Annotated in this window: 69 protein-coding genes and 3 pseudogenes (2 of these 72 only partly in view); 11 read left to right on the top strand and 61 right to left on the bottom strand. The window is 42.9% G+C overall.

Annotated features, from left to right (window positions below; genetic code table 11):
* From QP775_RS15020 to QP775_RS14940, 17 genes are all read right to left on the bottom strand, one after another.
* A protein-coding gene (locus QP775_RS15020; RefSeq protein WP_239329980.1) for a response regulator transcription factor crosses the window boundary here: on the bottom strand, positions 1–123 show its 5' end (the start). 456 nt of this gene lie to the left of the window's left edge; the window shows 123 of its 579 coding nt (coding positions 1–123); the start codon lies at positions 121–123; the stop codon falls past the left edge of the window.
* A gap of 267 nt (positions 124–390) precedes the next feature.
* A complete protein-coding gene (locus QP775_RS15015) occupies positions 391–1,677 on the bottom strand; it encodes a DegT/DnrJ/EryC1/StrS family aminotransferase (RefSeq protein WP_285107180.1) in 1,287 nt (428 codons plus the stop codon).
* A 1-nt stretch (position 1,678) separates the two neighbouring features.
* The gene (locus tag QP775_RS15010) at positions 1,679–2,818 is read right to left on the bottom strand and encodes a 2-deoxy-scyllo-inosose synthase (RefSeq protein WP_285107178.1); all 1,140 of its coding nucleotides are present in this window, start codon (positions 2,816–2,818) and stop codon (positions 1,679–1,681) included.
* Positions 2,819–2,823: 5 nt separating this feature from the next.
* Positions 2,824–3,621 (bottom strand): ABC transporter permease, encoded by a 798-nt coding sequence (locus QP775_RS15005; protein ID WP_239329986.1) that lies wholly within the window; start codon positions 3,619–3,621, stop codon positions 2,824–2,826.
* The gene (locus tag QP775_RS15000; RefSeq protein ID WP_285107176.1) at positions 3,614–4,588 is read right to left on the bottom strand and encodes an ABC transporter ATP-binding protein; all 975 of its coding nucleotides are present in this window, start codon (positions 4,586–4,588) and stop codon (positions 3,614–3,616) included. The genes QP775_RS15005 and QP775_RS15000 overlap by 8 nt, the downstream gene beginning before the upstream one ends.
* A 28-nt stretch (positions 4,589–4,616) precedes the next feature.
* Positions 4,617–5,570, bottom strand: coding sequence for a hypothetical protein (locus tag QP775_RS14995; protein WP_239329990.1), 954 nt, complete (start codon positions 5,568–5,570; stop codon positions 4,617–4,619).
* Positions 5,571–6,533, bottom strand: coding sequence for a hypothetical protein (locus tag QP775_RS14990; RefSeq protein ID WP_239329993.1), 963 nt, complete (start codon positions 6,531–6,533; stop codon positions 5,571–5,573). It abuts the gene before it with no gap.
* A complete protein-coding gene (locus QP775_RS14985; RefSeq protein ID WP_239329995.1) occupies positions 6,511–7,461 on the bottom strand; it encodes a hypothetical protein in 951 nt (316 codons plus the stop codon). Before QP775_RS14985 ends, QP775_RS14990 begins: the two co-directional genes overlap by 23 nt.
* A gap of 14 nt (positions 7,462–7,475) precedes the next feature.
* A complete protein-coding gene (locus QP775_RS14980; protein ID WP_285107173.1) occupies positions 7,476–8,717 on the bottom strand; it encodes a glycosyltransferase in 1,242 nt (413 codons plus the stop codon).
* The gene (gene fabZ / locus QP775_RS14975) at positions 8,714–9,142 is read right to left on the bottom strand and encodes a 3-hydroxyacyl-ACP dehydratase FabZ (RefSeq protein ID WP_239329999.1); all 429 of its coding nucleotides are present in this window, start codon (positions 9,140–9,142) and stop codon (positions 8,714–8,716) included. Before fabZ ends, QP775_RS14980 begins: the two co-directional genes overlap by 4 nt.
* A complete protein-coding gene (locus QP775_RS14970; RefSeq protein ID WP_285107169.1) occupies positions 9,139–9,987 on the bottom strand; it encodes a sugar phosphate isomerase/epimerase family protein in 849 nt (282 codons plus the stop codon). The genes fabZ and QP775_RS14970 overlap by 4 nt, the downstream gene beginning before the upstream one ends.
* Positions 9,984–10,229: a hypothetical protein gene (locus QP775_RS14965; protein WP_239330003.1), complete on the bottom strand. Its 246-nt coding sequence runs from the start codon at positions 10,227–10,229 to the stop codon at positions 9,984–9,986. Before QP775_RS14965 ends, QP775_RS14970 begins: the two co-directional genes overlap by 4 nt.
* A complete protein-coding gene (locus tag QP775_RS14960; RefSeq protein WP_285107167.1) occupies positions 10,213–11,661 on the bottom strand; it encodes a class I adenylate-forming enzyme family protein in 1,449 nt (482 codons plus the stop codon). Before QP775_RS14960 ends, QP775_RS14965 begins: the two co-directional genes overlap by 17 nt.
* 16 nt (positions 11,662–11,677) lie before the next feature.
* Positions 11,678–12,385: a beta-ketoacyl-[acyl-carrier-protein] synthase family protein gene (locus QP775_RS14955; RefSeq protein WP_285107165.1), complete on the bottom strand. Its 708-nt coding sequence runs from the start codon at positions 12,383–12,385 to the stop codon at positions 11,678–11,680.
* Complete coding sequence (locus QP775_RS14950) at positions 12,382–13,590, bottom strand: beta-ketoacyl-[acyl-carrier-protein] synthase family protein (protein ID WP_285107163.1); 1,209 nt, start codon at positions 13,588–13,590, stop codon at positions 12,382–12,384. Before QP775_RS14950 ends, QP775_RS14955 begins: the two co-directional genes overlap by 4 nt.
* Entirely contained in the window at positions 13,583–13,849 is a 267-nt protein-coding gene (locus QP775_RS14945) for an acyl carrier protein (RefSeq protein WP_285107162.1), read from the bottom strand. Before QP775_RS14945 ends, QP775_RS14950 begins: the two co-directional genes overlap by 8 nt.
* A gap of 102 nt (positions 13,850–13,951) precedes the next feature.
* The gene (locus QP775_RS14940; protein ID WP_285107160.1) at positions 13,952–15,448 is read right to left on the bottom strand and encodes a glycosyltransferase; all 1,497 of its coding nucleotides are present in this window, start codon (positions 15,446–15,448) and stop codon (positions 13,952–13,954) included.
* Positions 15,449–15,870: 422 nt separating this feature from the next.
* Between QP775_RS14940 and QP775_RS14935 the strand changes: the two genes are divergently transcribed.
* Together QP775_RS14935 and QP775_RS14930 are read left to right on the top strand one after the other, a co-directional pair.
* Complete coding sequence (locus QP775_RS14935; protein WP_285107158.1) at positions 15,871–16,896, top strand: alpha/beta hydrolase; 1,026 nt, start codon at positions 15,871–15,873, stop codon at positions 16,894–16,896.
* 420 nt (positions 16,897–17,316) lie between these two features.
* Positions 17,317–18,150, top strand: coding sequence for a peptidoglycan-binding domain-containing protein (locus QP775_RS14930; protein WP_239330017.1), 834 nt, complete (start codon positions 17,317–17,319; stop codon positions 18,148–18,150).
* Positions 18,151–18,591: 441 nt separating this feature from the next.
* Here the strand turns inward: QP775_RS14930 and QP775_RS14925 are convergent, their stop codons facing one another.
* A complete protein-coding gene (locus QP775_RS14925; protein WP_239330019.1) occupies positions 18,592–19,329 on the bottom strand; it encodes a restriction endonuclease in 738 nt (245 codons plus the stop codon).
* Between the two features lie 342 nt (positions 19,330–19,671).
* On the opposite strand from QP775_RS14925, the gene QP775_RS14920 reads away from it, so the two are divergent.
* A complete protein-coding gene (locus QP775_RS14920; RefSeq protein ID WP_239330021.1) occupies positions 19,672–20,418 on the top strand; it encodes a hypothetical protein in 747 nt (248 codons plus the stop codon).
* A gap of 212 nt (positions 20,419–20,630) precedes the next feature.
* On the opposite strand, the gene QP775_RS14915 is transcribed toward QP775_RS14920, so the two are convergent.
* The 6 genes and pseudogenes from QP775_RS14915 to QP775_RS14890 all read right to left on the bottom strand — a co-directional run bounded on the left by QP775_RS14915 (position 20,631) and on the right by QP775_RS14890 (position 24,130).
* Positions 20,631–21,194, bottom strand: a complete 564-nt coding sequence (locus QP775_RS14915) for a hypothetical protein (protein WP_285107154.1) — start codon at positions 21,192–21,194, stop codon at positions 20,631–20,633.
* 307 nt (positions 21,195–21,501) lie between these two features.
* Positions 21,502–21,741 (bottom strand): hypothetical protein, encoded by a 240-nt coding sequence (locus tag QP775_RS14910; RefSeq protein WP_285107152.1) that lies wholly within the window; start codon positions 21,739–21,741, stop codon positions 21,502–21,504.
* 114 nt (positions 21,742–21,855) lie between these two features.
* Positions 21,856–22,005 (bottom strand): annotated as a pseudogene (locus tag QP775_RS14905) (TCP-1/cpn60 chaperonin family protein); the annotation flags it as partial.
* Between the two features lie 218 nt (positions 22,006–22,223).
* Positions 22,224–22,404 (bottom strand): annotated as a pseudogene (locus QP775_RS14900) (GMP synthase (glutamine-hydrolyzing)); the annotation flags it as partial.
* 206 nt (positions 22,405–22,610) lie between these two features.
* Positions 22,611–23,486: a hypothetical protein gene (locus tag QP775_RS14895; protein WP_285107150.1), complete on the bottom strand. Its 876-nt coding sequence runs from the start codon at positions 23,484–23,486 to the stop codon at positions 22,611–22,613.
* A gap of 299 nt (positions 23,487–23,785) precedes the next feature.
* The gene (locus QP775_RS14890; protein ID WP_285107148.1) at positions 23,786–24,130 is read right to left on the bottom strand and encodes a site-specific integrase; all 345 of its coding nucleotides are present in this window, start codon (positions 24,128–24,130) and stop codon (positions 23,786–23,788) included.
* Between the two features lie 665 nt (positions 24,131–24,795).
* On the opposite strand from QP775_RS14890, the gene QP775_RS14885 reads away from it, so the two are divergent.
* Positions 24,796–25,020 carry a helix-turn-helix domain-containing protein gene (locus tag QP775_RS14885; protein ID WP_285107146.1) on the top strand — a complete coding sequence of 75 codons (225 nt, stop codon included), beginning with the start codon at positions 24,796–24,798 and terminating at the stop codon, positions 25,018–25,020.
* A 405-nt stretch (positions 25,021–25,425) separates the two neighbouring features.
* Here QP775_RS14885 and QP775_RS14880 read toward each other — a convergent pair whose 3' ends face one another.
* The 7 genes from QP775_RS14880 to QP775_RS14850 all read right to left on the bottom strand — a co-directional run bounded on the left by QP775_RS14880 (position 25,426) and on the right by QP775_RS14850 (position 28,464).
* Positions 25,426–25,803 (bottom strand): LytTR family DNA-binding domain-containing protein, encoded by a 378-nt coding sequence (locus QP775_RS14880; RefSeq protein WP_285107144.1) that lies wholly within the window; start codon positions 25,801–25,803, stop codon positions 25,426–25,428.
* An 11-nt stretch (positions 25,804–25,814) separates the two neighbouring features.
* Complete coding sequence (locus tag QP775_RS14875) at positions 25,815–25,922, bottom strand: AgrD family cyclic lactone autoinducer peptide (RefSeq protein WP_285107142.1); 108 nt, start codon at positions 25,920–25,922, stop codon at positions 25,815–25,817.
* A gap of 51 nt (positions 25,923–25,973) precedes the next feature.
* On the bottom strand, positions 25,974–26,492 hold the full coding sequence (locus tag QP775_RS14870; protein WP_285107140.1) for an accessory gene regulator B family protein: 519 nt from the start codon (positions 26,490–26,492) through the stop codon (positions 25,974–25,976).
* Positions 26,493–27,210: 718 nt separating this feature from the next.
* Positions 27,211–27,540: a YolD-like family protein gene (locus QP775_RS14865; RefSeq protein ID WP_285107138.1), complete on the bottom strand. Its 330-nt coding sequence runs from the start codon at positions 27,538–27,540 to the stop codon at positions 27,211–27,213.
* Positions 27,541–27,552: 12 nt separating this feature from the next.
* Entirely contained in the window at positions 27,553–27,717 is a 165-nt protein-coding gene (locus QP775_RS14860; RefSeq protein ID WP_285107136.1) for a hypothetical protein, read from the bottom strand.
* 97 nt (positions 27,718–27,814) lie between these two features.
* Positions 27,815–28,261: a hypothetical protein gene (locus QP775_RS14855; protein ID WP_285107134.1), complete on the bottom strand. Its 447-nt coding sequence runs from the start codon at positions 28,259–28,261 to the stop codon at positions 27,815–27,817.
* Positions 28,262–28,263: 2 nt separating this feature from the next.
* Positions 28,264–28,464, bottom strand: coding sequence for a ribbon-helix-helix domain-containing protein (locus tag QP775_RS14850; protein ID WP_285107132.1), 201 nt, complete (start codon positions 28,462–28,464; stop codon positions 28,264–28,266).
* Positions 28,465–28,595: 131 nt separating this feature from the next.
* On the opposite strand from QP775_RS14850, the gene QP775_RS14845 reads away from it, so the two are divergent.
* The 5 genes from QP775_RS14845 (at position 28,596) to QP775_RS25770 (ending at position 32,037) form a co-directional block, all read left to right on the top strand.
* Positions 28,596–29,168: a hypothetical protein gene (locus tag QP775_RS14845; protein ID WP_285107130.1), complete on the top strand. Its 573-nt coding sequence runs from the start codon at positions 28,596–28,598 to the stop codon at positions 29,166–29,168.
* A 390-nt stretch (positions 29,169–29,558) separates the two neighbouring features.
* Positions 29,559–29,747 (top strand): hypothetical protein, encoded by a 189-nt coding sequence (locus tag QP775_RS14840; RefSeq protein WP_285107128.1) that lies wholly within the window; start codon positions 29,559–29,561, stop codon positions 29,745–29,747.
* A gap of 225 nt (positions 29,748–29,972) precedes the next feature.
* The gene (locus QP775_RS14835) at positions 29,973–30,647 is read left to right on the top strand and encodes a hypothetical protein (RefSeq protein ID WP_285107126.1); all 675 of its coding nucleotides are present in this window, start codon (positions 29,973–29,975) and stop codon (positions 30,645–30,647) included.
* Positions 30,628–31,776 (top strand): XRE family transcriptional regulator, encoded by a 1,149-nt coding sequence (locus QP775_RS14830; RefSeq protein WP_285107124.1) that lies wholly within the window; start codon positions 30,628–30,630, stop codon positions 31,774–31,776. Before QP775_RS14835 ends, QP775_RS14830 begins: the two co-directional genes overlap by 20 nt.
* A 177-nt stretch (positions 31,777–31,953) precedes the next feature.
* A complete protein-coding gene (locus tag QP775_RS25770; protein WP_350338976.1) occupies positions 31,954–32,037 on the top strand; it encodes a putative holin-like toxin in 84 nt (27 codons plus the stop codon).
* Between the two features lie 205 nt (positions 32,038–32,242).
* Here the strand turns inward: QP775_RS25770 and QP775_RS14825 are convergent, their stop codons facing one another.
* Complete coding sequence (locus QP775_RS14825; RefSeq protein ID WP_285107122.1) at positions 32,243–33,082, bottom strand: hypothetical protein; 840 nt, start codon at positions 33,080–33,082, stop codon at positions 32,243–32,245.
* 171 nt (positions 33,083–33,253) lie between these two features.
* A pseudogene (locus QP775_RS14820) lies at positions 33,254–33,370 on the bottom strand (IS3 family transposase); the annotation flags it as partial.
* Between the two features lie 302 nt (positions 33,371–33,672).
* Here QP775_RS14820 and QP775_RS14815 point away from each other — a divergent pair.
* On the top strand, positions 33,673–33,900 hold the full coding sequence (locus QP775_RS14815) for a hypothetical protein (RefSeq protein ID WP_285107120.1): 228 nt from the start codon (positions 33,673–33,675) through the stop codon (positions 33,898–33,900).
* A gap of 76 nt (positions 33,901–33,976) precedes the next feature.
* Entirely contained in the window at positions 33,977–34,654 is a 678-nt protein-coding gene (locus tag QP775_RS14810) for a hypothetical protein (protein ID WP_285107118.1), read from the top strand.
* 142 nt (positions 34,655–34,796) lie between these two features.
* Here the strand turns inward: QP775_RS14810 and QP775_RS14805 are convergent, their stop codons facing one another.
* From QP775_RS14805 to terS, 28 genes are all read right to left on the bottom strand, one after another.
* Positions 34,797–35,870, bottom strand: a complete 1,074-nt coding sequence (locus QP775_RS14805; protein WP_285107116.1) for a GDSL-type esterase/lipase family protein — start codon at positions 35,868–35,870, stop codon at positions 34,797–34,799.
* A 255-nt stretch (positions 35,871–36,125) separates the two neighbouring features.
* Positions 36,126–36,854, bottom strand: coding sequence for a peptidoglycan DD-metalloendopeptidase family protein (locus QP775_RS14800; RefSeq protein ID WP_285107114.1), 729 nt, complete (start codon positions 36,852–36,854; stop codon positions 36,126–36,128).
* Positions 36,847–37,119 (bottom strand): phage holin family protein, encoded by a 273-nt coding sequence (locus tag QP775_RS14795; RefSeq protein ID WP_285107112.1) that lies wholly within the window; start codon positions 37,117–37,119, stop codon positions 36,847–36,849. Before QP775_RS14795 ends, QP775_RS14800 begins: the two co-directional genes overlap by 8 nt.
* A 12-nt stretch (positions 37,120–37,131) precedes the next feature.
* Positions 37,132–37,392 (bottom strand): hemolysin XhlA family protein, encoded by a 261-nt coding sequence (locus QP775_RS14790; protein WP_350338973.1) that lies wholly within the window; start codon positions 37,390–37,392, stop codon positions 37,132–37,134.
* 56 nt (positions 37,393–37,448) lie between these two features.
* Positions 37,449–37,646, bottom strand: a complete 198-nt coding sequence (locus QP775_RS14785; RefSeq protein WP_285107108.1) for a hypothetical protein — start codon at positions 37,644–37,646, stop codon at positions 37,449–37,451.
* A 61-nt stretch (positions 37,647–37,707) separates the two neighbouring features.
* Entirely contained in the window at positions 37,708–38,253 is a 546-nt protein-coding gene (locus QP775_RS14780) for a stalk domain-containing protein (protein ID WP_285107106.1), read from the bottom strand.
* Between the two features lie 70 nt (positions 38,254–38,323).
* Complete coding sequence (locus tag QP775_RS14775; RefSeq protein ID WP_285107104.1) at positions 38,324–40,354, bottom strand: phage tail protein; 2,031 nt, start codon at positions 40,352–40,354, stop codon at positions 38,324–38,326.
* 10 nt (positions 40,355–40,364) lie between these two features.
* Positions 40,365–40,889, bottom strand: a complete 525-nt coding sequence (locus QP775_RS14770; protein ID WP_285107102.1) for a phage distal tail protein — start codon at positions 40,887–40,889, stop codon at positions 40,365–40,367.
* 48 nt (positions 40,890–40,937) lie between these two features.
* Positions 40,938–41,078 (bottom strand): hypothetical protein, encoded by a 141-nt coding sequence (locus QP775_RS14765; RefSeq protein WP_285107100.1) that lies wholly within the window; start codon positions 41,076–41,078, stop codon positions 40,938–40,940.
* 13 nt (positions 41,079–41,091) lie between these two features.
* Complete coding sequence (locus tag QP775_RS14760; RefSeq protein WP_285107098.1) at positions 41,092–41,343, bottom strand: hypothetical protein; 252 nt, start codon at positions 41,341–41,343, stop codon at positions 41,092–41,094.
* A gap of 18 nt (positions 41,344–41,361) precedes the next feature.
* The gene (locus tag QP775_RS14755; RefSeq protein WP_285107096.1) at positions 41,362–42,366 is read right to left on the bottom strand and encodes a tail fiber protein; all 1,005 of its coding nucleotides are present in this window, start codon (positions 42,364–42,366) and stop codon (positions 41,362–41,364) included.
* Positions 42,367–42,378: 12 nt separating this feature from the next.
* A complete protein-coding gene (locus tag QP775_RS14750; RefSeq protein ID WP_285107094.1) occupies positions 42,379–42,777 on the bottom strand; it encodes a phage tail fiber protein in 399 nt (132 codons plus the stop codon).
* 17 nt (positions 42,778–42,794) lie between these two features.
* Positions 42,795–43,343 (bottom strand): phage tail domain-containing protein, encoded by a 549-nt coding sequence (locus tag QP775_RS14745; protein ID WP_285107092.1) that lies wholly within the window; start codon positions 43,341–43,343, stop codon positions 42,795–42,797.
* A complete protein-coding gene (locus QP775_RS14740; protein WP_285107090.1) occupies positions 43,340–47,746 on the bottom strand; it encodes a phage tail tape measure protein in 4,407 nt (1,468 codons plus the stop codon). Before QP775_RS14740 ends, QP775_RS14745 begins: the two co-directional genes overlap by 4 nt.
* A gap of 288 nt (positions 47,747–48,034) precedes the next feature.
* On the bottom strand, positions 48,035–48,364 hold the full coding sequence (locus tag QP775_RS14735; RefSeq protein ID WP_285107088.1) for a hypothetical protein: 330 nt from the start codon (positions 48,362–48,364) through the stop codon (positions 48,035–48,037).
* A 53-nt stretch (positions 48,365–48,417) separates the two neighbouring features.
* Positions 48,418–49,206 carry a hypothetical protein gene (locus QP775_RS14730; protein WP_285107086.1) on the bottom strand — a complete coding sequence of 263 codons (789 nt, stop codon included), beginning with the start codon at positions 49,204–49,206 and terminating at the stop codon, positions 48,418–48,420.
* A gap of 34 nt (positions 49,207–49,240) precedes the next feature.
* A complete protein-coding gene (locus QP775_RS14725) occupies positions 49,241–49,408 on the bottom strand; it encodes a hypothetical protein (RefSeq protein WP_285107084.1) in 168 nt (55 codons plus the stop codon).
* 11 nt (positions 49,409–49,419) lie between these two features.
* Positions 49,420–49,848: a hypothetical protein gene (locus tag QP775_RS14720; RefSeq protein WP_285107083.1), complete on the bottom strand. Its 429-nt coding sequence runs from the start codon at positions 49,846–49,848 to the stop codon at positions 49,420–49,422.
* A gap of 3 nt (positions 49,849–49,851) precedes the next feature.
* The gene (locus QP775_RS14715; RefSeq protein ID WP_285107081.1) at positions 49,852–50,433 is read right to left on the bottom strand and encodes a hypothetical protein; all 582 of its coding nucleotides are present in this window, start codon (positions 50,431–50,433) and stop codon (positions 49,852–49,854) included.
* Positions 50,430–50,738, bottom strand: coding sequence for a hypothetical protein (locus QP775_RS14710; protein ID WP_285107079.1), 309 nt, complete (start codon positions 50,736–50,738; stop codon positions 50,430–50,432). The genes QP775_RS14715 and QP775_RS14710 overlap by 4 nt, the downstream gene beginning before the upstream one ends.
* A 261-nt stretch (positions 50,739–50,999) precedes the next feature.
* Positions 51,000–51,434 carry a hypothetical protein gene (locus QP775_RS14705; RefSeq protein WP_285107077.1) on the bottom strand — a complete coding sequence of 145 codons (435 nt, stop codon included), beginning with the start codon at positions 51,432–51,434 and terminating at the stop codon, positions 51,000–51,002.
* Positions 51,424–51,711 (bottom strand): Rho termination factor N-terminal domain-containing protein, encoded by a 288-nt coding sequence (locus tag QP775_RS14700; RefSeq protein WP_285107075.1) that lies wholly within the window; start codon positions 51,709–51,711, stop codon positions 51,424–51,426. Before QP775_RS14700 ends, QP775_RS14705 begins: the two co-directional genes overlap by 11 nt.
* Before the next feature lie 16 nt (positions 51,712–51,727).
* Positions 51,728–52,738, bottom strand: coding sequence for a major capsid protein (locus QP775_RS14695; RefSeq protein WP_285107073.1), 1,011 nt, complete (start codon positions 52,736–52,738; stop codon positions 51,728–51,730).
* 13 nt (positions 52,739–52,751) lie between these two features.
* Positions 52,752–53,132, bottom strand: a complete 381-nt coding sequence (locus QP775_RS14690; RefSeq protein WP_285107071.1) for a head decoration protein — start codon at positions 53,130–53,132, stop codon at positions 52,752–52,754.
* A 2-nt stretch (positions 53,133–53,134) separates the two neighbouring features.
* Positions 53,135–54,394 (bottom strand): hypothetical protein, encoded by a 1,260-nt coding sequence (locus tag QP775_RS14685; RefSeq protein ID WP_285107069.1) that lies wholly within the window; start codon positions 54,392–54,394, stop codon positions 53,135–53,137.
* The gene (locus QP775_RS14680) at positions 54,357–55,838 is read right to left on the bottom strand and encodes a hypothetical protein (protein WP_285107067.1); all 1,482 of its coding nucleotides are present in this window, start codon (positions 55,836–55,838) and stop codon (positions 54,357–54,359) included. The genes QP775_RS14685 and QP775_RS14680 overlap by 38 nt, the downstream gene beginning before the upstream one ends.
* Before the next feature lie 11 nt (positions 55,839–55,849).
* Entirely contained in the window at positions 55,850–57,283 is a 1,434-nt protein-coding gene (locus QP775_RS14675) for a phage terminase large subunit (RefSeq protein ID WP_285107065.1), read from the bottom strand.
* On the bottom strand, positions 57,276–57,671 hold the 3' portion of the coding sequence (gene terS, locus QP775_RS14670; protein ID WP_285107063.1) for a phage terminase small subunit. It continues 333 nt past the right edge of the window; the window shows 396 of its 729 coding nt (coding positions 334–729); its start codon lies off the right edge, out of view; it ends in the stop codon at positions 57,276–57,278. Before terS ends, QP775_RS14675 begins: the two co-directional genes overlap by 8 nt.

The raw sequence follows: 57,671 nt of genomic DNA, 5'->3' as shown, positions 1-57,671 counted from the left end.
TGCTTGTTCCTTCGTATCTGCTGTATAGGCAACCACGATGTCCGCTTCCTGATTCAGATCATGAACGATATGCTTTATCCAGAACGGATCGTCTTCTACCAACAACACTTTAATTTTATTCATAGAAAAACGACCTCCTTATGATAAGAAAATTGCTTTTCTCACTACCTTTTCCACTTATTCGTTATGTCACAACGCATCGGATAACCGATTATACTTCACATCCTTTCGAGAGTGTATTTCACTGCGTGTCAGTTCCTTACGCTTCATGTTCATATGAAGGGATGGACTGGCCGTACACAATAAGCAAATACAAAGCTGATCCTGTCCATGCCATACCATCCCCTCCTGCTGCAATTATGTAATATTACAGCTTATGTTCATATGAATCTATTGTAAACTATGAATACGCTTGTCGGTTAGTAGGCCTTCATTCCCATATCGGCACAGCATACGGAATGCCGCTACAATGTGCTGCATGTCCTCTAAATCTCCAAGCAGCACGGAATGATGAAATACAATGCCGCAATCGTAAGCAGCATCACATTGCGGAAGCGTAAACCGCTCTGTGCGCAGTGCCTGCGTATAAGACTCCTCCAGCTTGTGACGCCTGGAGTGCGGCGTATACAGCGGATTACGATGCAGCGGAATATAAGGCTCATGCAAATAGTAAGCGCCTAAGCCAAGCATTTGCTGCAAGCTGAGAATCGTCTGGCTGGCCGTGCTGCCGAATACGTCTGGCTGGATTCTTACAACAAATCCATAATAGGATTGTCGATCGACTTGTGGCTGTGTGCGCATCGTGAGCACACCTGGAATCTCACGCAAATGTTCATTGAGATAACGCACATTGCTTGCACGAACATCATGGTGGTCATCCAGCTTACGAAGCTGAGCCAGCAGAATCGCTGCTTGAAACTCCGACAAGCAGCGATTTGTGCCAAAGCGACCGCCAGTCTCACTTAACTGCATTGCCCCCAGCCTCAGCTCCGCATCTGGCAATTTGGTCCGTGCGTTCCAGGCGGACGCCTCCATCTTGGCTAACAGCCTCTCGTCCTTCGTAATAGCCGCGCCGCCTTCGCCGCAGGTAAGCACCTTTCCCTGCTGCATCGAGAAGGCGCCGATATGGCCAATCGTGCCTGCCCGTTGGCCGCGCCAGACGGACCCATGACTGTGGGCGCAGTCTTCAATTACATATAGATTGTATTCTGCGGCAATCTGCATAATTGCGTCCATGTCTACCATGCTGCCATACATATGGATGGGGAGAATGGCTTTTGTGCGCGGCGTAATGGCTAGACGCACACCTTCAGGGCTCATACAGAATGTGTCTGCTTCAATGTCTACCATAATCGGAATTGCATTCACCGATAAGACGGCAACGGCTGGCGCAATCCAAGTCAATCCGGGTACGATCACTTCATCCCCATAACCAATCTCCAATGCCTCCAAGGCAGCAATTAGAGCAGAAGTACCGTGATCCAGCGTCAAACAGTGCTCAATACGATTATATTGCGCAAAGGCAGCGGCAAACTGCTGCTCCTTGGTCTCCCTGCCCATATAGGCGCCGCTGATCGCCCATCTGCCGCTGTCAAGCACATCTAGCAGCTCCTGACGAGTATCTTCATCTGCCATTGGCCAACCAGGCCAGCTTTTGGTTCGAATAGGTGCTGCCATGTCAGCTCACCACACTTTGCTTTAATTGAATTTGTTCCTGCATGACCTCATGAATGAGATCGTTGGGTACTAAGGTAATGTAGGAATCATGCTGCATTGCTGGCTCACCTAATCCTTGCAACAGCACCATACCTGTATGGCCTGGCCGACTCTGACGGTATCCCCGCTTGTTGTCAGAATGCAAGATGTGCTCAACAGCAGGAAGCAGTTCCTGACGGGGCTGAATCCATGCGCCGATCTGATTCAGCAGCTCGTGATGCAGATTAACCGCTTCTCGGCTTAGAAGTCCGAGCTTCTCCGCAATTCGCGCTGCGCACAGCATACCAAAGGCGACACTTTCGCCATGGTTGTATTGCCCCTTCGAAGCCAGTTCCAGCGCGTGCCCGATCGTATGGCCATACTCCAGAATAAGGCCGGTTTTCTTCTCGAAGGGATCTTCGCGCATCACGGTACTTTTGGCCCGAATACAAAAGTCGATAATGTCCCCCAGCTCACCCGAATGATATTGATGATCTGGCCGAAAGATCTCCTTAAACCGGTCGATCTCCTCTGGCGCAATCGTCAATAAATTTTTGACGGCTTCGCACAGACCCGCTCGTATTTCCCGAACAGGCAAGTTTGAGATATAGCTGAGTTCTGCACATACGATACGAGGAGCGTAGTAAAAACCGACTAAATTTTTGCCGCTGGACAAATTTACGGCCTGTTTTAATGACAACACCGAATCAGATGCGGCCATTAACGTTGTTGGCACATGTATCAGCGGCAAGCCGCGAAATAACATCCCCGCCACCATGCCGGCGATATTCCCGGTTACACCACCGCCCACCGCCACAATAACTGCGCGCCGATCTGCACCAAGGCCAATGACTTGCTCGCACAACTGTGCGACGGTCGCCAAGTTCTTATGCTCCTCGCCAGGCTGGAATCGCAGCACATGAACTATTCCAGCTCGCTCCAGTTCGGCGCTGGTTTCTTCCAATATACGCGGCGGAATGCCTGTATCCGCAATAAGAATAAAGCAGCCTGGAATCGATTCTTGGTTCGTAAACCATGAAGACAACTGCGAGATCACATGCTTCCCATACCAAAAGTCATATTTATACGAACCAAACTGGATCGTTCTAACTTTATGTGTCATGCCAACTACCTCCAGTCTCCGCTTAGTGCCCGGTTAAAGACGTACGAGCAGAAGATCATACCTGCAATCGACAAGCCGAAGATACATAAGCCTGGTCGGAGCAAAATGTCCCATTCCCATCCTTTCAACCATAACGTACGTACAACAACGACATACCAGTCGACCGGATTAAAATAAGAGACCACTTGAATCCATTTCGGCAGCGAACTCATCGGCATCATCGTACTGGATAAAAATTGCATCGGCATCAGCGATAAATTAACGATGACCATCATACTGTCCGTATGGCGAACTAGCAGTGCAACACCATATGATATAGCCGCAATGCCAATCGACATTAAATAGCCGAATCCCGCAATACCCAGCGCTGTACCAATATTTAAGCTTCCTTGCGCCCCCATCAGAATCGCAATCACCATGACAATAACGGCTTGCATAATGATTACCATGGCTTGATGTGACAGCTTGCCCAGAATAACGGCAGAACGGTTAGACGGTGTAGAAATAATTTTCTCGATGACGCCTGTCGAGATATCGGCCAGCACTCCCATGCCTGACCATCCCGCGCCAAACAAAGTCGTCATAACGACAACGCCTGGTGCAAAGAACAGCAGATAATTGTCCCCAAATTCACTAAACTGCCCAGTATGAATGACAGGTTGAAAAATTTGACTAAACAGCAGCAGCCAGATTAAGGGGGTTGCGATACTTGTCAGCAGGTAGATCGGCAGCTTGACCAATTGAGCATGGCTCCGCCAAAAGATGCCGCTAAAATCAAACCACAGCCATTTCCAATTAAGCATATTGAATACTCCTTTGTGTATATTGCATCATAACGTCATCCAGCGTTGGTTGCGTGACACGTACCGACGTGATCTGTACGTCATAGTGGCTTAACAAATCAAGAATCGGGGTAACCTGACGATGGCCCTGATCAACCCAGAAACGCAGCTCCGTACAGGCCTCATTTATCTGGATTCGCTTTACGACCAACTGCTTATGCTCCTCTAGCAACTGACTGCGCAGTTGTTCTTCTGTAATATCAGACGAGTGTTCCGCCACTGTAATATAGACCTGATCGCCGCCTACCTCTTGCTTGAGCTGTTCAGGTTCACCAAGACATACACATTGGCCTTCCTGAATAATCATGACACGGTCGCAGAGCCGATCGGCTTCCTCCAGGTAATGCGTGGTTAGAAATACTGTCATGTTCTGCTCCCTTTTGAGCCGCTCCAGTACATGCCATAATTGATAACGATGCTCTACGTCCAATCCTGCAGAAGGCTCATCCAGGAACAATATTTTCGGATGATGCAGCAAGGCTGTCGCTATTTCGAATCTACGCCTCATCCCTCCCGAGAAGGTCATAAGCAAGTTGTCTTTTACTTCCAAAAGGTGTACATAGTCCAGTACTTCCATAATTCTGTCGTTCATCTGTTTACGTGGGATGTGATACAGCTTGCTGATCCAGCGCAAATTCTCGTAAGCCGTCAATTGATGATCGTGTCCACCAATCTGAGAAACATAACCGATATGTTCTCGAATCGCCTTCTGGGATGTCATCGTATCCCGATTTAAAATAAATATGGAACCTTCTGTCGGTTCGAGCAGCGTGGTCAACATCTTAAAGGTTGTGCTTTTTCCTGCGCCGTTTGGGCCGAGCAGACCGAATATTTCCCCTTGCTCCACCTGAAAAGACAGACTGCGAACCGCCGGAAACGGTGCTTTGTCGTATTTTTTAAACAAGTTGTCCACTTGAATGACTGGCAATAGAAGCGCTCCCTTCGTGTATAAATGCTTATCTCATTTTTGCAGCCTCAACTAGGGTAATGACACGGCTTAACGTGTTGTATTCCAAATGAATCAAATGTTCGTAGTGCCCCTGCAATGCCGCCATATCCGCACTGCTTCTCCGCATTAAAGCCATTGCCAATTTATTGCGGAAGGCATCCCATCCCTGCACAACAGCCTGAAATGCAGTATTACCTGCCTCCCCATCATGGCAGGAGCGAAGATAATTCCGCACCAGTTCTCTGCTGCGTGTCACGATGCGCTGATAATCCAGCACTTGATGCTCATAATGGAGATGACGTTCACCAGAACGGATATACGCAGACAACGCTTGTAAATAATCACTGCCCTCATCCAGATTCGATTCAAGCGGATAATGCTTCAGCACGTGCCGGAGCATGTCAACTCTGTCATTGTCACGCCCAAGAACGGCCTGTGCCTGCTCATAGTTTTCCAGTTCCAACTGCATAAATGGCGTAAATTGCTGCGCATATCGGTAATTAAATGACGTATCAATCAACTTGGCCAAGTGCGCTGAACAGACTTCATAATAATCGCCGTTAAATAAATTAAAGATGATAAATTTATCTTGTTCCGTCTTACGCACTAATAGATGAAAATGCCAGTGATCATCATCAAACGTCTTGGGTGATGCCGCATCATATTTCAAATTAATAGATAGCGGCAGGACGCCCCGTCGGTCTAAATAGTGCTGCGCGTAGGCAATTGCTCCGTTCACGTCCAACATATCCGGGTAATATATGCGTGTGCCAAATTGCACCAGAAAATCGTTAGCACGATGAATGGGAGAACCGCAGCTTAACCTTCCCTTATCGACAAACAACTCAAAAAAGGAGGACGACATACTCATCAATTCGAAAGGAAACCGAAAGTTATAGTTAACGACTAGCATGTTATACACGGCTGCGGACACACAATTATAAGCATGTGTGAATGTCATTCACTGTGCAGCCCCCTTTGCTTGCATAAGCAGAACCTGCTGCTCCAATCGCTTCACAACAAGCGTCTCATGACGATTCAGATCCCGATACATCCATAGCAGATGCTCGTATCCTTCTGCCTCGCGCCTGTTGATAGTCATTGCAAGCTGGAGCCTGAATGTCTCCCACCATTTCACCAGTTCACGATCTTCCTTTGTGATTGGAATTCCGATAGCTGCTGCGCTGTTCAGCAGTTGCTCTCTGCTCTTGGAAATAATGATTTGGAACCCCATGATTCGATACACCTCATCATGAAGATCTGTTACTTCCTCCTTCAAAAAAGCGTTACGAATATATTCGATAAAGGCGCAGCCCTCATCCAGATTGTGCTTGGGTGAGTAAGCCTGCAAAGCACCCAGCAGGCGGTCTGTTATGTTCGCTTGCTGGAGCAAGTGCCGAGTATGCTCAACGTTAGGAATGTGAATGACCATAAAGGGCGTGAATTCCCCTTCATTGCGATAGTTAAATGGCGTATCGATCATATTGGAAAAATGATGCATATTTACGGTGTATTTTGTCCCATGGAACATATCAAACATTACAAAATGCTGTTCGTCGATCCGTTCCACTACCATTTGAAAATTCCAGAAATCATTATCAAATGGGGCTGGATCGAGCACAGAATACTTCAAGTTAATCGCAATCGGCAGCACCCCTGTATGCTGTAAATGCTCATCAGCATACGCTACTGCACCTTCTAGATCACGTACATCTGGAAATTCAATCGTCCCCCCTATCTCCATCACGAATTGTTTGGACACATCATAGGGATGAGACAGCAGCAGCTTCGTATACAAATGCTGAAGCTTTAGGAATTCGGGATTAAACAGCAGCGTCTCCAGTTGAAACGTTAGCGGATACGCTTGGGTGATGTAGTTATACACGCTTGCGAGTATGCAATTATACGTCGATACCAGCTTCATATTGGCTCATAACCTCCTGCAGACAATGTAGTTCGAGGTATATTAATTGCTCGTATTCTTGTGCTAAGCGAATGAATGCCTCACGTTCCTGCCGATGTAAGGCCATGCCGAGCAGCCTGCGAAACCTTTCCCAGCCGCTCTGCAGCTGTTCCAGCCCAGTCAGCTTGACACCACCCATACAGCGCTTCATATACTCGGCAACAAAATGACGGCTTTTACAAATAATGTGCGGATAATTCATCAGCTTATAGATGTCGGAATCCTTTGGTCTCTCCACCGCATATCGGGAGATACCGTCGAGAAACACGCTTCCCATATGCAAATTGATGTGCAGCGGATAATGTTCGACAGCGTGCCGCAAACTGGATAATCCAGTACCGCTGGCCGAGAGCTTACGCTGTGTGGCTTCCCTGTCGGTCACATCCATCTGCATAAATGGAGTAAATTGGCCTGTATTCCTGTAGTTAAATGGCGTATCAATAGCTTTCATCAGGTGCTGTTCGTCCACTACATAATATTTGTCCTCGAACTGGTCGTACATCTTAAACCTATCTGTTCCTTCTCGACCAACTATGATATGAATGTGCCACGCATCATTGTCGAATGGCAGCGGTTCGAGCACATCGTAGCGCAGATTAATAGCTACCGGCATAATGCCCTTTGTGCGTAGGTGTTCGTGTGCATACATCATAGCTGCCTGCGGGCTGCTTACATTTGGAAACACCATATGGCAATCCGCCTGCTGCAAAAAAGGAGTTACGACTTCCTCAAATGGCGCTGATGTCAAAAAGCCGTCATAGGAATTAACCAGTTTAAAAAAAGGAGGGCTAAAAATAAGGGCTTCCAGTTCAAATTCAAGTTTCTGTACGTGTGATAAGTAATTGTAAATCGTAGCAATGACACAGTTATAGGTCGTAACCAGTTTCATGTCTTGCGCTCCTTTTATCCGAAATGGCTGCTCACTTGCTGTTCCTGAAGAAACGTATCCATATGTGCGACAGCCTTGCTTGCACCCCCGAGCGCTTTTAATTCCACTTGCACTTGCAGTGCAAGCGTATGCTCATCACGGCAGGATATTAGCTGCTGCGAAAGGTCACGGATCTGTTCACTCGTGAAGCCATCCGCTTCACAGATGAAGCCAAGGCCCACTCGTTCCAGACAACTGGCGTTATAAGCTCTTTCAAAGAAGTCAGGAAACAATAGACAAGGCACCCCATGCTTCGCTGCCGAAACCATCATACTGTGTGTGCCCGGAAATATCGCCAGCTGGGATCTTCCCATCATGGCTTCACCTGGCACAAATCGCTCAAAGCGTATATTAGGTCCTTCCAATCGTCGCAGCTGCTGTTCTGCAGCATCATTAAACTTGCCGATGCCAAAAACAGCTTGCATGTCGGTCCCCCGATAGCTGTCGGCTAACAGCTCAAAGCTGTCAATCGTATTCATGCCAAACGGAAGGGAGGACAAGTAAATAAATACAGTTGCTTGTTCAGGCTCGGGATGATCCAGTGCGTTCATCCAAGAGGGAACCTCGGCAAATTTGCCTTGAGGGGCTAGATGCCCAACATAATGTACGTGTGGGTCCTGATAGGCAAGCTCTGGTTCCAGAGTCGGACTTGTTGGTGCCATGAGCAGTGAGCTTCGATTAAATAACAGCTCGCTCAAATGCAGAACTGGCTGCAAGTCGTACTTGTCCAGCACTTGATTCCAACTGCCGCGCAGACGACGCAGCATCATGGCCCGAAGCGGGATGTCAGGCTCCTGCGGTGATCGAAAGTTGGGATGCAGCGGCCAGGTCACAATTGAAGCGACAGGTACATGTTCCAGACTAGCCGATATTCCAATGGTGAACTGCTCGTCGTTAAGGATAATATCCGGTACATATTCCTGTATCACTTCACGTTCTCGTTCAACGGTACAGATAATCTGCTGCGGTTCTGTGTGGCCTGAGGCGAATAAAATATCTTCGTACGTATGCAGGCCAAAATAAATTTTGTTGGTGAAGCTCGGCTTAGGTGCCGACTCATACCATTCCGCTTGCTGCGGAAGCAGATCCCGATAAGACTTCGGGCATAGAAAGGCAGCCTGATGGCCTTGTTTAGTGAGTTGTTCGGCGATAGCAATACCACGCACCACGTGCCCCAACGTCTCCGTCCAGTTGCTGGTCACGAGCAGCACTTTCATGGACTCTCCCCCTTCTCGGTGTAGATGATCAGGTCCTCTACCGAAACCATAACCTTCCCCTCGACAGAAGCTGTACCTTTTCCTTTCGTAAATGCGCCTTTCTGTGTCACAATCTCGAAGTAGAGATCCAAGCGGTCTCCTGGCCTCACTATGCCTGCATATTTGGTATAGCCGACAGACGCAATCATACCGCGTCGCGGTCCCCCCTCATACGGTGAAGCAGCAAAGGCTGATAGTTGTGCAATCGCCTCCGTCATAAGAACTCCCGGCATAATCGGTTCCTCGGGAAAGTGTCCTGCGAAGAACCATTCATTTCTGGTGATCTGTTTATAGCCTCTGGCCATAACCCCCGGAACACATTCTACGACCCGATCAACGAACAGGAAAGGGCTGCGATGAGGAAGAACAGATATCACATCCGTCATAAGAGCACCTGTTTGGCGGGTACTTGAACTTGTTCTAGATAAGCCAGTTCACGCTGATATTGCTCACGGGAAGGCAGGCCAAACCACTCTAACGTAACTGCCCCGTTATATCCGCTGTCGGAGGCGTACTGCATGATTGGCAGTATGTCAATTTGGCCTTGATGGAGCTCGGTCAGGTCCGAATAGTCACCCGCTGGATGATACACGTTGGCAAATACGAACTGTGATGTCCGCTTGCTCGCATTTTTTAGATGAATATGCTTAATGACAGGGAACCAACGCTGGATATAGTCGAGCGGATCAACTCCGAACTCCCAGACATGGTATACATCAAAGTTAAGGCCGATCTGCTTCCAGCTTCTCGTTGTGATCGCCTTAACGAAGCGGTCTACGGCATCCGGCTGATCCAGCAGCGTACCGGGATGCGTTTCAAACACGACCTGTACTTTCCTCTCGGCAGCCATATGCTCAAGCGTATCCAAGCGATCGAGCCACGCTTGCCAGACGCTATCGTTTGCCTCCGCACTTGACATTTGACCTGTAAACAGCCGAAGCACTGGAATATTTAATTGCTGGCATACCTCTAATTTATGTCTGAGCTGCTGCTGCCATTGATGCGTAGGCTGTGCCAGATCGGTCAAGTCCTGATATCCGCTTAATACACGTATAGGAAGCGCATCCTGTTGGTTGGATTGAAGATAGTCGAGGATGGCGTCAGCGTGCCGGGTCCAATGAGGCTCCCACAGCTCTATCCCTTGAAAGCCGGCATCTGCACCAAACTTCATCAGCTCGGCAAACGAGTGCAAATGGTAACGAAAAGAAACGGTTGTCATCGTCCACTTCATGTCTCAACACCTCTTAGTCTAAGATCGATATAGGTGGAAATCGAATGCATGCTTTCAAAATTAGTTAGGTCCTCTGTGCGGTAATCTATCTGAATCGCATAACGTTCTTCTAACTTCGTGATCAGCCAAATTAAGGACATCGAATCAAAATGAAGCGGATCATGCGCTCCTATTTCCTGATCCAGACTTGAAAACAAATCGGACTCCGTTACCATCTGCCTGATCTCATCCAGAACGTTCATAAGCTATCTCCTTCATCAATTGTCCTTTTAAAATTTTGCCTGCCGCCGAGGTAGGAATATGTTCAACAACCCGGAATTTACGTGGGATTTTGTAATCCGCCAAGTGCTGCTTTAACCAATGCGTAAGCTGTTCGAAAGACTGCCATTGTTCAGGTCCCCATACGATAAAGGCTTCCAGTATATGTCCATAAATCGGATGAGGAAGGGCTACTACGCAGCAATCGTGGATATCCGGATGACCCCGCAGCGTATGCTCCACTTCCGTTATTTTTACTTTTAAACCGCCGATGCTAACAAGATCATTGGCACGTCCCGTAATGGTAAGCCAACATGAATCATTCATTTCCACCACATCCTGCGTAAGCAAGATCCCTTCGGCAGGTTGAGCGGCGCTAGACGATGCTTTATCATGGGGTATCCAATTCTCCTGCTGTGTTACATAAGGCGAACAAGGCAGTTGAATGCCTAATTGCTGCTCCTCATCAATCATCCATGACAGATGTGAGGCAATGCTGCCAACAGAGCCTGGCTGTAAGGCGCGAAAATCCACTGCAATGTAGCCGACTTCGCTCATGCCGTACTGCTGTCCGATGCCAACGTGCAGCTTGTCCTGATATTGCTGCAGCAGTTGTGCGGGAAGAGGCCCGCCTGAGCACAACATAAGCGGGAGCTTGCAAGGCAGCGCATGCCGTCGCTGCTCCAATTCGGTCAAGAGCAGCTGATAATGGAAGGCTACGCCGTACATATGCGTAATAGATTGCTCCGCTATGATATCTACGATAGCTCGCGGCTTGATCATTTCCGGGAATACGATCGTTCCGCCGCGTCTTAACGTATGGACGACTGCGGACACCAGTCCAAACGTATGGCTGACAGGAACGAGGCAAAGTACACGTGCATGTTCATCCGGTGATCCATCTTCCTCGCTGTAGCTTGACCACTCTGCCAGCAAAGCAGCACTGTCTCGTTTGATCAGTTTTGGAATCCCTGTTGATCCCGAAGAAAAAAGGACAAGCGCAGCGTGATTATGCTCTACTTCCTGTGCCGTGTTGCTGATAGGTGCTTCTTCCTCGTAGGAACAAGGGCGTACTTGGAAAGGCACATCCACTTGAAATGCAGGTGCTATACCCGCTCCTGCATCCGAACAAATGATAATATCCGGCCGATACTGCAGCAGACGCGCCTGCTTCTCTGCTTCTGTTAGTCGCTGATCCAGAATCATGATACACAGCTCACTGCCCCATGCAGCCAATGCCCATTCTAGGAACGTACCTGAATCTGGGAGGTCAAGAGCTACTTTCCCAGTCTTGGTGTCTAATGATTGCAGCAGCTCCATTTTATCGTTTACTGCGCTTTGCAATTCCGCATAACTTTGTGTCCAGCTTCCAATCTGAACTGCCGAATGATCATCATGCCGCGTCATGAGCTTCATTACGTTACACTCCCCTTTATGTCCAGAACTGTCGGGCCATTCCAACCCCGCTCTCAGGCTGAAGCTGATCGTACAACTCCTGCACCGTGCATACGTTCGCTGCTCCCCGACCAGCAGCGTGCTCCTCAGATTCCATCACCCAGCTGACGATGCCCCCTGCCAACTCTCGAGTAGGATTATCAGGGTGTGCTGCTTCGCGAGCCCACTGTTTCGCTCGCAGTGAAGGTACATCGCATAACAGGATAAGCACAATATCCGCAAGGCCATCCTCCAGCCAGTCCGCAGCCTGCCGCAGTATAATCCCTGCTCCATCTGCCTGCGGGCTGGGACTTATGCAGGTCATGGGACCATATACGGACAATTCTTTATTAACAAAACCAAGAATCGAGCTAGGAACGATCTGCGGAAACATGATGGGGCTGACCTTTTTGCCTGCCAGCAAATCCTGCCATTGCTCTTCCTCTGTCATCGCATCGATAAACATACTGCCTAGAATGATCCCTTTACGAGTGCCTGAGATCTCTGGTCCGGCAAAGCCAGATTGGGTTGAGACTTGTGTTGCACTTGTATAAATAAGCGGGCTGAACGGTGAACGAATAAATCCTCTTAATGCGCCTGTATCCAGCACCCCCGTCTGTTGATGCAGGCCTGTAATACAATAGCGAGCATTGAACTCTTTTAGCTGTTCGTCGTTCAAAAATGAGGTTCGTTTTGCCTTAGTCATTCATCCTTCCCCTTCCCCAAAATCAAGGAGCAGTTGTTCCCGCCAAATGCACTAGAATTGGACATCACAATTTGAAGCGGCGCTGCTCTGACACCCTCTGTCACGTAGTCCAGATCTAGCGTGGGGTCTGGCGTGCCATAGTTGGCTGTCGGCGGAATCCGCTGATCCATAAGCGCCAATATGCCGATGACAGCTTCTACAGCTCCTGTTGCCTCCAGCATGTGTCCTGTCGTTGATTTGGTGGAACTAACAGGAATCTGATAGGCTTCCTTGCCAAACACCTGCTTCACGGCTTTTGTCTCGCTGCGGTCGTTCAGCGGCGTACCTGTCCCATGTGCATTGATATAATCGATGTCCGCAGGGGATAAATTGGCGCTGCGCAGAGCAGCCTGCATCGCTCTGGCCAGACCGTTTCCTTCTGGGTGCGGCTGAGTTACGTGGAATCCATCCGCGCTTATACCCCAGCCTAATAGTTCAGCAAGTGGCTTGGCCTGCCTTTGCCGTGCGTGTTCGCGTGATTCCAGCAGGAGCATAGCTGCCCCGTCGCTAATTAATAAGCCATCGCGCTCAAGCGAGAAAGGACGCACGACTCCACTCGCCATCGCACGATTGGAATCAAAGTTGTTAAACACAAACGGATTCAAAATATGAATCCCGCCAACCAAGGCACACGATGCTCTGCCTTTGCGGATCTGATCATAACCGTAGCCAATCGCATTTGCCGATGCTACGCAGGCATTGGAAAATGCGATGTGGACATTCGTGGAACCAATGTACGCTGCCGCCTCTTCTGCAGCGCGGAAAGGATCACGTTGACGAATGAGCGAATCATCTACGGCAGCTTGCAGTCCCGAATCGTCGCCCGTCTTTCTGCCATATTGAGCGCTATAATAAGACTCTAGACTGACGCCTTCCCCCACATTGCCGATCGCCACCACGGCGTCTTTCAGCAGCTCTCGATCCTTCATCCGATCCAGCCCTGCCATTGCCAATGCTTCGTCAATGCAATACCTGCTGAAGGCACGGAAGGTACGATCCTTATCTTTTAATTCGCCGCCTCTCTTTGCATGATTCAATGCAGTTGAGAAGCTTTCGATGTCAGTGAAGCCGTGCCGTCCTGCAAACGTGTGACTGCGTATCACATCTATCCCTTTGCCAAACGGTGTAATAACACCTAAGCCCGTAATGACTACGGATTTATCCATGAGCTACTGTCCGTTCTTCAAAATAAGCACACAACTCATGCAAGTTCATTCGGCCGATCCGCTCGATATCATCGTCAGGCACTTTTGTATCGTATTTATCCTCCAGATTGACGATTAACTCAAACATCGAGATCGAATCCAATTGAAATACCGTCTCCACAGCACCCTCTGTATCAATCACTTCCGGAATGGCGATATTCATTTTCTCTTGGCAAATTCCCGCAATAAAGTTCTTTAATCCATCCACCTTTGCTAGCATCCACATATCCCCCTAATATAAGATTGCTGACATTCCACACTCGATTGTCGCCATGTCAATCCACTTCAATTCATTACCGTGACCCTCGTTATCCGTTCACTTTCAATGAACCTCTATCGATTCCCCAACAACCTTCTTCTCAGACCTAATGTCTACCAAATGAATAGGAATGTTCAATTCACTGCATAACTGCGTAATGTCCTGAACTGATGACCAATAATTGCGCTCTTTCAAATGCCCTTTTCTCAAACCGGAAGAGACGATGTAAATATCTGGCTGAAAACGTGCTAGCACAGATGGAACGTCAATCCTATTTTGCTCCGCCAACGTCTCGCTCGCCCATGCTGGTATTTGATCATCCCCATGAACCCATACCAACTGCCGGGTAATGCGATGTAATTCCTGCAGCAACATACGCTGTATATAAGGGTGAAACACGCGAATGTAATCCGACATAATAACAACATCAAAATATTGATCCGTAAAGGGCGTATCACATCCAATCAAATTGAATGTTTCTCGATCGCCCAACTCCTTAATGAACTGCTCATACCCCTTCTTGCGATGGGTAAATACATGAGTCGTATTAAGCTCCTTCGCGATGGCTGGCAGCTCAATACCAAGCAATAAGGACTTGCTTGTACCACTTACATGGTTGTCTCTAATCTCTTTGAGGGTTAGTGGTGAAACTTTATTGGCAGGCCATATGTGTGTGAGGTCTAGCTGATGCATCTTTTCGAGTACAGGCCCAATAAGCAGTCCCTGATAATAGACAAACAGCTCTGTTTCCATGCAGTAGTGCTTGCGGTGCATCCGAATGCGGTTATTTCGATCGGACAACATTTTTTGTTCGGTTAGCGAAGTCGGATGAGGCAGATGAAGCGCATAAGCTTGTCTCTCACCACGGAACGATGCGCCGGCAAGATACAGCCGATACGCAAATTCGATATCCTCTGTTCCCCAGCCCATAAACGTGTCGTCAAATCCATTTACTTGTCTCGCTAACGATGCAGGTACAGTGATTGCCCCTGCTAGCCCGAACTCCCACGGGGCTGGCAAGCCATCAAGCCGATCCCGCAGCATATTAAACGTAGGCTCCCGAAAATCTTGCCAGATGGAGGCGTCTTTATTGTGTTCCACCCATTGCTGAAAGTTATAGGGATTTAAATTTTCAATCGCGCTTAAACCATTGCGATCTGTATCCAAAGGAACACCATAGATCACGTGCAGCAGAACCACACGGGAAACAGCAGGTGTCTGGGTAGCGTACCGAGCAGCAATCCCTTTTGCAAAAGTAGACGGCACAACAATACCCGCATCTAAAAAGCAAATGAGATCTCCACTAGCTTGTTCAAGTCCTTTATTTCTTGCTCTGGCGCGATTCGACAGTTCATCCCTTGGACGGAACACATAAAGAAGAGTCTGAAACTGATCACGAAACGATTCCACCGCTTCCTTTGTTCCATCCGATGAGCCGTCATCCACGACGATTACTTCCATTTCAAGCTCTTGATCAAGCTGCTGTGAAGCTAAAAAGGTCAAGCCTTGAACCAAGTGAGGAGCCGAGTTATACGAAGGAATAACAAAAGATATTTTCACAAAATCCCCCCTACCCCGAATAAATGGCAGGAAACGAGCCTGGAAGAATGTCCGGGCGTGTATCATATTGTAAGATCATGACATTTCATTTCCTAAAATCAGGATAACACTGCTCCATTCATCTCGGGAGGGTGAAAAAATTTAACCCTTGCTCTTTTTGATGATACTGGTTATGTAGGAGCAGCAGTTTTGAACCTCGGTCAATAGAGCGGTGCTTGGAATGGAGATGTTGATCCTGAGTGAAGAGCGATTTGGGTCTGCGCAGTTTAAAGCGCTGTTTAAGGATACAAAATATATGAGTAATAGTTATCGTTGACATAACTAAATATAGCCGTCTCAATGGCATTCGGCTCCAGTCGAAAACGGCCATAAAATATGTTTTACTATACATATACATTCACTAGACTAAGGAGAAACCCATCATGATTAGCAAAAAGTCAAAAAGGTTTATCATGGGCTCAGTAGTATTCCTTATCGTACTGCTGCTGCTTCCCGTTATCGTCGTTAATGTGACACCTTCATTGACAGCTCTGTATGTCAGGCATTTATTTAAGGAACCGATCGCTACGACGCCCCCAGGCTATGACCAATACAGTAGTAAAGTGGCCGTTCATAAGGACCTAACCTATCCTTCGCAGTATAAAAACAATACGTTCAATATTTATATGCCTAAAGCTGCGGAATCGAATCCGAAACCACTCCCTACTATTATTTGGGTACATGGTGGAGCCTTTGTCGGTGGAGACAAAGATCAGATTGAAATTTACTCCACTGTGTTAGCCAGCCAGGGCTACATCGTGCTGAATATGAATTATGAGCTTGCTCCTGAGGCGACCTATCCAGCACCAGTCGTGCAGCTGGATGAATTTTATCGGCACATAGAGGCTATTCACACAAAGTATCCAATCGATGTGCATCAGTTGTTTTTTGCTGGTGATTCAGCTGGGGCCCAAATTGTAAGCAGCTACGTTACCATCCAAACGAATTCCGAATTGGCAAACAAGATGGGATTGGAACAGGTTGTTCCCAAAAACTCGCTCAAAGGGGTGTTATTGTATTGCGGACCTTACAATATTGAGAAGTTTAACAAGCCTAACCAATCAGCAGTGATCCAATTTGCACTTAACCAGATTGCATGGAGTTATTTAGGAACTAAAAATTGGCAGGACACAGAAGAAGCCAACTTGGTTTCGGTTGTTCATCATGTGAATGAGCAGTTTCCACCAGCGTTTATTACCGATGGAAATAAAGGCTCATTTGAGGACCAAGGCAAAGAGCTTGCTGCCAAATTGATAGCGCAGCAAGTAGAGGTTGACACCCTTTTCTTCGCAAAGGATGTGTATGAGACAGGGCACGAATTCCAATTTAAGCTGGATACGCCACCCGGGCAGCAAGCGCTGGAAGCAACATTAGCTTTCTTGCAAAAGCACGTGGCACAAGCAAAATGAATGGATTAGAACGAAGTGTCGATGTTTAATTTATTCATAGTTATGCCATATCCACATTCATGAAATCAAAACGAAACCCCATCTTCGTGTATATTACGAGGTGGGGTTTATTTCTGCTGGAACCGTATGCTTAAATCCTCCGCTACACCTTTTACCGTCATCATCCAGCACCACCTTACATCTCTAATCATCTAAACATCCTACCATACTTCCTAGCTCTCTCGCTGGCGTCAGTCTAGTAGTTATCTCTCACTTGACATGTTATCGATAGATATAGCTACTATACGATTTCTTTAACAACTTCGACAGTATCTGTCATTCTATCCTATGTGTATGCGATTTGATTTATGATACCATTCGAGGTGAATCTACTATATGCATAGTATGATTACATTTCTATACCATTGGAGGGAATAATCGTTGAACAAGAAATCTCGTCTGTCTGTAGCATTGGCCGTCTCAAGTGTCCTCATGTTATCCGTCGTTTCAAGTGCTTTTGCAGCTGCTGGTCATAACAATGTCGCTGCTGTTGGCACTGCTGCATCTAATACGAAGTACGGTACAAGCTTCCAAAGCACATATGCGCTAGGACAAACGCATGCTCAGGTCGCTGTACTCAAACAGAATCTAAAAGACTGGAGAGCATATGGCAGCAACGAAAGTTACTTCGCAGGAGTTGCCAAAATTACCAGTACAAATGGAAATTTTGACCAAGCAACCAAAGATAATCTCAAAGTTTTTCAGACGGTCAAAGGCCTGACTTCGGATGGTATTTATGGGGCTGGAAGCCGCAACGCGCTGCATGCTGCCATCGGTTCTTCACCTGTTGGGTATGTCCGCCTCAAAGATACATCCCACTATATTAATTACAATGATACAACGGCTGGGATTGCTGCTGATGCGAGCTACAAGCTCGATCATAGCTGGGTAACACCTGCAACAAAGACCGCATTGGATCAAGTCGCCTCCAGCTTTTACTCCACTTACAGCAAAAAGCTCGAAATTAATGATGGCAGCCTCATCGATGGCGACGATACTCCAGAGCATGCGGGCCACAGAAACGGCAAAAATCTCGACATTCGCAACAAGTTCGGAACTACTGCCATGACGCCAGCGCAAGAAAAGAAATTTTTAGAAATTGCGATTGCAAACTCAAGCGTAACCAAGATCCGCTTTAGTAATACCTATGGTTTAACAAGCTCAAAACTCATCCAAGACTCCACCCATGCTGATCACTTCCATCTCGACTTCTAATCTTCCCCAATGAAAGACGCCTACTATCAATGAGATTTCTACATGAAAGATTGACAATTAACCAGATCGCAGCAGTTGTTAATTTAACCTAAGAGACTTCCTACTTATCATTAAAGCTGGATTGGTACGCATCTTTATACCTCACTTAGGTCCAGTCACACATAATCATATACACGTCGCGACCCAGCCTCGGGCAGCTCTTATCCTAGGCTGGGTCATTTATTGTTTCCGTGGTATTATACTCCAAGAACAGAAGAACTACTGGCGATAATACGAAGTTAGACGATGTTCTTGCCCTCTTCTAATTACTCATTATAACTATACTTAGCTAGCAATTTTCCCCCAGGATCTATTCCTGTTCTTCAAATCCATATCAAACACAGCGATTCTAAATTTTTCAGGGAATACATATGTCATCAAACGCACTCTATGAATATCTCACTAAGTTGAACTTGGATCGACGTGTTGCGTATAGCGACATTTTGGATAATTACTGCAGCCATAAAATCGTCCCTTCGAACCCTTACGAAGCACCAAATTAGCGTTACATTTTGGACAAACAATCTCTTTTGTTGGATTGCTTGCAATCACAGCCTTCGCGGTCGTAGCTGCTGTTGTATTAACTGCTAAGATCATTTCAATTAATTCTGCACGATTTATTAAACGAACATGGTTTGATTTAGCTAAATCATAGGCTGCTACTGTGTAGTCACTATTCGTTATGACCCAAGCTTCATTTGCTGAATAATACGCGATTGATGCTTTGGCTTCTTGAACAGCTTTTAACCCAACATTCTTGCTATATCTTTTTGCCTGTACGACAATCTTTTTATTACCCTTTGTAATGATCAGATCGGCACCATAATCACCTGATGCATTTGTAACTTGGGTTTTGTAGCCATGTGCAGTAAACAGATGCCCGAGGTACTTTTCAAATTGAACACCGTCCATTTTATCGATCTCTGCTATACCAGACCTCTTTAAGCGTTCGGATTTCTTCGTTTGAATTAGAACGGTCACCGTCACGAACACAGCAAGTACAACTCCACATGCAATGATTGCTGCTGTCCAGGAATGAGTAGCATTAAAGGTTCCAAAAAGTGCAGTAAGTATTGCGAGTCCTAATATCCCATGAATCAATTCCTCTTGTTGTTTAGCTTTACTCTTTTTTCTTGCCAATACAATAACCTCCCATGATGACTATCTTATAGCAATTTCGACATAAGGAGGGTTTTTCCTGTAAATGGGCATGTAAAAAGGCGATGAAAAACGCCGCAGTTAATGCACTGTGTTTAGTAACCTTGTGTCGGTTCTCCCCTAATTCGAAATTTCCACTAAGGAGATTTTTGTCATGTGCTCGTCAAGTCTCACCTAATTTTTTATCAGCTTTTCGACATAGTTTCTTCAGTAATACAATCATAAAGTTCCCCCTAAATTTTACACATCACAAAAGGGGTTCGGTATACCGTGTCAAATACATATACATGTAACATATTATGTAATTATAGGAGGATTGAAAAATTGAAGAAGATCGCAGTATTGTTGTTGTGTGCATGTATGCTCGGTTCGTTAGCAACAGGAGCCGCAGCCCAGACCAATGTTGTTGAGACAACCCCGGACTACGTAGTATCACTTGATTCCCAAACGATACCACATGATGCACTTGCTTCAGGAGGCCATGCATCTGCAATAACTCGGTACGAATTACCAATTGATATGAGTGCGCGAGTAGAGTTTGTAGACCCTCTGCTGCAGCAATCAAATAGTGAGTTCTCGACTCTCGGCGGTGATCGAAGAGTATACGTAGGATCATCGTATGTTATGGGAAGAGCACAAATAGTCGGATATTCAGTAGGACCTATCCATAATCAAAAACTGCTCGCAAGCGTCGCAAAAGGCAAAACATATCAAAGATCAGATACGTTAGAAGTGAGTGGCACTATATCCATAAGTGGGACGTACAATGTAAATGTTTTGAACCTCGTGAAGTCAAGCTTGACCGGTTCGGTATCAGGTACAGTGAAAAAAACCTATGGAACAACAGAAACCTATTCAGGACCTCCAGAAAGCTCCCCTTACACAACGCGTAACTATTATGGCGCTATCAACTACGACAGATACGATACTACAGTTGTCCAATATGATGCATACGACGAATACATTGGTAATGTATATCAGGGCCGAGTTACGGAGATCAAGTACATTCCAGTAGATAGTGTGTTGAGACCAATAAACATTGAATACCACATCGATCAAAATTATTCATAAATCTCGGTCGAACATAATAGAGGCCGAGCAGATGTAGCTCGGCCTCTATTATTAAAAAACACCAACCTTAAATCGAATAATCCATACAGCTTCAACGAATTAGAAACAGATGCGACGCCAGCATCAAACCGATGATCCAACGTCCTACCGCACACGCCTTCAACCCCGTCGATGGACTCATCTCACATATGCCCCTCGATGATGCTTTGTTTCTAGTCAATCAGTGTAATTTTCCAAACGCCATCTTTGTCTCTAATAAACGTGGTGGTGTGTCCTTTTACTTCATCCACTTGTTCACCTGTTCTGTAATTGAAAACAATATTAATTCTGCCGTTCTCAGATGATTGATCGATGATATAGGGTGTGCCCACAAACTCATATTGTGCCGAATCTTCAAGCAGAAACATATGATTATCAGCCCAATCTTTTGAAACAAAGCATTCGCGGAATGCCTTTTCATCTTTAGCAGCCCACGCCGCCAGATTTTTTATAAATAAAGTAACAATATTCTGGTATTTCTCATCATATTTCATTTCATCTAAGGATAAACCTGTTTGAAATGGCCCCAGCTCATCACCATTCACTCCTTTGAGTACCTGTTCATTTTCCCCTATTTGTTCACTTGCATGCTCTCTCCTATCCGATGTTTTTACATGATTACCATCCTCGTCCATAATCGAACCTTTTTCAATTGCGACTTGACCCTCTTCTTTCTTATCAACACAGCCAGTTAAAATAAGACATAAACAGAAAATGGCGACTATAAGAACACGCAAAGTTTTATCCTCCTTAGCATATTAGTAAACTATATAAATTACGTAATTATACATAGTGCATTATCACTTGATTATCTTTTACATTAAATTAATGATGCGTGGTACATCTTTTAATTTAATCCCTTTTACATAGCACCATAATTTTTGGAATTGTTTCTAATATTAGAAACAAGCGGACCAGACCATTGTTACACATGAGGGTAGCCGGAACCTTTATAGAATCATTACAGTAAACGTAATCTGTGTTAATCCCACTATCTCCTTTATAATTGCTAATTGTAAAACGAAAAGGTCACCTAGAATGTTGCTAGTTAAATAATAAAATTCCTGTAACAGGAGGCTTTTTTATTTGCATTGAAAGCTCAATGTTTTGCTCGATGCTATTCAGTCGATCCACTAGGTTGACTTCCTCCAGTAATTGGTTAGTACGAGTCGAGGCATTTTGTTTAATTGCAGCAGATATAACACCTCTATTTCTGATCTTCTCTTTAATTGCTTTCTCTTGAATCGTATCTATTAAATAAGACAAACCAGCAGGAGGTATCAACCAACAAAAAAAGGCTTCTCATTCGTTCTTGGAACGAATGAGAAGCCTTTTAAGTTATTGCAAGACGGACAGGATTATACAATCCTTGATGTATTCAGGACGCTGAAGTCCCTATTACATCATACCGCCCATGTCAGGCATAGCTGGTGCATTCTTTTCTGGTTTATCAGCGATAACCGCTTCAGTTGTCAAGAACATAGCTGCTACGGAAGCTGCATTTTGCAATGCGGAACGAGTAACTTTAGCAGGGTCAACGATACCAGACAAAGACTTATGGGTATATTCATCACTGTTATTAATAACAAATTTAGAGCAATGACCACTTCTTGCAGTCATGCTTACAATTACATTGTAAAGTCGTGGTTGCTTTACGTAAACAGTCTCTTCAAACCTTACCTTAACTCACTAATTCAAATCAAAAAACTCTCTATCATAGACTAATAAATGCGACTGAAAGAGAGTTTATTATTGATCGTTTAATTCTATTCCCATTCAATCGTTGCTGGTGGCTTAGAAGTTACATCGTAAACGATACGTACAGAGATTTTTCTAGAACGCCCAAGGGATATGTTCCCAATCTGCTGTCATACCTTCAATAGATGTTACCGCACAGATACCTACAGTGTAAGAATACGTACAAGCATCACCCATTACACCTACAGATTCTGCGTCAATTATTGTGCTATTTCATGTATCAATTGTAAAGAAAATGTGCAAAAAACAGGCTTGTACATACAAGGTTTTTCCTTAATATACTTGCGTTTACTCACAATTATTAGCAACTATTGCCTTCCAATAACTTTTATAAGTTTAAGTATAAACGTAGTAATCAATTGTGAAACAGTATTCTATAACAATGATACAGTATCCTATTCGTTAAATTGATGTATGAAGATTATCACAGGAACTCTATTTATTCTTAAATCCTTTTCTCTGAGTAATAACATTCCTAATTTATCATCCCTATATACTACTTCTCCAACACAACTAACGTATATCTTCTTCCCTTTGTTAACTATTTCACTTAAAACCTTTAAGGATGTATCGATATTAACTGGTGAATTATCAAAGAATACCTCTTCCAAGTATACATAAAGAGTAATCTTATTTAGTCTGTCAGTTAGTTCGAGAATTGTCCGCTTTTCATTATTCACTATACTAACAAGTTCTCCTATAATACCTTCTGTTTGTCCAATATCTATATCAGACAAATCTAATAAAGAGTATCTTCTGCGAACTGGAGGATTTCTTTCTCCTTCCACTAAGGATTCTCCCTCACTAGAAGTAGTAGCCTTATTTACATAAACTTCTTCAACATCTTTTTCACTCTTACTTTTATCAATTTTATTGTTTCTACGAACTCTTGCATTTTCTCTCCCACGTTTCAATCTTACTTCACGTTCATCAGTAGTTTCAGTATATACATCATATAGTCCACGAAGTATGCTAGCAACATGGTCATCTCTTAAAATGGAACTACTTGTCCCCACAATTCTTCTTGAATGTCCAGTTAAATTTGGAAGAGTAAAGTAAGTACAACTCTCATTATGAAGTTCGCCAATTCTCCTTTTTAAGTATTCGCTAATTGCTCCTTTAGCAATATATTGCAGTGGACAGTAGCAACCTTCAAAACTACAAAATAAATTCTCTTTAACTAATTCATAATCTTCTCTTTTGGAAATATCCTCTAAATTAATCAATTCTTCCTTTCCCTCATACCTGAATATAGCATTTAATATAGACATCAATATTCCCCCTTAACTAAATAGTTAAACTATAATCTCGGGTTAACTACTAACTCTAAAATACTCAATCTTTTTTCATAACTATCCTTTTATTAATACATAGTTTTAACTTACGACTATATATTTAGTAATTCACCTATCATACAAATTACTCCTTCTAAACTCACAAAAAAACACTGTATTCCAAACAATCTTTATTTTCGACCTGATTTTTAGACACTATGTTACAAACATCTACAATTCAAGTATATACTTAATCTGCAAATACTTAATAGAATGAATTATGTAATCATTCAATACTATAGGTCTAACATCTTCACTTCTATCTTTACATCTGTCTTTTGGAATTTTACTTTGTGGGCTGGATTATTATTAATGACTTCACATTCTACCATGTATTTGAGAAATGCTCTTATTCTCAACAGCTTAGTATTAATTGTTCCAGCTTGGTTGCCTTTATCTTGACAAAGCATCAAATAATCTCTCACATGACTTTGTGCGATGTCCTCAACATTTACTACTTCATTATCTGTGCAATAGTTAACAAACTCACCTAGTAAAGTAAGATAATTCCTAATATTTTTCTCTGTAGTATTCTTAAACCTACGGTCATCTAGAAAATCCTTAAATGCAAACTTTAACAACAAAAAAACCACTCCTTAATAAACTTATTAAGAAGTGGTCTTTGCTTTATTTATTATTTATAACTGTGACTGCTTCTTAAATCAAGGTCAAAATAACCTCAATTAAAGGAGCAATTTGGTCTGACGTTTTAGAACAGAAAGGCTTAAAAGCCTTGTAAGTCCCTATTACATCATGCCGCCCATTCTGTTTTTAACTGTAACATCAATGCATATAGCGTATTTTATGGGGATTCATCTGTAATATCTATACCTTTAATGTACTTCTTATCTTTATAGTGCGTTAACTTCTGGTTAACACGTTAACAAGTCTTATAGGATTGTTATTTAGCATGAGTGAGTCCTTGTTTAAAAGATATGTAACAATACAAGTATCCTTTGTTTATGTATAAATCCTCTATTTCAGTTATGAGTTCCAGGTCCACATGATGCAGATTATATAGCTCGTTAAGTAATGCTGCTAATCTACTGTGCATCCCACTCTCTTCATGTTCGCACTTATTCATTAGTTGGTCAAATCTTTTACGTTCTTCGCTATCCTTAAATACCAACCGCTCAGTTGTCATTGCAAACCAACTCCTCATGTTGTTAATTACTGCATTCTCCACTTATAAAAAGCATGCTACAATCACATATAAGTAAATATCTAAATGAAAGGATATATTAGGATGGCATTTACCCAGGGTAGATGCCTGTTAAAGCAGCGACTCAAAGAGGCCAAGATGAAACAGGTGGTCTTAGCTCAGAAGACCGGCTATTCGGCCCAAACCATTTCCAACTATGCAAATAATCGATCCAAAATGTCAGCAGAGGTGATGAAGACTATTGCTGTCGCTATCGATTGTTCCATGGAGGATCTGTACGAATGGGAAATGGTCAGGAGACGCAAATAACAGGCTCTCCTTTGGTAAAAACTATTCTGACAGAATACTTTCTAGATTTCATTGTCATTCAGTTATTGAGTTATCGAAAACTCCTTTCTATGTATATTCCCCTTTGACTTATCCTTTGTTCTTATTATATAAGAACACACGTTCCTTTTATAGTGATTCTTCGTTGTTTTGTCTGTTAATTTATCTGCTAGGTTATTGTTTAATTGAGGAGTATTAATGTAGAAATATCGAATCAAATTACGGGGTAAAGCTACTTTATCTCCCTCCTGACATGTTATGTTAACACCATTAAACTACCCTACTGCTTAAATGTAAAGGAAATCTGGTCTGACGAATTTTCTGGATGACACAACATAATTCGACATACTTTTTATTTGTTTTATGCTATGGAATGAAAAAGACGACCTATACAGGCCGTCTACTCTCTATTCCGATTGTAAGATGTGGGAACTCACTGACTAAATCTTCGTACATTCTCCTAGACATTGTGCATCTTTTTACTTCAAAGTATGCGGTTAGAAAGACGTTGTCAATGGATATTACTTTATCTACATTAATAGCGAAGCTTCTATCAACAGTTCGATACCTTAAACCACTTGCATTAAACACATGAGTCCAATATTTCAATGTACCTGGCATATAAAATTTAGATTCTTCTGTGTGGGCGATTACTTTGTCTTTAGTTGATACCTTACTAAATTCCAAGTAAACAATATCCTCAAGTGGTATGTTACTGATGCCCATGTCCCCTTCTAAGTCGCATGTAACTGTTAGTTGTTTCATCAAACCATTCCTTATTCTTCTTTTTTTAGAAGCTCCTTCGGAACGTCTCCTTGATAGATGTAAAGTGCACTTGCTGGTTTTACAATTAGTTGGGCTAGCATTACCAAACTTGTTGCCATACTTGCATATAACCATGAACTGCTTTTAAACTTTTTTATAAATGTCATTTGTTACGCCTTCTTTCCTCTTATAAGTGTCAGTGATTGAATAAAATAAGTTGCAGCTAAGGTTGATGACATAAAAATTAAATTAGTTGAGACAACAAGTACAGATACCAGTTTTAGCAACGGATAATACTTAGAATCGATCCTAGACTGCATCTCGATTCTAGACGGTGCAAATACCGCACACAACACTGCACTCAACCCAGTTAAAATCAATACGCTATTAGCATTTACTTCCACTAAGGATATCAAGGTGACTATGGCGGTGGTTACTAAGACACAACTGTCACCGGATTTTAGATGTATACCTCCAGATATCCCTCTCAGTCCTGCGAATGCGATAAGTACAATTGTTGTTTCAGTTACTCGACCTGTTACAAGTGAGATGACTAGTGACAATATGACTATGGCTAACGTATTTATCACTACTGCTAAGGAAAATTTCATCACCGCAATAGATGCTGGGTGTTCTGGAACGCGTGCCTTTATTAGTGTTGCTATGGCTAATGACAATTTTTCAATCATCTCTATCCCTCCGGTTAGTATAGTAAAGGAGGTATGTCAAAGTCGCCGCAAATATAATTAGGTTTATCCATATCTGGTTGTAATAAAGCAACGCTGACACGATGACCAAAAAAATAACCATCATAACAACCGATATCACGTCATCAAAGCGAAACCTCAGCTTGTCGAAGTCAAGAGGTATCCCATATCCTAGTCTATGCATTACGTATGATATCGAAAATACAATTACGGCCGTTGCGGTCTGCAGTACATAACCATTGGTCAAGCTTGATTGAGCAATTGCAACTGAACCGAATAATATTTGCACTAGGATAGTCTGCACAACTGCAAAGCCCGCAAAACCTGATAGAGTTACAATCAATGCACCTATTATATTCAGTCGCACAAAAAATACATATAGTGCCACGAAAATAAGGATAGTAATTAATGGCGCGTAGTTAGCCATTGACAACTCGTTGCGGAGAAAGTAACTTTGTAGATTCATGATCAGTATCAAAAACAGTGCATGCCAAGTATAATCACGAGGGTTGTACCGGAATAGGTGCATACTCAGAGTGTACCAAGCAAACGTTTCCAACGTGGAAAAAAACATAAACCCTACTGCATCAAGCACGTGTGGCACCGCCCTATGAGGATATATAACTATTATAATACTTAGAGTATATAATACCATGAAGATGATGGTAAATGTACAAAAAAAGCCCTAATAAATTAGGACTTAAGATATAGATAGTATATTCTCTACTTTGATCCACTGCCACTCATCATCCTGCAGCAGTTTGACGCGCTTACCCACAAGATCGATATCAATCACCATGCCTGTAAAGACAAGCTGCCGGAACGGATCAAACACCTCAACCTGCACCGCCTGCCGATCGCGCATGGACTCATAGAGCTTACCGCCGATAAGCTCTAACTCCTGATCGTCGAGCTGAGGCCTACTTTTATGCTCTCGTTTACGCGCATACTCAAGCATTGCCACCTTATGCTCTGGAATTATCATCCTCGACGACTCCCATAGACCGTTATCTTGCAATTTGCCCGCCACTATACCGCCCTCCTACGCATTGTACACAGGTTTATCGCAGCGCACACACATATAACGTCCATTTACCCATTTACCTTTCATCTCGGCCTTGCAGTTACATGTGGCTATGTTTGAAGGCTCCATCTTTTCTTTGCGCCAGTCTTGCTGTGGCTTGACTTGTGCATGCCATTCACTCATACCTATCCCCCTCAAAAGCAAGAACGTTTGTTCTTATTATAATCAGACAACAGGTTTTAAGCAACAAAAAAAGCCAAAGGATTGAACCCGTGGCTTACTAGTGTACTTTATGTGGAGCGAGATATATCCATCCTATGGACTTTGAAAATCCAGCTGTCCACGTAAGGGCTTCTGTGTCAATCATTGCGCCAACTTCAAGACGATCACCAACCCAGGGAGCTGCGGGCGGGAATTTAGCATTCGTTTTGAGAGGCGCTGTACTCGAAGAGTGTAGCAGCTCCCATAGTTTGCTTTTACGATAACGTGATATACCTGTCGTTAAGATCGGCATTAGATCAATTTCGGCTTTGTACACAGTCACTACTGCTCCTGAATCGTCTTGAGATCCTTTTACCACATATCTACCATCAAAAAGATCTGCGCCACCATTGAAGATATCCTTATATAATCGATGCAATATGAAGTATATTTCCTTTTCCACCTCGGACGGATAGGATTTGCGGCTATGTCCTGTGTTTAGGGTAATGTGGTTAAAGTAGTCCACGTCTATTCTCCTTCGTTAAGCCGTTTTATTTTTTCCTCTATCGCTTCTAAAATAAAAGCATTTCTGCTATTGCTACCGTTCTTCTTAGCAGCTGCATCGAAACGCTCTCGATCTCCCTTGTTACCCCATAATTTTATTTGGTCATAGTTAGCTGTATTGTATTTATTCTTAGCGCGAGTTGCTGAGTTGCCTTGTTTGTCCATATAATCACCTCATATCAAATATTAACAATCTACTTATACTAGTGCAAGTATAAAAATTGTTGACATTATACTAGTACCAGTATATGATTGAAATATAAATAAGCTATACATATCAAAGGAGGAAGTAAAAAATGTTTAAATCGTTAGTTAGAGCTAAAGAAATCCCATTTGGAAAATCGGTAGCTAAATTAACTGTCAGTATGTTCACAGAAAACAGTTTCACGGGTCGCGTTATCACATGCAAAAAAATTGAAATCGTGGCACATGGAAAAGTAGTTGAAAAAGGAACTTATGCAAAGATACTTAGTTTCGATCAATACACGGATACATTTTACCAAAGAGCGAAACTTGATGAGACAAAGCAATATACTCTTGTTGGTAATAGAGCGATAACGGAAGGTGACGCAGCTGGTATTGCCATAACAGCAGCACTAAGTGAAATGGAAGAAGAATTAGCGAAAGAATTTGATATTGAAACGGAAGCGACTAAGAATAAACGTGCTGAAATTGAAAAAGCAAATTCTATTTTTCAACAGGCCGAAAAGGAGGGAATCACCAACCTCATGAGTGCAGCTGAACTAAAGATCTGGCGCGAAAATTATAACAACATAGTAAATGAGGGCGGCGAAGGATACATACCACACAGAGTCAGTAAGGAAAGTTATGCGCGGGCAATTGAGGTTTTAAACAAAAACAAACAATAGGGGCTTCGGCCCCTTTCAAATAATCGAATGATAGGAGCGGTATTCAATGGTAGACAATCTAATTGTAAATATACTCAAACATTTGAGCAGTATAGATGCAGAGTTTGAGTTCATCGATTTTGGGGATCTGGTCCGATTTATTTCTTCTAACAAGAATGTAACACAGTACATTACATCTGAGGTGTTGAATGCGGATGGTGAAATCAAATTTCGCGTAATAAATGGATATCAAGTAATAGATATAGAATGCGCCTGATGAGTCCTGGACGGAACAGGACGAAACCTACCGGCAGAAGCTTGCCGGGATGGTCGCGGATCTCCGCTACGAGTGAGCTGCGCACGCTCACCTTTACATATATTGATCTTTGATAAAGGAGTTGGACATATCACATGGAAATAATCGTCCAGCATGCATTATGCAGCTGCTGCGGTAATGGTTTTTATCTCGTGCCATGGGTAGACGCCGATTGTCCTAAATGCAAAGCTGATCCACGACATGTTAAAGGCGATGCGGTTGCTGCCGTATACACCTTTCTATTTAATAAGACAAGTGGCAAGCTTGAGCTTATGAGTGTTTGAAATCTCATCGTTAATGCAGAACCTCAATGCTAAAGTTTGGTTATATTGAGGCTCTGCATTGTTTCATTTATTGCACATACCACTCGCTCAAAACACCACCGTAATAGAACTTTTGTTCTTGTTTTATGTGTATTTACAATCCTTTATCAACAACAACGATAACGGTTGCAAAAAATAGCCTAATATTGTAGAATGGTTGCAAAAGCATAAAGAGGTGCATTAATTGTGGAAATAGTGATTGCCCAGGATCCGCGAGAAATTATCAAGTCTCATATTTCGTTCTCAGCACGCTCTAAATTGTCCAATCTTGTTATTGATGCATACAAATGGTCAGAACTTTTAATTAATAATACTGCTGCCTTTAAAACTCTGCGTGGGCAGAAACGACTTCTGCCAGAGATAAAGAATGTTGCAGTTGAATTTTTTATTATTCAGGCTGTAAAGAATAAAGAACTTCCTTTTTTATGTAGATCTGCATATAACTCTAACCGCTCACATACATACTTAGAGTTATATAATGAGGATACTTTAATTCACTTCAATCAGGTATCGTCTAAAAATAAGTGTGGAAGAAAAGCCGTTTGCCGAGATAGGGTAACAAAACCACTTGAAAGTTACATTGATTATAGTGATAATATTAATCCTACGATTTCTGTAGACAGCAAAAATTATTTTCAAGTTAATCACGGGTATCAAACTTCAACACCTTCGTTTATTACTTTAGGGATACCCAATGGTGAAGGGATTCTAAACGGTAGTATACCACTACTTCAGGAGTTTGTTGTTGTTGAGGGCTTTTACCCAAAATCAAAAATTCAGACAGTTGACGAAATTAGCTTCGAAGATTTTCAGCGTTATGCTGAAGGGGATGGCTTAGAAGATGTTGAAAAACAAGTTTAATGGATTAAAGCTTGAACAAGCACGAAAAATAAGGAATCTAACTTTACAAGAGGTGGCTGAGCTAACAGGAATATCTCATCAGTCTATATCTAAGTATGAAAAAAACAGAGCTATTCCAAGTGTTGAGATGATACACCAACTCGCAGAAATCCTTTGTTTTGAGACTACATTCTTTTATAGTGAAGAGATCAGTGCTAATTTCTTCGAAAATGCATTTATTTATAGAAGCAAGGCAAGTGTGGCGAAGAAATATAAAGATCAAACTGAAAATCAAATTGGTATGATCTACATGCTGGTAAAATATATTAAGACACATGTAAACTTACCCACTTTTGACGCTTCTTTAATTCGTGAAAATTTAGCAGGTGAATTTATGCCTACACGTGATGAAGATATAGAAGAACTTGCTAGTTCCATTCGCAAAAAATTCGGTCTTTCAGATGGGCCAATAGGGAATCTCACAACTCTTTGCGAAAAGCTAGGAGTCAACATTTTCTATTTAAATATGAATCATCAAGGGATTGATGCTTGTTCTGTGTTAGTTGAGGATACACCTTATATAATTTTAAACAAAGACATTACATCTGCTGTAAGAATTAGATTCAATATTGCTCATGAACTAGGTCACATCATTTTACACTCTAGGTATACTAAGAAAGTTTTTAATAAGGTACAGCATTCAAAAAGGATGGAATATGAGGCAAATCGCTTTGCTTCTTCCCTTTTACTTCCGGAAAGTGGAGTAGCAAAGGATTTAACTGCTCTAGGCTTAGATTATTTAGTTATGTTAAAGAAACACTGGATGGTCTCTGTTCAAGCAATTGTTTACAGAGCTGAGCAACTTGAACTGTTCACTCCTGAGTACTGCCTATATTTAAGGCAACAAATAAGTAGAAAAAAATGGAGAAACAAAGAACCATTTGATGACGAAATTCCATTAGAGATTCCTAAATTATTTGGTCACGCCATAAACTACTTAAATGATAAATTCAATATCTCTGTATCACAAATTTCATTTCAATCTGGAATTAAGGAACGAGAAATATTTGAGTTATGCAACTTAGATGCTCACTCAATTAACTCCAGTCCCCTCCCATCGCAAACAAATCATATTAGAAGGATTAAATAATATGAGCCCAGGACTATTCCTGTGGCTCATATTTGTTCCCTACTCATTAATTGATATAAAAAGGGTCCCGACGAATAGGTAAATCATGGTATGATGATATGGACAATTAAATCGGTTAAGGGCGGGTGGCGCATTTCCAAGAAAGGAGGTCTAATTCCTTTCTAGGAGGTGATCGCCATGACAGTGTATGAAGCATTAACATTAATGCTTGCGTTCGGAACGTTCGTCGTTCTGGTACTGTCCTTCAATAAAAAGAAGTAACCCGCCCCCTACCAAGGTGAAGGTTACTTCTTAGCCTTACGCCATCCGCTCTTAATGCGGTGATTGTCAGTGGGGATCGTGTTAGCGCACGGTCCCTTATTTAGTTATATCTTACCATAAAGAATATATGCATCGTGATGCAAAACGTGTCATATAGTCAATAAAGTAACAGAGAAGAAATAATGTTCATTTACTTTAGACTGCTTTAAATAAATTCACCAAAATCATTAGTGTCATCCTCATGCCATAGTAAACCCGCGATCTCAGGGGTTACGTAATGCAAGGGTCTCCACAAGAATTCACTTAAGTTAGTGTACTTAGATATAAAAACTTTATTAAACTGATATTTTAATTTATATTCTTTGCTCCTATACTGTTTATTTGTTACCTTTAAGTTTTCTATCACATCATTAAATGATAGGAGCGGAATGCGAGAGCATATATTTAATTGAGAGAGTCGTTCATCATAACGCAACAACATTTCTGCAGTAGCCGCTGACTGAACTGGAATGTTTTTATCCCAAACTAAATAGAGACTAGGTCCTTCTAACTTATACATATTGAGTAAATCAACAAATTTACTAGTTACAAATACAGATGTTGACACTTGCTCAGGAATTTTAAAAATGAGATCAATATCTTTGATTTTGTCATTATTAAAATGGTATGTGTCTAGTGGATTTAATTTACCCGAAGGCATTTTACTTACTTTTATTGATCGGTAATCAATCGCATCAATAACATTAGTGACATTCATTGCATAAAGAACAGTCTGGTCATAAATAATTGGAAGAAACTCTACTTGGTTCTCCATGTAGGGTTTTAATATCTCGTATGTTTTCTCAGTTATAACAGGGATTCCACCATAATAATTATAAAAGTCCATCCTACTACCTTCCTGATATGTCTGAACTTTAAATGGAACCCATTCCCCACCTAGAGGTAACCCTTTATATAATTCAATATCAGAAAAAGATGATAAATTATCCTCTGCTTCAACTATTGTTGTATTAGCAGGGTTAGCTGATATCTCCCAAATTTTCAAAAATAGACGCTCCTTTCTGATTAAACAATCTAAACACTTTAGTGATAACCTTTTCTTTAGTATTCATCATTATGTATTCTAACTATAAAAGTCTTTCCACTCCCGTAGTTTACAGTCTTTTATACTTTTATTACAGGTAACCAAATACCATTATGGACTGTCAACAGTAAATCAGACAACTTTTTTAAGGGCAGCAGCTTTGTACTGAACGGGCGTCATGTATCCTAATGTGCCATGAATACGATGCTTGTTGAACCAGTTCACATAATCACATAATTCCAACTTTAGATGGTGTAGCGATTAAGTTTAAGTAATTAAATTAAGATTGAGAAAAACGCCCAATGACGTGTAAAAATCGTTAGTGGGCGTTTAATCTACAATTTTCGATCTATAGTTCATGTAGCAATTAATCCTCTGGACTTATATGGTATTTTTCCCGATAATGTTATAGTTAACTAAGTAATGCCTTGATTCAAAAATCAACCACCATTCAGTTTCCTCAATAATAATCTACCTACTCATTCCTCTTACTCAATCTTATTCCCTAATTATTTTGGTTATAAACTGAGGTGTCCTTAAGGAGATGTAAAATGTCTAGAAGAACATTTTCTGCTGCTTGCCTATTAATATCTGCTATTCTCTATAGTACATATTATCTTTGCAGTACGTTGTTAGAAGTCGGTAAGATTACTGTTGAAACCGCCAATTACTCTCAGTTATCAAGCCTGGTCAACATTTCTAAAGTCTCATTTGCAGTAGGAATTATATATTTAATAATCTCTGAAATAATAGAGATCAAAAATAAAAAAATAGGATAACGCCTATAATTTGTATTTACATCGCCTAATATATGGTATACAATGAATTTGTAATTAAATATTACACTATTAGGGAGTGATTGTTATTAATGGTAAGAAGTTAGCTGTTGGTTTGTTGACTGTTGTTTTGAGTATGAATCTTAGTATTGCCAGTGCCGCTCAAATTACTAAGCCTACTTCGAAAATCACCGCGAATCAAAATCACCAAGCACAAGTAATAATTAACCCAGCTTTAATTCAACAAAAAGCATTTGAACAAAATATCCCTCTTTACAAGGATGGCGCAAAACTATCAAAGATCGAATATGAATATGTTGGAAATACCACTCTGGTGTCGGACACCTCGGCCAAAGGTCCCGTGCTTTCTGCGTTGCAACCTGTAAAAATTATCGATGTTCGTGATAAAGGATTCGGATGGTATAATCCAAACAATCCGCTTTATGATCACTGGTTCGATGGGCCAGATACTGCGGAGTATTCAGAAACTAGGAAATCAACTGCCACTGCCTCACATACGTTTGGAATAACATCGGAAATCATTTCTAATAATGTTGGTTTTACCATTGGAGAAGAATACTCTTATACTATTAAAAGCACGACGCCAGTTCCCGCTGATAAAAAGTTAAATGTTCGGGTATTTCAAGTACATCATAAAAAGGAACTTGTATATACAGGTTATGATGGGAAATCGTACATTCTAGAGGCAGAAAAGCCTAATGGAAGCTACATTCAAAAAAATTGGTACAATAAATAACTCCACCTCGTTTAAGCCCGCCGTAAACAAACTACGTTTCACCACCTACTAATTTTTTTACATAGTATGAGCGTGTTTGTCCAACAAAATAATGAACTAAAAGAGGACATCTGCCATTCTATACAGATGTCCTCTTTTATATTTATAAAACCTCCGTTATCCTCGGATTAGCAATACGCAAAGTAAACACTTCTATAGATTGAGCGTATGTGATCCACTCCGTCGATACGGCTGCGGCAGGCACTATAATGTCTGCCGTGATACGCAGCCCATTAATGCGGCTCAGTGTGGGCGATCTCAACACAAACACAGCCCCTCCCACAACTGCGTTGGTGGCGTTTTTAAACTGAAAATATGATGTTACCTGGCTATCTATTGCTGCAGTAAAGTCAATATCAACTTCTGCTCTGTAAGTCTTATTTTCCACAAGCGAAGTGGGGAGCTTGGTTTGAAAACCTCCCGTCTGCTGCACACTACCGGTTCCCTTGGTAACACCCTGCCATCCTCCGTCGCGTGTAAACACAAGCAGATTTCCTGCATTGCCATACTTGGCCCAACCGGTTGCTATATCTGTGCCAGAGCTAAAGAGTGGGTTAGGTACAATTGTGGTTGTATCCCCCTTTGCCAAGGCGCTGTAAGCTTGTGACTTAGGTATATACTTGGCAATGCAATCTGCAATCACTCTCATGCCGACTGTAGATGGATGCAATTTATCTGCAATTAAATATCCATCTTTGGGGCTGCCGTCACTGTTTGCAAACTCTGTGAAGATATCAATGTAAATAAATCCTTGTTGTAGGCAATAAAGCTGCAGCCACTCGTTGTACCGGTATATGGCTGGCATAAGCGTAACGTTGTCATTGCGCGGCAGAAGCGAGCAAAAAACTGGGTTGATCCTCACTGCAAGTAGCTTACTTGTAATGGTCTTTATATCGGCTGCCATGGCCTGTATTGTTCTCCCGCCATTTATATCGTTTGTACCACCAAACACTATACATATGCCCGGGTTGTGTGCTAACACATCTGTATCGATCCGTGCAAGCATTTGTTGTATTGTATTACCGTTGATCCCTGAGTTTATGACTGTATTATTTGTAATCCATCCTAACCACGTTGTATATCTCCTAACATTGGCAACGTCTCCTTGGGTGATACTATCCCCAAGGCAGACAATACGACTTGAAGCAATTGACGGTTGTTGCATCTTGGTTGCCATAGACTTTGCCAATGCCATGATTAAAGGTATATTATCACTCACACTCTTACACCCTTCCTAGAGCTTGTACCATCGTCCCTCGCCCCAAATATATACATCTCCCGTGTCTAACACTAAAGCAGTGCTGCCGTCGTGTAATGGGCTTTGTAATGTGTTTGGTAAGGTATCTGTACTCCTCAATTGAAATTGAACTATTTTTCCTGTATGAATAGGTGTTACTGCCATTCCATTCACCCTTTCTCGTAACGCCGAGGGCTAACCCCTCAGCGCTACTTTAACTGAATTGTTTTGTTGATCCCACACTACATTGGCTCCTAACGCCTCTGATACAGCGCGTACAGGCCCAAAAGCTTGTCCATTTATAATGTGTTCACCTTCGATTCTTTTGCCGTTTACAGTCGTGTATTTACCGTCTGGATGCCACATCAATTGACCGCCTAACGCCTCAACAACCACCCTGATAGGAGCAGTTACAGTCCCGTCATTAAGGGTTCCTGTACACAAAACCTTACTGCCAACTTTAATCGAAACTCCTTGATTTTTTGACGTTTGTTCTAGGTGCTTTGACAGATATTCACTGGGGTCAGTATGGCTACCATATCCATACGACGGCGACGATTTCAAACGAATCTCGTAATGTAAATGGGAGCCAGTGCTGCGCCCTGTTGTACCCTGTTTACCTACTTCTTGGCCTAGCCCTATCTTTTGACCAACTCGAACGCTACTGCTATCAAGATGCGCGTAACAATGCAGTGCACCGCGCTCATCTTTGACAGCAACAACAATCCCAAAACCTCCAAAGCCGGTACCTGGTTGACCTTCTCTGGCATGGACTACTTCCCCACCCACAAACGCAAAAATAGGCGCTTTATGCGCCTTTACAAGATCGATGCCAGTATGGAATACTTTATTGCCATTAAACGGATCGTCACGATATCCATATGGACTAGTGACTCTGTACCCTTGCTGTTTCCAATCAAACATTGCTATCACCACCTTTCTTTGTTTGCTTGATTACCTGATGACTGAATACAGAAAACGCACCTGCTAATATGCCTTGAATAATTGATTGAGGACCAAACCCTAGAATCCATACGGTCATAACAATTGCTAAACCTGTTACGATATAAACGATTGTCCAGTCTTGGACTCGCGGGGTTTGCTTTAGGACATATCCTGCAACCCAACAGGCTGCTACTACGATCAACAGTGCAGGGTCTATCAATTCAAAAATAATGTTCCATTCCATAGTTAATTCCCCCTAGGTTAATTTAATTGCTGTTACAACTGCTGCTATCACTATCCCAATCACTGATGTGGCAATCGTTCGCCATAACCATTTTTGGTTGTCCTCAATCTTATCTAGCCGGCGATGAGCAGACTTCGACGACTGTAACGCCTCTATTGCTAAGTCCCGTCCGTTAATTGCATCGTCCAATTTTTCCTCGATGCCATCTATCTTTGTCTCTACTCTTGTTAAGCGTTGTAACGTTTCAACCTGTGGATCACCCAATGTCCTCATCTCCTCAAATAAAATAACTCCCGATTTTTATCGAGAGTCATCTGCAAACTTGATATTTATTTTTCTGTTTCCGTTGGAACTATATCCTTGGTTTCAAAGGCCGCAAGTGCAATTCCAATCTCTTGATCGAGTAAGCGAAGAATATCTTCTTGCTTACCTGGATGACTTTGAAGCACAAGCGATATCACCGCTGATAACTCTGCTACTGGATCGTTAATATCTATTGTGCATTCAAGTAATTGTCTCGCTTTCATTGTATAAATCCCTCCATTGGCATAATAAAAAGCCTACGAGTGATTTCGTAGGCTTTAAAATCTATTTTTCCATATTCAATTCTTTTTTCAAGTGTTCAAGCACTACAAGCTCTTTCTGAAGCTTATCAATTTCACTTTCGTTTCGCTTAATCTCATTAGTTCCTCTTTTGAAATCTGCGCTATCCTCAAATTTTATACCCGTCTTTTCAAATATTTTTTCATTTTCATAGTTACCTTTTAATTTTTCTAAATTTTCATTGATAACACTAACGGTTCTTTTATATGGTGGTATTGCTTCATTTATATCAGAAATACGCGAGTTAACTTGTACAATATTCATTGTTTGTTCTTTGCCTTGAGTGTTATTCAGTGTAACCACACCTCCTTCATACTTCACAGTCGATCCAGTTATTTCGCCAACAGCCCTCACTGGTGCGTAAGTAACGCCATCTATAACGACTGCTTCAGCATTTGTTTTTTGGCCATTTACGATTACTTCGACTGTTCTAGTCACTTTTTTGCCTACCAATGATTCCCCTGCTGCATAGGCAGCTGATCCAGCGATTAAGATTATAAAACATAAAGAACCTATTATTATTTTCTTCACGGTAATACCTCCCGTTATTTGTATTTATATAAAATATACCAAATCCCGAGAGTTATAATAAAGGTTTATTTTAACTTACTGTGAAAACTCCTCCTCCACTGTTTTGATTTTGAGGATTACCGTGGTTATGGTTTGGAATTGACACTGTATGTGTGTGTGTTTTATCAGATTTTGCGTTTATAACATTCCACATTTCATTTAACTTATTTTGCAGAAATCCCACTGTTACTACCCTATTAACCTCTTCTGGGTAGCCAATATAAACTCCAGATGAGCCTCCCATTAAAGAAACACCATTTTGACCATAAACAATAACCCTTCTCATCAGGTAATCAGAATACACTGCACCTGCTCCAGCAAAATCAACACTTTTTGCAACCAGTTCATTTGTCCCGCCCAATATAATATTATTACCAACACGAACATCGCGTGTTACATCAATATCTGTATCAGATTTAATGCTACCACCAATTATTTGTGCACCTGTAATTAGCGAACCAGTTATTGTCCCTGCATTGATGCGTGATGAATACAAATCAGAGTTATCGATCTGACCTGTCAATTTAATACTCCGCGCAACAACATTACCTTGAAAGTCTACGCGAAATGGCGCTGAATTAAAATCGGCATTCCCTGCAGAAAGCCCGGCAGTCCGGTTCAAGAGAATGATGTTGTTACCACTGCCTACAGATAACGAATCAAAGTTACCTATCTGCCCTATGATCCTCTCGCCCATGATTCCATCGGCTGTAATTGCAGCTCGTACCGATTGCCAACCATCTGTTGATACGCCGATCCCTGTTGCAGTTAACCGGACTTGTCTTAATGGATTGTTCTTGTCCCGTGCAAGTATTCCGCCTTCTGCTGGATATACCAACTCTGTCTTCGAATTATTGATGTCTGTGATAGCTTGCTTCGCAAATGCCTCGAACACATCTGTCCGGATCTTCCCTGCACTGAAGATATTGTCAACGACACGTTTTGATTTTTCAAGGTCGGCAATTATGTCCTCATAATCCCTCATCATTACGTTAGTGACCGTTACTTGTGAGTGTTTATCTTTTGCGTAAGGGTACTCTGTAAGGTCTGTTATCCTTGCTGTGATGTTATTAAGCCCTAATTCTGGATCAATGCAACGGACGGTATCGCCCAACTGCGGGCGCGGCTCTGTCCTATCCAACTTGAATAAGTCTGCTGCTGAAACTGCAATCTCAAGTGCTGGCATCTCTTGTTCGCGCAGGGCCTTTCTCGCAGCTTCGAGCAGCTTTAATGGGTCCTCAATACTCTGCTCTATGATCTCCCCATCGAAGTAGGCGTTTGTATCATTGCTCCACGCAGCCTGATATGGCGATATTAAATAGTTAACCGCAAGCTTCCCGTCAACAATTGCACCTGGAACTTGAGACAAAAGGCTGCGCTCATCGTCGGCCAAGATTGACGCAGGCTGACCGATCCACGTCCTCCCGTCCTTCATCTGTGCGAACATTCTTGTGACAAGCGAGTTTGCATCGTCTTTAAAGTTCGTTGATACGATGTTTTTACCAATGCGGTATTGTAAGCCGTTATCTGCACCTATCTTTTTGCGAACGTGAATACGGAAGTTGTCGGGCTCTAACTCGCAGCCATACATCTTAACAACGTCATTGAGCGCTTGGAGCGCATTACCGCGCCCCCAATCTTTGACGTCAAACAAATCAAATGTGTTATCGATGCTAAACGTATACTTGCCGCCTGTCGCGGCTGATATCGTATCAAGGAGCCGTGAGATGTGACACCCGAATGCTTCTGAGATATACGATCCATACGGGATTTTGTAATCCGTCAGTTTGAACATGACGTGCGTGCAGGTTATAGCAGCCGTCAGCTTGCGTCCATCTCGTACACGCTGCCTAGAGTTGATAATGTAATACTGCCCGCGCTCATCCTTGACGTGTCCCTTGAGCTGTATTTTCTCGCGAAAGTCATCGGATGTCATCGGAACTAAAAAAGACAGCTCATAATCGCTATTGAGCCGTCTTCGTCGTTGTATGCTATTTGGATCGACTTCGTTAAGAATACCGACCCGTCGCAGGTTCTTATCGTATGACTGTAAATAGTTCACTCAGCACCTCCTAGTATAAGAATTTATCACGGTGCGTGATCCGCGTCAGTATGTTGCGAGCGCTTTCGCCGTCTGTATACATAAGCTTATTCGTGCCAAGCACAAGGTTAAAAAAGTCACCGTCAAATAGATGCAACACGTTCTGGCCGTTGAGCGTGACCGTCATTTTTTTTGTGTCGATGACAAGCCTATCACCCGGCTTAAAATCTCCGGTAAACTTGATCTCATCGACGTGCGAATAAGTAACATCAATGCTAAATTCCGTTGCTGTATCGGCAGTAACCGACATTAGCCGCTCACGAAGCAATCGCGTTATCAGTTCCGTGGCTGTCTCTAACGGCTGAGTAATAAGCGTTATCTCACGCGTCAGAGCGAATTGAGATTCGGTGGCGCTGTCGATTATTACGGACACTGGAATATCTACGTTTAACCTTGCAGTAGCGTCCGTTACTGTATCAATAGTCACAGTCAAAAACGTCTCAATGTACCTGATGCGGTTAAAAGGTGCAAGGTTAAACGGAGTTAGGTTAAACAATTAGGACACCTCCGCCCATAATAAAAACGCCTACCTCTACGGTGGCGCTTACGCTACTAAATCATCAATTACTTCACTTACTGCCTGTTTGAGATTAGAAATTTGTGGCACTTGATCAAGTTTATATATGCCCAGCACAACAAGACTTGCCCACACTTTTACCAGACCGCTGTTTTTATCGAAAACCATAGTTTCAGCCCCCTTATTGTTTGCTTGCTAGTAGCATAGTTAGTTCTGCAATGGATTGTTTTATGTCACTCACCTCTTTTTCTACAGACTTTGGTACATTTGAAAACACTGCAACATGAGTCTCTGTTGACACATCAACGCGCTCTATTTGCTTGCCTTCTGGTATCTCTACTGATAAGTAGGGAATACCTATCGGCTCACGCACATCACCTGACATAACCTGAATTATATAACCTGATTTATCATAGATAACTAATGTCCTCATTTTAATAGCTCCTTTCTACTACTCTACGGCAGTCCATTGTATATCATAGGCGTAGTATGCGCCCCAATATATTTTCACGTTAAATCCATCGTTGTTCATCGTAGCAACAGCATTCTTAGTTGTTTTGGTGCGGTTGTTAGTAGCAAAGTTATTAACTAAGTTGGCTCCGTAGCTGTACAGGTATAAATCTCCGTCAGTCTGATTATCGTAAGTTCTTAATTGCAACAGACTAGGTTTAAAAGTTAACCCCGTCACTGTGATTGATATAGCAGCGTAGTTTTCTACAACTGTCGTTACCTCGGGAATAGTACCATTTGCTTTTTTAACTCCTGTTTGGATCTGACCAATCTTATTAGACAGAACTGGAAACGTATCGCTCCCTGCTGCTGGTACACCTTTGCCAGTGATGGCTTCAGCGATTTGGTTTTTCCCATCACTGGCTGACGTAAAAGCCGCAGTTGCCTGATCCATTGCTGCTTTAACCGCTGCAGCCGTTGCTGCCTGATCCGTTGCTGGGCTATTTGTTGCATTATTAAGTTGTACAATACCTTGTGCCCCTGTACTTGCTTTCGGCAACCGATCAACATGTAATGTACCGGAACTGATGTCCCCCGCAGCATGTGCATGCACTTTAGAAGCTGATGCATTTTTGGCGTTAGCCTCTGCGGTATTAGCTTTTGCTTGTGCTCCTGCTGGTGTCTCCTTCGATGCATCTAGGTCGCCTACATTCTGTCTAAGAGCATCGTAATCATACGCGGTAAAGTACCTCGCCACCTTGGCGCCTGCGCTCCACGATTTTGCTGCGCCTTGAAAAGCGCGCTCAACCGTAAGTGTCTTTCCGTTTACCGCAGTGTATCGGATCGTCTCAGCAGTCTCGTCGCTACCTATCGTAAGCAAATTTGGAGCCGCAGGAATCCCCATCACACTGACTAATGTGATTGTCGTGTCACTCACTGATATAGCTGCAGCAAGTTCGGTGCCTGGACTGTTGACCACTGCAGGGTACATCGTTAATTGTGCCATCCAAGCACCTCCTTATTGTGTGAACCGCACGATAGTGCTGTCTTTTAGAAACTTCGGTTTGTCGCCTGACTGAATCGTTTTGGGGTTCGGAATCGGCGCTGACCATAACAGATTACCGCCTGTCGCTGCTGTTCGAAGTCCAACATGTGTTATCTGCCCCCAATCCGCAGCAGCAATCGGAAACTCAATATCAGCTAAGTTTTTAACTGTCTGCTTGCCGCCCTCGACCGCAGGAGCCGAAAAAGCAATTGGCATACGAGTGTAGCCACCGCCAGTGACTTCCGTTCCTGTATCCGCCTGAGTCGGGTCTGATGTATATAGAGCAAGAAAGATACTTGTAGGCGGCGTAAATGCGGTATTACGTAAGGCTGCGTTAAGCATTGCTGCTGATAGCCAATTTGAAATATTCATAAAAGTGCTCCTTCCTGTCAAATCGTGTACTCGTTCGTTATCCGAAAACTTCTAATCAAGTTGGAACCGGTATTGGTTAAAACAATGATCGGCTCCGCTTGAACATCACCCTTTGATGTAATGCTAGTCACCTCAGGAGAATGTGTTATCGTCAATTCAGTGACTCTTTCATCTGATTCGGGCCAAGGATTAACCATCTTTAATGGAATAGTCACCCGACCATCAAACAATATTTTTTCGATTGGAAGCGTGCCTGAATAACGGGCCATATACCTCTTCCCTGGTAAGTCGCTAAAGGTAAATGCTTGATCCCCTCGTTTAGCATTAAATACACGGGCTATACCTGCTACCTTGTTGTGATAGTCAATCGTGGTGTCATTCGCCATTACAACACATTCCAATTCAATTGTTCGAGGGCCGTAAGTGACACCAAAATCAAGTTCTCCGTCCCTACCTGCAATTTCTATCGTGTAGTCTTTGGTAGGAGGCAACACAGGGATATCATGCCGAATCAGACCTAATCCTAGCGATTTAAACGATACTCCATTAACTTTGGCATCTATCATTTTGGTCTCACCCCCGCCCGCGACTGAAATCTCCTTACAAGTGAATCGGCCCCACTATAAAAGGAATCAATGTCAGCATCATCATGAAGATGCACTACATTTGAGACTGTGTAATGATTGGTAACGTCATAAGACTCTCCGCTCGCCATAGCAAACGATGGTGTTGCCATCTTCAAACTAGGCAAACTCATATTCAACAATTTGAATAAGTTCCCTTGTTGGTAATCATTCAAAACCATTTCTTGAGCATGTGCGATAACAGGTACTTCCTCGTTCCTCACACCCTGCACGATACCGCCAGTTTTGAATTTCTGAAGCTTACCTGTATCTTTCGTGATGCCATATTTGTTTCTTAGAGCCACGTTCTCGTCATGAGCTTCTGCTTTAGTTTTTGCATCTCCAGCATTCCACTTGTCTATATTGGCGTTGTACCGTTGTAAGTCGCGTTCTTTCTCACTCATGCCTAAAGTAGCATTCGCGCTAGTGATATAAGCCATTTTAGCCTTGTACTCAGCCAAAAAAGCATCCAATTCAGCCAGTATAGTCTTATTGGCTTCTTGGTTGCTTGATATCCGGAATTGCTTTATGGCATCTTCAATCTTAGATACATCGTCCTTAAACTCGTCAAAGGTTTGCAGTAGCACATCGTATTTATCATTAGCAGCTTGTTTCTCAGCATCAAACGCCTTTTCTCTCTCTTGCTTTTCTTCTTCCAGCTTCTTCTTCTGAGATTCAAGGCCGCGCTTGGTTAATAATCGATCGTGTTCAAGCTGCATTCGCTCAATTTCTTTAGCTACTTCGCCGCGTTCCTTTATTCCATCTGGTCCAACTGCTGACTGAAGCAATTCTAAACGAGCGCGTTTTTCGGCCAACTTAGATTCATAATCTTGTTCGTCATTGGCTTCTTGCATTTTGGCAATCTGTTGATCGATCGCCTTTATTTTTTCTTCTTGCGCTTCGAGGAATTTATCTCTTGCTTGTTGGATGGCGTCAAGTTCGGCTTTCTTTGCGTCCTGAATACGCTTCTTATGGCTCTTGAGCAGGTCATCCGCTATCTTTTGCTCTTTATCAGACTTTTGTTTTAAGGTCTTATCTTCTTCCTGCAGCAGAGCTTTTTTTGCAGCATAAACCTGTTCGTCGGCCTTCTTGCGTAAATCCCGTTCTGTCTCTGACTTTGATTTAGGATCGTACCTTGACTGGATACGCATCCATGCATCATAAAACCCTTGCGCGGACATCTGACCCATGGCCGTATAGTGACGAATAAACTCTTCTGACTTAGCCAAAGAATCCGTAAGCAACTTATCTTTGACCTGTTGAATGGCTTCTAAGTCTCTCCACCAAGCTGCTGCATTGGAATCAACTTCTTTTGTAACAGAGGCAATTCGAGTTGTTACATTCTCGGAATGCTTGTTGTAGTCTTCTAAAGAGATTTTTCCGGATGAGTATAAAGAGTTTAGTTCTTTCTGCTTTGTTTGAAGCTGTGACAAAGATTCTCGCAAACTCTTATTTGATTCGTGCAGCTTATTTTGATGATTACGATATAGTTCTAGTCGAGTTGATGATGTATCTACTGATTTAGCAAAAGTCGCGCTCTTGGCATCGAAGAAAGAAATTAAGTTCGAAGCCGATTCGATAGCCATCTGAGCTTGTTTGACCTGTCCGTCAATACCGTCCAATGGGAACTTAAACGCTGGTGGAGCTTTGGGTTTGGGACTAGATCCGCCCAGCCCTTTTGCTTTTACTGCTTTACCTTGGCCTAAACGGTGCAGTTCTTCATCAATCCCATATAGATCCTCTTCGGACATATCACCAAACTGGCTTTTGATTGCTTTCAACTTTTCCGCTTGGCCTTTAGCATCTCGATACCCATCAGCTTGCATATTTACCAGATGCCTAAACTCATTCATTTTTGAGGTGAATGCATTCTTGCGTTCTTGGTATTCTTCTGCAACCTGTTCATCTGTCTTTTGTCTTCCGCCATGCTTCTTGTTTTTCTCGGGAGCCTTGCTATTTTTCCCATCCATTGCATCTAGGGTGCTTTGGCTATTTTTAAGTTGTTGGTCTATTTTAGCTAATTCTTGACCATCCTCCAGTATTTCACCGGCTATCTGTGTCCTTTTATCTTCAACAGATGACCCTTTCACCCTATCCCAAAAGGACAAATCTTCTTCACTAAGATTGCGTTGAGTATCCTGATTGCGATCAATTTTCCCTTGAAGTTCGTTTCTTTTTTGCGTCAAATCTTGTATGTTCTTATTCTCAACCAATCGCAAGCTTTCAGCATATTTTTGCTTCCACTCACCCAGTTTTTCTATATTTACGTCTATTGCTCTACCATGAGCGTCCCACTGAGATATCAAACCTGGCATTAAAGAGCTTATTTTTTCAATGACAAGTGATAACTCGTCTTTTGCTTGTTTAATCTCCTTGTCCGACCTTGTGTTGTCATCAACAATGGATTTTAATTCAGAGTATTTTTGAGCAAGTGCATAGGTGTCCCTGTCGTTTTGCCGTGTTGCTGAATTAGCTTCGTTTTGTGATCCTGAATACAAAGCCCATGCTGTAGTTGCCACTCCAATAGCTATTGATACTGCCGTTAAAGTAGCTCCTAATGGCGTTGCTACAAATGCTTTTTGTGATAGATTGGCTGCATCAGTGGCAGTCTTTAACCCAAGCATCGCCCTAGCTCCGTTAACAAGCCCCATAACCATTGCCGTCAAGGAAGTACCTGTTAATAAACGAACCCCTGTGTTAAGTGTTAATATTGCTCCACCAAGCAATAACACCGCCGTCAACGTATTTTTTATAGGGTCAGGTAATGAGTTAAACCCATCCACCAAGAGACGACCAAAATTAACGATCTCTTTCAGCACAGCAAGCAAACCATTGTCACCCATTGTGATAACCAATTCGTCCCACGATGCTTTGAGCTGCATGGATTGTTTCTCAAGGGTTGACATCGTAAGGGCATTCTCTCGTTGAGCTGAACCGAATGAGTTCTCAGCAGTTGTTGCAACATCAACAACCTTGTCATAGTTGTCCATGATCGCAATAAAACGTGAAGCCTGGTCACCACGTGCAACTGCTTGGGTTACCTCGTGTCGTTCAGCGTCGGAAAGGTCATACCACTTGGCTGCGAGTTTATCCAGTAGGACGCTGAAAGGCATCATCTCGCCGCTGGCTTGTTTAATAGTACCGACATACTTCTCAAGCTTTTCGATGGCGCTATCACGGCTTGAGAATGAGATAAATGACTTGATGGCATTACCTGCAACCGATCCGCTAAATCCTGCTTGGTTAAGTACTGTCAAATATCCGATAAGCTCATTAATAGGTACGTTGGCGTTTTTGGCACTTGCACCAGCTCTGTTAATACCTTGAAGCAATTTATTTGAGTTTGTTGCAAAGTTATTCGATACCTCATTTAATCGGTCCAGTAGTCGTTCGGACTCTTGAGCCTCCAGTCTATAGTTAAGGATCGCACCCGTCATTAAATCTTGTGCTTGCGCAGCTCCTGTAAATGATTGCTCAACGTTTGCGGCCATCAATGCTGTTTTGGCAAGGGCTGATGTATCTTGTTCGTTGAACCCTTGCTGTGCAACTGATACGTAAACTTGTCCAATCTCTTTCAGAGCATATCCATATTCCTTTGCGTCGGATATCATATGCTCCTTAACGATTCCTATATCCGCTGTGTCGCCCATTACACGTTGCAAGCTAACAAGTGTGTATTCAAAGTCCTTTATGACACTGATTGCCTCTTTTGCCTCTCTGACGGCTGTGTAGTACATCGTTCCTAGTAATAGGTATTGAGATGACATTTCCAACCCGCGCGATGAATCTTGGTTTAACCTAGCCATTCGTGCAGCGTGCAGCTGCGCTTGCTGCTCCATTCTGCTATGGTGACTTCGAGTCAACTGGAATTCACGATCTATACGCGCCTGAACAAGATTTTCTTGTCCTGATGCCGTAGTTGCACGTTGTTGCAATATCACCATTTTCTGTTGGTGTTCTTTCTCTTGCTGTTCGATTGCTGTATTGCGCCGTTTTACGATAGCCTCTTGAGCTTGTAATTTAGAGTCTGTGACTTGATTTATCTTGTTAAGTGATTCGGTCTTAGCTCTTAGTAATTCAGTTTGAGCAGTCCTTTGAGCCACTAAAGCATTTGATTCATCCAACACTTTTTTGCGCCGCTCATCCGATCCCAACGCCATGCGGTCCATTGATTGAGACAACGATTTATAATTCTTCTCCGCCACACTAATTATCTGATTCAATGCGCGGAATGATTGGGCATTCTGTTCTACTGCTTTATCAATCATTCTAAATGTTGGAAGTATCTTTGATACGTCAAATTGTAATCGACCTGCTACGACATCTTGATTCATACCATCAGCCATATTTCTACCTCACCCCCTTACTTTGGTGAATAGAACCCGAGGTCAGACAGGTACATCGCCTTCTTCGGTTTCTTGTTTTGGATTTCTCCGCCGTGAATAATTACCTCGAACTCTTCATCACGTTTTTTAGCCTTCATGAGCGCCCGTATCTTAGGAATGGTCATATCCTCCCATTCACTGTCTGAAATGCCGTTAGAGACGCACAGAGCCCACAAATCAAGCCAATTTGTTTCTCCGCCATCGTTATCCTCGTCTTCGTCTCTATCAGGATCAGGCGGAAATGATTCCTTATAGAAATCGTTCTAGGACTTTATCCAACTCCTCGATGCCGAACTCGTCGATTTCGTCGTATTCCTCATCCGTCAAACCATCAACCAGAAGCAGCGTGAACAATTCCTTGTAAGTAGTCTCCATTGCAGGGAAGTCTATTTCGTCAGGACCCACGACTGTTAACTCCCGACCTATGCAATGCGAAAACTTGTATTTTACATCCTTCATCAGTTGTCGTACTTGACGTATTAGCTTCACGCTGCCGATTTTCACATGTTTAATACATCCTTCTGAAAGACGAATCTCGCTGCCAATGTTCAAGGATTGATCCATAGTTTGTTCGTTCATCCTTTACCCTCCAATATGAATACCCCCTACCAGCAAGGCAGGGGGGAGTATTGTTACAATCCGAATGTTAACGTGGCCGCAAACCCGTCCGGATTATCAGGTGTTTTGTCTGCTTCCATGATCTCAAGTGACATCTGGTTAACTTGTGGTTTCTTACGCTCCTGCGAAACGTCCAATGTACCGCCGCCTAGCGCCTTAAAGATCGTTAATTGGCATGCGACAGGCTCGCCAGTCTTGTCATTTGTCAGTGTAAAACGATGAATGAATTTGAACGGTTTTGGCTTACGCATTCCAGATAGTCCGGTTCGAGTACCTTTATCCTTTTTCCATTTGAATAGAACAATGATGTTTTTGTCATCATTTGCACTGTTTGAGGTGATTTTCCCGTCATCAGTTACACTATATTGCTCGGCCGTAGGTGTAGTCGCTGCTTTTGTAAGTGGCTTTAACGCGCCTGTGATATTGTCTTTCAAATAGACTTTTTCACTATCCTTTGCATATGTGCCGCTGAACTTTGTAGGAGCTGTGACCGTGTATCCATTAGTGGGGTTTAAGATTCCTTCTTCGCTTTCATCAAAACTAACTTCACCGCTCACTGTTTCTGCGCCCTGAGATAATTCAGCAAGCGCTGGAGAATAACGTGGAACCTCAATACTTACTTTGTCCTGAAGGTCTTTTGCTGTGTAGTGGAAGGCATAACCCGAATCACCACCCATGACCTTTTCCCAGTCGAACTGCATTTGCATTGTGACCTTATTAATCTTTTCATCAATGTATTTCAACGATCCATCTAGGCCTAATGCCCAAATCGTACCCACTCCATCAAACACTAATGGTTGCATGTGTGTGCCTCCTTATAATAAAAAGGAACCGGTACTAAACCAGTTCCCATAGTCGTTTATCAATTTCATTTATTCGTGCATACTCAGGTACCTCTTTGTAACCATCAACAGGTTCTAAGTCGCCCCATAAGCCTAACTTCTGAGCCAGAGTAATTTTCTCTTGAATAAGTGCTTCAAGTTCTGTTTTCTCTTTCGTGGCCACTTTCTATCACCTCAATTCATCCGTAGATAATCTACGTCATACACTGCGGAATACCCTTTAACGCCTGTAATGCCCGTTGCAAAGTGCGTATCAAATGCCAGTTCACAACAAAATGTGCGGAACCCTTGTAATTGAATTGATTTATCGTGAAACAGATCAAACGCTCGATCAGCCATTTCCCGAGTTTGTTTAGTCGTATGGCTCAAGAACTCCAAGCAAAACTTCCCTTCATATACCAAGTGGTTACGAGTGAATCGTCCTGGCTTGATATATGCCAGAATCATCGGGATTGTATCTGCTGTAATAGTGTGATCAGGTTCCATCCCTCGAACTATCCTCTTTGCTAACTCTTCTTGAGTAGGAGCAATAGGTAATCCTAGCATCTGCAATATCTTTTGATCTGACCTGAGGGTTGCATAAACCGCATCAATGAGATTCATATGTCACCCTCCTAAAAAGTATCTATGATAAGGGAAGTCCTGTATAACCCTCATAAATCCTTGCATGATCCGATTGCGATTTTCTTTGACCGCATTTCGCATAAAAAAGCTTGGAGGCGTGGGAAGAAACCCTGCATCCAACTCGCCGCTTTGTGCCAATGCTTCAAGGTTGCGGCCCGCATACGAACCTCCCGAATACCTGACAGTTCCGTCAATGCCTTTGTAACTACCTTCCCAACGTCCTAACACCGCTCGTGTAGTCCTCGATCGCAGTTTGTTCCATGCTTCCGAGTTCATATATGTTACTAAACCTCTATTCTCTTGAGGTCCAGCCATCATTGATCCTTTACCAAACTGCTCCAGCCAAGCTTCCCAATGATCGGCGCTTACTTCCCCCACTAACATTCCATTACCTAAAAAAAAGACCTGCTTTTGCAAGTAATTTCGAACATTGGGGTAGTGGCGGATGTTTACATGTGCTGTTCTCATGATCAGGTCGGTTAGATGTTCAGCCTCACGGAATAAATCACGCCGTAAATCTTGTGCAGCTCGTTCAGCGTCGAATCCTGTGTAGTGCGTGATCATCGCATATCCACCGATAGTTGTGTATATAGCAGGTTCGGCATTTTAACCTTGTCCACCACATTAGCCATAAACGGTTGTTTCCCTATCATTATACGTTCAGGATGACCAGACTCTTGCGGCCCCCTAACCTTTAAACTCAATGGTGCAATGATGATGTATTCTGTTTCTGGCAGTAGACCTATGTCCTGTTGCCTCATAGCTGCAGTAACGTATTGGACAAACACCGTAACACCGGATTGTTCTAATGCAAAGTCCGGTCTTCCTTTCGGGTTGTCTAAGGCGTCATACTCTTGCTTGTATCTCAACACATCAACATCTATATTGGTTTTTATTAGCCCGCAGTACGCATCCTTTTCCGTTGTGAGCCGTTTCGACTGTACTAGGTATATATCTGACGTTTCAACAACAGAACCGCTTAAAACGCCTGAATTGGAGGCGAATAAACCATTAAAAAGGTATTCTCTCGATATGATGGATGTTGACTTGCTATCACGAGATAAAATAACCCAATCTTCCTTACCATCCACAGTGCAATGTGTGTGTCGATGGGAGAATTCATGAAACATTCAATGCACCCCGCGTTTCTTGCTCACTCTTGTAGGTCCTGTTGCACTAAATACCGGATGTTCAGCTGTATCCTGTGTGGAAATGAAATCTATTAAGTCGTACGCCTCTTGCATCAGTAACTGCCCACGCTTCTGCCAATCAATCTGGAAATGCTCATATGAAAAGTCAAAATCTTTTTTGGACTTAGCTATCCTAGTGGACATTGAAGGAGCTAATATAGCAGCCACCATATGAATAGTGGCTGCATAGAGAAAAGCTTTATCATCATCTAGGAGTGAAGCATAATCAGGAACTGCAGCAATTACTTTTGCTTCAGCGACGAACAAAACAGAAGGCGCATCGATGTCAGTGTTAGGTAATATCTTGTCACTGACACCAAGAAGCGCCTGAATCTCTCGATGATAAGTATCTGTAATTAGTATTTTATTCGCCATCTGTATGAGCACCTTGTGCGTCAATAGCTGCTGTTAACTCATCACGATTCATTTTTGAGTATTTAGGGACACCGAGTTCTTTTGCCTTCGCTCTTAACTCAGCCAATTCGTCCTTATCCTCTGTGGCGTTGTCTACAATCTCCGCCACTAACTCACCAGTGGCAGCGTTTTTGATTTGAGATTCTGCGATATGGACAAGACCTGCAGGGGCATCTTTTATGATATCCCCTGCACTGTAATCTCCCACGCCCTCGATCAACACTTTTATGGTTGTCATTAGATACACACCTCTCTTATGCGATCGTTGCGTAAATATGCCAGTTTACATATTTCAAACGTGGTAGCACAGTAGCGCCATTTACCACAGCCCAATAATCTGGATCTCTTTTAAATTCCTTGGCAACTGCAAACTTGCCTACATGACCTTGGAAAATGTCCTCATAGTTGTTTGGACTGGTTACTAAGTCCATCATAGTACCTGTAGCTCCCTCACCCAGTATGATACAAACATTGTCAGGGATAAACGGGAGGAATGTACCTGTATCATCGATGTATCCACCGTCATAAACCTCATAATCAAGGCCGCATAGCTGCTGTACCACTCCTTTTAAGCTATCAGCAGATACAAGGTCACGTCCAAACATGTTCTTAACAAGATCCTGAATCTTTTTGTTCTGTTTCAAGTAGACGTCAACTTTCTGATTCACCACAATGCGTTTTGGCTGTGCTCCAGTACCACGATACAAGAGTTTCCACTTATCGATATCTGCTAATGGATCAGAAAGAACTGTATCACTCCACAGTACAGCCGCTGTAGGTTTTTGAGAGTTAGGCACCTTGTAGTCAACTGGGTATGCAGGCTTAGACGATGTAGCTGGAACAAGCAACGACCCTTTTAGCGATGTCCACCGAAGCCACTCGAACCGTGTTTCTAAACGTTGGTTCAACTCAACCATACATTCTGTCATGTACTGTTCTCCCCAACTACGCTCTAGCTGAGTTCCAGGTGCACGAAGTTTTGCAATCTTTTCACGGTCTATAATTTTCTTTTCCCGCCATTCCTGGTTTGTAAAGTTCAAATGTCCAATAGCCGGCTTGTGTCGGATAGGGGACTCATCATTAAGACCGGTTGGTGGAGTCATCCCAGTCTCGTCATATGTGATATCATATTCGATTGTTAATCCAAGTTCTGGTTTCAAATCTGATCCGCCTGTAAGGATTTGCGCTCCACGGAACTGTGTAATGTCGGTGCGAATAACCTGCACCATTTCAGTAAGGTAATACGGATCTAATACATTTGCCAATTTAATTTCCCCCTTATACGAAATAGCAAAGCTTTAAAACAGTCTTTGCATCTGTGTCCAGCCCTGTCAGTTTAGTAGAATCAAAAATGCCTGCTATCCACGCCGAAGCACCGATATCGGATTGAGAAATGTCTGCATCATTGTCTAAGATGCACACGGCCACTTGTGAGCCATCTGTTGCTGCCTTGTTGTAAGGTATGAACTTGTCCTTGTCTGCACCTGCTGCTGTGATTCGACCCAGAACTGTTCCTTTTGCCAAGACTCCTGTTCCCTTCTTTAGCAACACGCCTCCTGGCAGCTTCGCTTGCAATGCTGTTGAAGCAAGCACTTCCTTAAATTCTTGGGTGTATGTTACCCCGGGTCCAGGAGCGCCTCCATATTGTGATGGATTCATAATTATTTGTCCCCCTTCATAAGGTGAGAAAAGCCTGTACGTTTCAGTGAAGCCCTTGCATCTTCCGCTGCCTTTGCCTGCCGTTGTTCTGGTGTAAGTTCGCTTTTGTCTTGAGGATTTGTAGGTGCACTATTCAATGCATTTGCAGGCAAGTCAATATCTTCACCTGTTGTGTGGCGACCACCGCCACCTAGCACTGCTTTTGCATGTTCATTGTACGTATCACGGATCTTCTCGATCTCTGACACTTGTAGATGGGACAAGGATAACTTCATTGCCTCAACGTTAAAAGCTTCACCTAGTGCCCTCACCCCTGCACCACTTGCTTCTTCGATAAGATTCAACTTATATTGCTCACCTACTTTTGCTTGAACGCTTAAGGCGTTTATTTTCGCTAGGATAGTGTCATCTGTTTCAACACCCAATGCTGTTTTAATTTGGCTCAATACATTTGTTGTTTGATGTGCTGCCAATGCAGCAGCTTTCTGTTCATCAGTCACGCTTTCATCTCCTTCAGCCCTAAGTTGGGCATTTTGTTTTGCAGTAAAGGCTGATACTCCACCTTTGTTACTAAAAAAGTAAAAGACGCGTTCATCACCATTTAGTGATTTAGCGTCTAATGATAACGGCTCATATTCAGTTTGACTTTCCTCATCCTCGTTATTAGGAAGGGCCGATAAAGTTCCTCTGGTAATTCCAGCTCCTTCATAACCACCATCAAATACGATGGAGTTTTCCATGATATATCCATCATTCGCTAGGACTAAGCACTCTTTCCCATCATACAGTTGGCCACGAATATGTGAGCAGTTTGATCTGTAATAGCTGTCCCCACAAATGCTGCAATTATGTTCTGTCGTGATAAAACCTGCGGAAGTATCAAATATCGTCCCTGAATCAATTCCCAAAGCAAGGTGATCTGTAGCTATCCCGTCAATCTCCTGTCCTTTGACCATATAGTGATCTCCATACAGTTCTAGTTCTCCATTGGCCTCCTGCTTTATGAGACTGTCAAATGTACGCCCATAAGGGAAAGATAGAGCTCCAAACTTCGTCCAAGAATGATCCAACAGCAGCGCAACACCTTCTTTTACTTGATCTGCCATCTTACGAAGGAAGTTAGGTGTTATCTTCATTTTGTACTTATCGATTCTCTTGGTCCCTATAATTTTTGCTGTAAACACATGTGTCTGATCTTCCGTTAAAGGGACTACTGCAAGTTTATTAATCTTCGCCAGTTGTTCCGCTGTCGGTCTCGCCATTTTCTTCTTCACCTCCCTCCAACTGTTTATCATGCTTGCTCTGAAGTCGTTCTAGCAGTTCAGGTGGTATCTTCTGATCAAACCCAAGTGTCCATCTCATCTCCTGTGCAGCCTCTTCTGGAGTGATGTAGTAATTCTTCTCCGCCTCAGTGAGATTGTACAGTTTGGCCTTTCGATCAGCTTCCACTTCGTTTTCGCTTCTCAGATCAATTGGATCATAGTCTGCTATAACAGTCGTTTGAACGCCCCTTACACGTGCTGCAATCGAAAAAGCCCGTTTCCAAAAACGTTTAGTGACGCTTCGGGCGGACTCTATAGTTTTTATATAGATTTGTGTATCAATAGAGCTATACGTTTCAGTTGATCCTTGATGCCTGGATAACAGTGTAAGTAATGTTTTAAGGGATGTTGCCAATTGGGTATCTATGATATCAATTAGCTTCTTGACATCAATCATAGGTCCGCTATTTCCACCCTTTAAATACTCTACCTTAACGCTGTCCCAATGGAATAATGAATCATCTGGATTTAATGATTCGAAATGAGTCTGGATCTCGTTTAATCGTTGTGTCAGGTACTCTTTTTGCTTACTCGGATCCTGAGCAATATTCCTCGGCATGTTCTTAATCATGATTTCTTCCATCAGTGATATGTCCAACCGTGGATAACCTTGATTGTGGACCACGGCCTTTAGGTCCTGTAACACCTGCAGATGGAAGAACACAACTTGTAGCACAGGCAAAATAGGTGTTCGCCCATATGGATCATCGACCATGGGGTCCAGTTCCTCATATATGAAGGTTGGCGTGTCAATTCGCTTATATTGCCCAAACCACGTTTCACCTTGTTTCATACGAGGATTCTTTACATATTGCCACGGTATTAGACGATTGGTCTCTGTATCACGCCGAAACCATATCAACGATGGATCTACTGGCACTATGTCAACTACGTCATTCGCGCGTTCGTTCAACACAACTTCACCTGCACACGCCCCACGGACCATAACCATCATCCGTTGGATTGTGTCCAACTTTTCCAATGACCTACCATGTTGGTACCCAGCCGAATCAAGAGGAGTATTAAGCATTTCTTTTAATTCATCAAGTGATCGTTGCCCATTCTTATCGTCACTACCATTACTTTTTTTTGCCGTAAAGGTTAAGTTAGTATCTCCCATTCGCAAGTAAGTGTACAGTGCGTGTGATACGTCAGGATGAACAGACACTAGCAGCTCCAATAATTCCTCAGCCGTATAGCTCTGCAGCTTTGTTAGGTCTAAGTTGTGTGCGTGTTGATACTTCTTCGGCAACCAACTAAACATGTCCCATCTATTTGCATTTTTAGGTTCCGTCAGTCTACCGGCACCCATCATCTGTTTACGTATTTCTGCTGGCAATACTGACGCAGCCAATCGATACACGAGACTTTGATACCATTTCAATTTCTCACCCCCTATCTCCGCTTGAGGCTTACTCCACCAATCGACGGAACCATAATATGCTCTGATGGGTCTAACATATACTCTCCAAAGGTCAAAACAATAGCGTCCGCTCTGTCAGGTGACTTTAGCGCACGCTTCTTCATGTCCTTTTTACTTTCCAGTATCATCTTACCTTTACTCGTCATACTCCATTTACGAGTACTCAATTGTGCAATAAGCACATCGTCATCAGGAAGCTGCAACACAGGCTCCAAACCAAGCATAAAAATACTCATGTTTTTCTCAAGTTGATCCCGAACAGATGACCACATCTCTGTCACTAGGTTTCCAAAGTGCTCATCCAACGAAGAAGAACCGTTATTGATGGGAATGATCTCATATTGAAGTCCTTCCTCAGACACAACTTCATTTAGTCGATCCGTTACGCCACCACCAACACCACTATCATCCACTCTTACACGTACATGATTGATCTCTGGGTGCTCATCTAATACATCACGAATCAGCTTCAGAACCCATCCTGTAGTCACCATTGTGTCTTGCTTATAGTGATGGTGCTCTTTAACAACTCTCCCACCAAGTCCAGCATATATGGATGTCTCGTCGTCTCCAAATCGAGCAACGTCTACACCAACTGTCAACACATCGGCTGTCGGTTCGAGTATTACTTTTTTAGCTGCATGCTCCACAACTTCTAATGATATAAACGAATCGGATTCACCGCGTGGAAACTCTCCTTCAACTCGAATCCGGTATACATCGCTGCCATCTCCATACTTACGTTTAAGCATGGCAATGTTATCTTTACTTGTGCGAGGGCTATCAAGACAAGATACCTTATGGGTCCTGTAGTCCGCTCTATCCCTATTGTGTGAATCGTAGAACGTACCGCTTGTACGTGTTGGGTTACCACACATGAGCAGCTTATTTTCAGCGCCAGACAATGTTCCAAGGATCGTTTCCATGATTGGGTCTGCAATACCAGAAGCCTCATCTACTACAAAGAGCATGTAATCCTCATGGAAGCCTGCCATATTTTCAGGACGTGTCGCTGTTCTAGCTGTCGCAAACCAACGCTCTTCTTGGCCGACCATATAAATTTTGGTCTTTGTCCACTTCAACAAGTTTTTAACATGTGAAGTGTTCAACCACTTTGCAACCTCTGCCCACAGCACGTCATAAAGTTGCTGTTTGGTTGGAGCTGTACAAATCACTTTAGGATGCGGTCTACAACACAAGTACCATATCACAATAACAGCCTCTAAGCCTGTCTTCCCGACTCCTTGCCCTGATCTTACGCTTACCTTAGGATGCTGGGCTAAATCCCTCATTACAACTGCTTGCCACTCATCGGGATCAAAGTTAAGTATGTCTTGTGCAAAAGCTGCAGGATCGTCCCAATATAGATCAATCAAGTCTACAACAACGTTGTATGGCTTACTCATGTCCGCTCAACTTCTCTCGACGTCGTTTTGCTACTTCTTCCAATGCCGATTGCCATGTTTCTGTATCTGAACCTTTATTGTCGCCTTCTAGCACTTGGACCTCAGCTTTAAGTTTGCTTATTCTCAGGGTCCGTTCTTCGTCTGCATCGTCTTGACGACACATTTCTTCATAATGTTTAATAAGCGACCTCAACTCACTCATAGCACGGCTTTGTGCAGATAGGAATGCCGCTTGTTTATCCCAAGCATGCTGCACTTCCCATTTCTCACCCCATACATTGCCGCCTTTTTCTTCAATTTTGGTCGTTGTACTATCATCACGATCTTTGACGAACATTATCTGCTGCGCCCTAAGTATAGCTGCATATTGAATCATGATCTGATCCCA

It is taken from the genome of Paenibacillus sp. UMB4589-SE434 (assembly GCF_030226685.1).
GTDB lineage: Bacteria > Bacillota > Bacilli > Paenibacillales > Paenibacillaceae > Paenibacillus_B.
Note: the sequence above shows the minus strand (reverse complement) of the source record. Positions and strands in the feature narration are given on the sequence as shown.

Bases quoted from the DNA above. Each gene is read 5' to 3' on its own strand.
- QP775_RS14880 (WP_285107144.1), bottom strand. From the start codon at position 25,803: ATGAAACAACTAACAGTTACATGCGACTTAGAAGGGGACATGGGCATC.
- QP775_RS14885 (WP_285107146.1), top strand. From the start codon at position 24,796: ATGGCATTTACCCAGGGTAGATGCCTGTTAAAGCAGCGACTCAAAGAG.
- QP775_RS14715 (WP_285107081.1), bottom strand. From the start codon at position 50,433: ATGATCACGCACTACACAGGATTCGACGCTGAACGAGCTGCACAAGAT.
- QP775_RS14860 (WP_285107136.1), bottom strand. From the start codon at position 27,717: ATGAGTGAATGGCATGCACAAGTCAAGCCACAGCAAGACTGGCGCAAA.
- QP775_RS14800 (WP_285107114.1), bottom strand. From the start codon at position 36,854: ATGTTTGATTGGAAACAGCAAGGGTACAGAGTCACTAGTCCATATGGA.
- QP775_RS14935 (WP_285107158.1), top strand. From the start codon at position 15,871: ATGATTAGCAAAAAGTCAAAAAGGTTTATCATGGGCTCAGTAGTATTC.
- QP775_RS14870 (WP_285107140.1), bottom strand. From the start codon at position 26,492: ATGATTGAAAAATTGTCATTAGCCATAGCAACACTAATAAAGGCACGC.
- QP775_RS14995 (WP_239329990.1), bottom strand. From the start codon at position 5,570: ATGACATTCACACATGCTTATAATTGTGTGTCCGCAGCCGTGTATAAC.
- QP775_RS14795 (WP_285107112.1), bottom strand. From the start codon at position 37,119: ATGGAATGGAACATTATTTTTGAATTGATAGACCCTGCACTGTTGATC.
- QP775_RS14765 (WP_285107100.1), bottom strand. From the start codon at position 41,078: ATGGTTTTCGATAAAAACAGCGGTCTGGTAAAAGTGTGGGCAAGTCTT.
- QP775_RS14805 (WP_285107116.1), bottom strand. From the start codon at position 35,870: ATGGCAACCAAGATGCAACAACCGTCAATTGCTTCAAGTCGTATTGTC.
- QP775_RS14760 (WP_285107098.1), bottom strand. From the start codon at position 41,343: ATGAGGACATTAGTTATCTATGATAAATCAGGTTATATAATTCAGGTT.
- QP775_RS14970 (WP_285107169.1), bottom strand. From the start codon at position 9,987: ATGAAGTGGACGATGACAACCGTTTCTTTTCGTTACCATTTGCACTCG.
- QP775_RS15005 (WP_239329986.1), bottom strand. From the start codon at position 3,621: ATGCTTAATTGGAAATGGCTGTGGTTTGATTTTAGCGGCATCTTTTGG.
- QP775_RS14985 (WP_239329995.1), bottom strand. From the start codon at position 7,461: ATGAAACTGGTTACGACCTATAACTGTGTCATTGCTACGATTTACAAT.
- QP775_RS14990 (WP_239329993.1), bottom strand. From the start codon at position 6,533: ATGAAGCTGGTATCGACGTATAATTGCATACTCGCAAGCGTGTATAAC.
- QP775_RS14740 (WP_285107090.1), bottom strand. From the start codon at position 47,746: ATGGCTGATGGTATGAATCAAGATGTCGTAGCAGGTCGATTACAATTT.
- QP775_RS14720 (WP_285107083.1), bottom strand. From the start codon at position 49,848: ATGAATCTCATTGATGCGGTTTATGCAACCCTCAGGTCAGATCAAAAG.
- QP775_RS14845 (WP_285107130.1), top strand. From the start codon at position 28,596: ATGTTTAAATCGTTAGTTAGAGCTAAAGAAATCCCATTTGGAAAATCG.
- QP775_RS14955 (WP_285107165.1), bottom strand. From the start codon at position 12,385: ATGACTAAGGCAAAACGAACCTCATTTTTGAACGACGAACAGCTAAAA.
- QP775_RS14685 (WP_285107069.1), bottom strand. From the start codon at position 54,394: ATGGCGAGACCGACAGCGGAACAACTGGCGAAGATTAATAAACTTGCA.
- QP775_RS25770 (WP_350338976.1), top strand. From the start codon at position 31,954: ATGACAGTGTATGAAGCATTAACATTAATGCTTGCGTTCGGAACGTTC.
- QP775_RS14705 (WP_285107077.1), bottom strand. From the start codon at position 51,434: ATGGCGAATAAAATACTAATTACAGATACTTATCATCGAGAGATTCAG.
- QP775_RS14815 (WP_285107120.1), top strand. From the start codon at position 33,673: ATGTCTAGAAGAACATTTTCTGCTGCTTGCCTATTAATATCTGCTATT.
- QP775_RS15010 (WP_285107178.1), bottom strand. From the start codon at position 2,818: ATGACACATAAAGTTAGAACGATCCAGTTTGGTTCGTATAAATATGAC.
- QP775_RS14830 (WP_285107124.1), top strand. From the start codon at position 30,628: ATGTTGAAAAACAAGTTTAATGGATTAAAGCTTGAACAAGCACGAAAA.
- QP775_RS14945 (WP_285107162.1), bottom strand. From the start codon at position 13,849: ATGCTAGCAAAGGTGGATGGATTAAAGAACTTTATTGCGGGAATTTGC.
- QP775_RS14700 (WP_285107075.1), bottom strand. From the start codon at position 51,711: ATGACAACCATAAAAGTGTTGATCGAGGGCGTGGGAGATTACAGTGCA.
- QP775_RS14755 (WP_285107096.1), bottom strand. From the start codon at position 42,366: ATGGCACAATTAACGATGTACCCTGCAGTGGTCAACAGTCCAGGCACC.
- QP775_RS14750 (WP_285107094.1), bottom strand. From the start codon at position 42,777: ATGAATATTTCAAATTGGCTATCAGCAGCAATGCTTAACGCAGCCTTA.
- QP775_RS14790 (WP_350338973.1), bottom strand. From the start codon at position 37,392: ATGAGGACATTGGGTGATCCACAGGTTGAAACGTTACAACGCTTAACA.
- QP775_RS14895 (WP_285107150.1), bottom strand. From the start codon at position 23,486: ATGTCTATATTAAATGCTATATTCAGGTATGAGGGAAAGGAAGAATTG.
- QP775_RS14785 (WP_285107108.1), bottom strand. From the start codon at position 37,646: ATGAAAGCGAGACAATTACTTGAATGCACAATAGATATTAACGATCCA.
- QP775_RS15015 (WP_285107180.1), bottom strand. From the start codon at position 1,677: ATGGCAGCACCTATTCGAACCAAAAGCTGGCCTGGTTGGCCAATGGCA.
- QP775_RS14730 (WP_285107086.1), bottom strand. From the start codon at position 49,206: ATGCAACCATTAGTGTTTGATGGAGTGGGTACGATTTGGGCATTAGGC.
- QP775_RS14980 (WP_285107173.1), bottom strand. From the start codon at position 8,717: ATGAAAGTGCTGCTCGTGACCAGCAACTGGACGGAGACGTTGGGGCAC.
- fabZ (WP_239329999.1), bottom strand. From the start codon at position 9,142: ATGACGGATGTGATATCTGTTCTTCCTCATCGCAGCCCTTTCCTGTTC.
- QP775_RS14950 (WP_285107163.1), bottom strand. From the start codon at position 13,590: ATGGATAAATCCGTAGTCATTACGGGCTTAGGTGTTATTACACCGTTT.
- QP775_RS14735 (WP_285107088.1), bottom strand. From the start codon at position 48,364: ATGAACGAACAAACTATGGATCAATCCTTGAACATTGGCAGCGAGATT.
- QP775_RS14840 (WP_285107128.1), top strand. From the start codon at position 29,559: ATGGAAATAATCGTCCAGCATGCATTATGCAGCTGCTGCGGTAATGGT.
- QP775_RS14965 (WP_239330003.1), bottom strand. From the start codon at position 10,229: ATGAACGTTCTGGATGAGATCAGGCAGATGGTAACGGAGTCCGATTTG.
- QP775_RS14675 (WP_285107065.1), bottom strand. From the start codon at position 57,283: ATGAGTAAGCCATACAACGTTGTTGTAGACTTGATTGATCTATATTGG.
- QP775_RS14850 (WP_285107132.1), bottom strand. From the start codon at position 28,464: ATGGACAAACAAGGCAACTCAGCAACTCGCGCTAAGAATAAATACAAT.
- QP775_RS14960 (WP_285107167.1), bottom strand. From the start codon at position 11,661: ATGAAGCTCATGACGCGGCATGATGATCATTCGGCAGTTCAGATTGGA.
- QP775_RS14690 (WP_285107071.1), bottom strand. From the start codon at position 53,132: ATGAATCCATCACAATATGGAGGCGCTCCTGGACCCGGGGTAACATAC.
- QP775_RS14745 (WP_285107092.1), bottom strand. From the start codon at position 43,343: ATGATAGATGCCAAAGTTAATGGAGTATCGTTTAAATCGCTAGGATTA.
- QP775_RS14875 (WP_285107142.1), bottom strand. From the start codon at position 25,922: ATGGCAACAAGTTTGGTAATGCTAGCCCAACTAATTGTAAAACCAGCA.